The 57,671-nt window shown below is 72.0% G+C and carries 36 protein-coding genes (1 of these 36 running past the window's edge); 22 read left to right on the top strand and 14 right to left on the bottom strand.

Features of this window, described 5'->3' with window-relative positions:
• Nucleotides 1-107: 107 nt before the first annotated feature.
• The 3 genes from ACZ7G3_RS27610 to ACZ7G3_RS27620 all read right to left on the bottom strand — a co-directional run bounded on the left by ACZ7G3_RS27610 (nucleotide 108) and on the right by ACZ7G3_RS27620 (nucleotide 5,787).
• Nucleotides 108-3,116: a 3-keto-alpha-glucoside-1,2-lyase-like domain-containing protein gene (locus ACZ7G3_RS27610; protein ID WP_470928659.1), complete on the bottom strand. Its 3,009-nt coding sequence runs from the start codon at nucleotides 3,114-3,116 to the stop codon at nucleotides 108-110.
• Nucleotides 3,117-3,320: 204 nt separating this feature from the next.
• A complete protein-coding gene (locus ACZ7G3_RS27615; RefSeq protein ID WP_470928660.1) occupies nucleotides 3,321-4,718 on the bottom strand; it encodes a DEAD/DEAH box helicase in 1,398 nt (465 codons plus the stop codon).
• Between the two features lie 265 nt (nucleotides 4,719-4,983).
• Nucleotides 4,984-5,787: an SDR family NAD(P)-dependent oxidoreductase gene (locus ACZ7G3_RS27620; RefSeq protein WP_426601406.1), complete on the bottom strand. Its 804-nt coding sequence runs from the start codon at nucleotides 5,785-5,787 to the stop codon at nucleotides 4,984-4,986.
• A gap of 278 nt (nucleotides 5,788-6,065) precedes the next feature.
• Between ACZ7G3_RS27620 and ACZ7G3_RS27625 the strand changes: the two genes are divergently transcribed.
• Nucleotides 6,066-6,905, top strand: a complete 840-nt coding sequence (locus ACZ7G3_RS27625) for an SDR family oxidoreductase (RefSeq protein ID WP_426601407.1) — start codon at nucleotides 6,066-6,068, stop codon at nucleotides 6,903-6,905.
• A gap of 11 nt (nucleotides 6,906-6,916) precedes the next feature.
• Nucleotides 6,917-7,978: a type I phosphomannose isomerase catalytic subunit gene (locus ACZ7G3_RS27630; protein ID WP_470928661.1), complete on the top strand. Its 1,062-nt coding sequence runs from the start codon at nucleotides 6,917-6,919 to the stop codon at nucleotides 7,976-7,978.
• Between the two features lie 13 nt (nucleotides 7,979-7,991).
• Here ACZ7G3_RS27630 and ACZ7G3_RS27635 read toward each other — a convergent pair whose 3' ends face one another.
• The gene (locus ACZ7G3_RS27635; RefSeq protein WP_470928662.1) at nucleotides 7,992-8,951 is read right to left on the bottom strand and encodes an alpha/beta hydrolase family protein; all 960 of its coding nucleotides are present in this window, start codon (nucleotides 8,949-8,951) and stop codon (nucleotides 7,992-7,994) included.
• 242 nt (nucleotides 8,952-9,193) lie between these two features.
• Nucleotides 9,194-9,604 (bottom strand): PGPGW domain-containing protein, encoded by a 411-nt coding sequence (locus tag ACZ7G3_RS27640; protein ID WP_470928663.1) that lies wholly within the window; start codon nucleotides 9,602-9,604, stop codon nucleotides 9,194-9,196.
• A 273-nt stretch (nucleotides 9,605-9,877) separates the two neighbouring features.
• On the opposite strand from ACZ7G3_RS27640, the gene ACZ7G3_RS27645 reads away from it, so the two are divergent.
• The 3 genes from ACZ7G3_RS27645 (at nucleotide 9,878) to ACZ7G3_RS27655 (ending at nucleotide 12,967) form a co-directional block, all read left to right on the top strand.
• Complete coding sequence (locus ACZ7G3_RS27645; protein WP_470928664.1) at nucleotides 9,878-10,579, top strand: bleomycin resistance protein; 702 nt, start codon at nucleotides 9,878-9,880, stop codon at nucleotides 10,577-10,579.
• Nucleotides 10,580-10,767: 188 nt separating this feature from the next.
• Nucleotides 10,768-12,633: a CocE/NonD family hydrolase gene (locus ACZ7G3_RS27650; RefSeq protein WP_470928665.1), complete on the top strand. Its 1,866-nt coding sequence runs from the start codon at nucleotides 10,768-10,770 to the stop codon at nucleotides 12,631-12,633.
• Nucleotides 12,634-12,724: 91 nt separating this feature from the next.
• The gene (locus ACZ7G3_RS27655; protein WP_470928666.1) at nucleotides 12,725-12,967 is read left to right on the top strand and encodes a DUF5302 domain-containing protein; all 243 of its coding nucleotides are present in this window, start codon (nucleotides 12,725-12,727) and stop codon (nucleotides 12,965-12,967) included.
• 67 nt (nucleotides 12,968-13,034) lie between these two features.
• Here the strand turns inward: ACZ7G3_RS27655 and ACZ7G3_RS27660 are convergent, their stop codons facing one another.
• Together ACZ7G3_RS27660 and ACZ7G3_RS27665 are read right to left on the bottom strand one after the other, a co-directional pair.
• Nucleotides 13,035-13,799 (bottom strand): ABC transporter permease, encoded by a 765-nt coding sequence (locus tag ACZ7G3_RS27660; protein WP_470928667.1) that lies wholly within the window; start codon nucleotides 13,797-13,799, stop codon nucleotides 13,035-13,037.
• Nucleotides 13,800-13,825: 26 nt separating this feature from the next.
• A complete protein-coding gene (locus ACZ7G3_RS27665; RefSeq protein WP_470928668.1) occupies nucleotides 13,826-14,773 on the bottom strand; it encodes a methionyl-tRNA formyltransferase in 948 nt (315 codons plus the stop codon).
• 235 nt (nucleotides 14,774-15,008) lie between these two features.
• Here ACZ7G3_RS27665 and ACZ7G3_RS27670 point away from each other — a divergent pair, with 235 nt between their 5' ends.
• The 8 genes from ACZ7G3_RS27670 to ACZ7G3_RS27705 all read left to right on the top strand — a co-directional run bounded on the left by ACZ7G3_RS27670 (nucleotide 15,009) and on the right by ACZ7G3_RS27705 (nucleotide 35,057).
• Complete coding sequence (locus ACZ7G3_RS27670; RefSeq protein WP_470928669.1) at nucleotides 15,009-16,364, top strand: lysine N(6)-hydroxylase/L-ornithine N(5)-oxygenase family protein; 1,356 nt, start codon at nucleotides 15,009-15,011, stop codon at nucleotides 16,362-16,364.
• 11 nt (nucleotides 16,365-16,375) lie between these two features.
• Nucleotides 16,376-17,434, top strand: coding sequence for a FecCD family ABC transporter permease (locus ACZ7G3_RS27675; RefSeq protein ID WP_470928670.1), 1,059 nt, complete (start codon nucleotides 16,376-16,378; stop codon nucleotides 17,432-17,434).
• Nucleotides 17,431-18,534, top strand: a complete 1,104-nt coding sequence (locus ACZ7G3_RS27680) for a FecCD family ABC transporter permease (RefSeq protein WP_470928671.1) — start codon at nucleotides 17,431-17,433, stop codon at nucleotides 18,532-18,534. Before ACZ7G3_RS27675 ends, ACZ7G3_RS27680 begins: the two co-directional genes overlap by 4 nt.
• A 38-nt stretch (nucleotides 18,535-18,572) precedes the next feature.
• Nucleotides 18,573-19,433, top strand: coding sequence for an ABC transporter ATP-binding protein (locus ACZ7G3_RS27685; RefSeq protein WP_470928672.1), 861 nt, complete (start codon nucleotides 18,573-18,575; stop codon nucleotides 19,431-19,433).
• A 90-nt stretch (nucleotides 19,434-19,523) separates the two neighbouring features.
• On the top strand, nucleotides 19,524-20,579 hold the full coding sequence (locus tag ACZ7G3_RS27690) for an iron-siderophore ABC transporter substrate-binding protein (protein WP_470928673.1): 1,056 nt from the start codon (nucleotides 19,524-19,526) through the stop codon (nucleotides 20,577-20,579).
• A 2-nt stretch (nucleotides 20,580-20,581) separates the two neighbouring features.
• Nucleotides 20,582-22,372 carry an ABC transporter ATP-binding protein gene (locus ACZ7G3_RS27695; RefSeq protein WP_470928674.1) on the top strand — a complete coding sequence of 597 codons (1,791 nt, stop codon included), beginning with the start codon at nucleotides 20,582-20,584 and terminating at the stop codon, nucleotides 22,370-22,372.
• Nucleotides 22,373-22,429: 57 nt separating this feature from the next.
• Entirely contained in the window at nucleotides 22,430-33,370 is a 10,941-nt protein-coding gene (locus tag ACZ7G3_RS27700; RefSeq protein WP_470928675.1) for a non-ribosomal peptide synthetase, read from the top strand.
• Entirely contained in the window at nucleotides 33,357-35,057 is a 1,701-nt protein-coding gene (locus ACZ7G3_RS27705) for an ABC transporter transmembrane domain-containing protein (RefSeq protein WP_470928676.1), read from the top strand. Before ACZ7G3_RS27700 ends, ACZ7G3_RS27705 begins: the two co-directional genes overlap by 14 nt.
• Nucleotides 35,058-35,104: 47 nt before the next feature.
• Here ACZ7G3_RS27705 and ACZ7G3_RS27710 read toward each other — a convergent pair whose 3' ends face one another.
• Nucleotides 35,105-36,196: an alpha/beta fold hydrolase gene (locus ACZ7G3_RS27710; protein ID WP_470928677.1), complete on the bottom strand. Its 1,092-nt coding sequence runs from the start codon at nucleotides 36,194-36,196 to the stop codon at nucleotides 35,105-35,107.
• A gap of 88 nt (nucleotides 36,197-36,284) precedes the next feature.
• On the opposite strand from ACZ7G3_RS27710, the gene ACZ7G3_RS27715 reads away from it, so the two are divergent.
• The 4 genes from ACZ7G3_RS27715 (at nucleotide 36,285) to ACZ7G3_RS27730 (ending at nucleotide 41,178) form a co-directional block, all read left to right on the top strand.
• Complete coding sequence (locus ACZ7G3_RS27715) at nucleotides 36,285-36,497, top strand: MbtH family protein (RefSeq protein ID WP_470928678.1); 213 nt, start codon at nucleotides 36,285-36,287, stop codon at nucleotides 36,495-36,497.
• Between the two features lie 836 nt (nucleotides 36,498-37,333).
• A complete protein-coding gene (locus tag ACZ7G3_RS27720; RefSeq protein ID WP_426601424.1) occupies nucleotides 37,334-38,230 on the top strand; it encodes an aminoglycoside phosphotransferase family protein in 897 nt (298 codons plus the stop codon).
• Between the two features lie 582 nt (nucleotides 38,231-38,812).
• Nucleotides 38,813-40,156: a GDSL-type esterase/lipase family protein gene (locus ACZ7G3_RS27725; RefSeq protein ID WP_470928679.1), complete on the top strand. Its 1,344-nt coding sequence runs from the start codon at nucleotides 38,813-38,815 to the stop codon at nucleotides 40,154-40,156.
• A 266-nt stretch (nucleotides 40,157-40,422) separates the two neighbouring features.
• Nucleotides 40,423-41,178, top strand: a complete 756-nt coding sequence (locus ACZ7G3_RS27730; protein WP_470928680.1) for an SDR family NAD(P)-dependent oxidoreductase — start codon at nucleotides 40,423-40,425, stop codon at nucleotides 41,176-41,178.
• A 113-nt stretch (nucleotides 41,179-41,291) separates the two neighbouring features.
• Here the strand turns inward: ACZ7G3_RS27730 and ACZ7G3_RS27735 are convergent, their stop codons facing one another.
• The 3 genes from ACZ7G3_RS27735 to ACZ7G3_RS27745 form a co-directional block, all read right to left on the bottom strand.
• On the bottom strand, nucleotides 41,292-42,368 hold the full coding sequence (locus ACZ7G3_RS27735) for a P1 family peptidase (protein WP_470928681.1): 1,077 nt from the start codon (nucleotides 42,366-42,368) through the stop codon (nucleotides 41,292-41,294).
• Nucleotides 42,369-42,633: 265 nt separating this feature from the next.
• Nucleotides 42,634-43,341, bottom strand: a complete 708-nt coding sequence (locus ACZ7G3_RS27740; RefSeq protein ID WP_470928682.1) for a B3/B4 domain-containing protein — start codon at nucleotides 43,339-43,341, stop codon at nucleotides 42,634-42,636.
• A 38-nt stretch (nucleotides 43,342-43,379) separates the two neighbouring features.
• Complete coding sequence (locus tag ACZ7G3_RS27745; protein WP_470928683.1) at nucleotides 43,380-44,027, bottom strand: FMN-binding negative transcriptional regulator; 648 nt, start codon at nucleotides 44,025-44,027, stop codon at nucleotides 43,380-43,382.
• A 293-nt stretch (nucleotides 44,028-44,320) separates the two neighbouring features.
• Here ACZ7G3_RS27745 and ACZ7G3_RS27750 point away from each other — a divergent pair, with 293 nt between their 5' ends.
• The gene (locus tag ACZ7G3_RS27750) at nucleotides 44,321-44,896 is read left to right on the top strand and encodes a helix-turn-helix domain-containing protein (RefSeq protein ID WP_426523462.1); all 576 of its coding nucleotides are present in this window, start codon (nucleotides 44,321-44,323) and stop codon (nucleotides 44,894-44,896) included.
• 315 nt (nucleotides 44,897-45,211) lie between these two features.
• Here ACZ7G3_RS27750 and ACZ7G3_RS27755 read toward each other — a convergent pair whose 3' ends face one another.
• Nucleotides 45,212-46,261: a pentapeptide repeat-containing protein gene (locus tag ACZ7G3_RS27755; RefSeq protein WP_426555401.1), complete on the bottom strand. Its 1,050-nt coding sequence runs from the start codon at nucleotides 46,259-46,261 to the stop codon at nucleotides 45,212-45,214.
• A 274-nt stretch (nucleotides 46,262-46,535) separates the two neighbouring features.
• The gene (locus ACZ7G3_RS27760; RefSeq protein ID WP_470928684.1) at nucleotides 46,536-47,447 is read right to left on the bottom strand and encodes an NAD-dependent protein deacetylase; all 912 of its coding nucleotides are present in this window, start codon (nucleotides 47,445-47,447) and stop codon (nucleotides 46,536-46,538) included.
• Between the two features lie 362 nt (nucleotides 47,448-47,809).
• Here ACZ7G3_RS27760 and ACZ7G3_RS27765 point away from each other — a divergent pair, with 362 nt between their 5' ends.
• Together ACZ7G3_RS27765 and ACZ7G3_RS27770 are read left to right on the top strand one after the other, a co-directional pair.
• Nucleotides 47,810-49,153, top strand: a complete 1,344-nt coding sequence (locus ACZ7G3_RS27765) for an APC family permease (RefSeq protein ID WP_470928685.1) — start codon at nucleotides 47,810-47,812, stop codon at nucleotides 49,151-49,153.
• A gap of 176 nt (nucleotides 49,154-49,329) precedes the next feature.
• Nucleotides 49,330-49,704: a VOC family protein gene (locus ACZ7G3_RS27770; protein WP_426601430.1), complete on the top strand. Its 375-nt coding sequence runs from the start codon at nucleotides 49,330-49,332 to the stop codon at nucleotides 49,702-49,704.
• A gap of 416 nt (nucleotides 49,705-50,120) precedes the next feature.
• Here ACZ7G3_RS27770 and ACZ7G3_RS27775 read toward each other — a convergent pair whose 3' ends face one another.
• Nucleotides 50,121-52,805: an erythromycin esterase family protein gene (locus ACZ7G3_RS27775; protein WP_470928686.1), complete on the bottom strand. Its 2,685-nt coding sequence runs from the start codon at nucleotides 52,803-52,805 to the stop codon at nucleotides 50,121-50,123.
• Between the two features lie 604 nt (nucleotides 52,806-53,409).
• Here ACZ7G3_RS27775 and ACZ7G3_RS27780 point away from each other — a divergent pair.
• Both ACZ7G3_RS27780 and ACZ7G3_RS27785 read left to right on the top strand, forming a co-directional pair.
• A complete protein-coding gene (locus ACZ7G3_RS27780) occupies nucleotides 53,410-54,507 on the top strand; it encodes a winged helix DNA-binding domain-containing protein (RefSeq protein ID WP_470928687.1) in 1,098 nt (365 codons plus the stop codon).
• A 114-nt stretch (nucleotides 54,508-54,621) separates the two neighbouring features.
• A protein-coding gene (locus tag ACZ7G3_RS27785) for a phosphocholine-specific phospholipase C (protein ID WP_470928688.1) crosses the window boundary here: on the top strand, nucleotides 54,622-57,671 show its 5' portion. 391 nt of this gene lie beyond the right edge of the window; the window shows 3,050 of its 3,441 coding nt (coding positions 1-3,050); its start codon is at nucleotides 54,622-54,624; the stop codon falls past the right edge of the window.

The raw sequence follows: 57,671 nt of genomic DNA on the forward strand, positions 1-57,671 counted from the left end.
ACCCCCCCCCCCCCCCCCCCCCCCCCCCCCCCCCCCCCCCCCCCCCCCCCCACCCACCACCCCCCCCCCCCCCCCCCCCCCCCCCCCCCCCCCCCCCACGGCTGCGGTCAGCTCAGCGGTTCCACCCGGATGTTGCGGAACCGGACCTTGTTCCCGTGGTCCTGCAAGCGGATCGCCCCGGCGGCCGGCGTCTCGGCCCTGCCCGACGCGGTGGGCCCGTCGAGGACGAGGTCGTCGTGGACCTTCTCGCCGTTCCACACCACCGTCACCCGGGCGTCGGCGGTCTTGCGGCCGCTGTCGTCGTAGCGGGCCGCGCGGAAGACGACGTCGTACGTCTGCCATGTTTCCGGCGCCGCCGCCGCGTTGGTGTCGGGCGCCTTCTTCAGATAGATCGCGCCGGCCTCGTCGGTGGCCGGCGAGGTGTCACCGTAGGAGTCGAGGATCTGCAGCTCGTAGCGGTCCTGGAGGAAGATGCCGCTGTTGCCGCGGTCCTGTCCGGTCACGTCCGGCGGCAGCAGCGGGACGCGGTACTCGACGTGCAGCCTGAAGTCCTGGTAGGCCTCCTTGGTGCGGATGTCACCGCAGCACACCTCCATCGACCTCTCCTCGGCGAGCGGCCATGCCACGCGCCGTCCGTCCGTGTGCTGCCACTGCTCCTGCGAGGCGGCGGTGCCGTCGAAGAGCGCGACGCGGGCACCGTGCGGGCGCACGGTGATCAGGTCGAGGTTGACATGGCCGGTGTCGCCCGGGTCGTACCGGTAGGAGACGGTGTTGTGGCCGGCGCGCAGTCTCAGGCGTTCGGTCCGCGTGGACCAGGAGTCCCAGTCCCCGGTGGAGGCGAGTTCGGTCTGCCGCACCTTCTTCCCGTTGGCGTACAGGGAAAGGGACTTGGTGCCCTCGAACGGGTGCGGTCCGTTGGAGTACCGCAGGCCCACGTCGTAGGTGCCCGATTTCGGGACCGTCACGTCGAACGTCGTGGCGGCCTTGCCCTCGGTGTCGTACCGGTCGACGAATCCGCTGCCGGAGTAGCCGGCGTGGTCGGTGTCGATACCGGCCGTGCCCGTCAGACGCGCCTCCTCGGCCTCGTAGAGGGTGGCGGGCGGCGGCTGCTTGCCGGGCATCTCGTTGAGTGTGTACCAGGCCTCGGTGCTCCACAGCGTCTCGCCGGTCGCCGAGGTGAAGGGGCGGGGGGAGCGCACGTGCACCACGCGCTCCGGCTGGAGGCCGTCCAGCCTCAGCCGGACGGTCCGGCCGTCCTTGGAGAGCGTCGCCGAGCGCACGGACAGCTCCTCCTCGGCGATCTTCGGGCCGCCGTAGTCGGCGGTCGGCGTGTAGTGCCACTGCTCGACCTGGTAACGCTCGGCGAGTTCGGCGGCGGTCTCCTCGGACACCGGTTGGGTGTACGTCAGGTCGAAGCCGCCCGGCACGGCCCGCATCTTCTGGATGTCGAAGGTGTTGCCGCCGTTCGGCGTCAGCTTCTGCAGACCGAACTTGAGCTTGCCCTCCTGGCCCCAGTTGCCGTCGGCGCCCAGACCACCGGCGTAGATCGCTCCGTCGGGGCCGAGGGTGATGCGGTTGACGCCTGCCTCCAGGCCCTGGGTGTAGCGGAAGACGGCGCCCTGGTACTGGCCCTTCACCTTCTCCAGGTAGGCGCGCTGCAGGCCGCCGTAGGTGACGTCGCCGATCAGCATCTGGCCCGCGAACCTGCCCTTGTTCAGGTACAGCGGGGTGGAGGGCGAGTTGCCGATCTCGTTCTGGGGCAGCCACAGCACCGGTTCGGTGACCGGGGAGTCCTCGAAGGGGCCGGCGGGCTCGGTGTAGTGGTTGAAGAAGCGGTCCTGTTTGATCTGGACGAGCTTCGAGGAGGGCAGCCAGCCGCCCTGGTTGTCGGTGGCGAAGAGACTGCCGCCGGGGCCCCAGCCGATGCCGTTGGGGGTGCGCAGTCCACCCGCGACCGGACTGATCCTGCCCGTCCTCTTGCTGATCTTGTACGTGGTTCCGCGGTTCGGCGCGGGCTGCGGAGTGGTGGTCGCGCCGCCGAGGTCGATGGCGACGGACAGGTTCACGTAGAAGTAGCCGTCGCGGTAGAGCAGGCCGAACGCGAACTCGTGGAAGTTTCCTCCGTACGGCCAGGTCGCGACCGTGCGGTACTCGTCGGTCACGTCGTCGTCGTTCAGGTCGACCAGCCGCGTCAGTTCGTGCTTCTGCGAGACGTAGAGCGAGCCGTCGACGTACTTGATGCCCATGGGTTCGCGCAGCCCGCTCGCCACCTTCTCGACGGTGACCTTGTCGCGGCTGGTCGCGCCGGTGACGTTGCCGAGCAGGTACACCTCTCCGGCAACGTTGTCGGAGCCGCCCCAGGTACTGATGGCGAGGCGGCCGTCGGGCAGCCAGTCCATGCCGGTGACCTGCGGTTCGAACCCGTCGGGGCGCAGGTCGGTGAGGGTCAGGTCGGGGCGTACGGAGGTCAGCGGCAGGCCGTCGCCGGGGGTGTCGCCGCCCGCCTCGCACTCCTTGCGGCCCGGTGCCGTCACCCGCACGACCCCGGCGTCGGTGCTCAGCGCCTCGCGGGGCACCACGGTGAACTCGCTCTCGCCCGGGGGTATCCAGGAGAGTTGCAGCTGCTGTCCGCCGCCCCGGTCGAAGTGCTCGATGCGCAGCGGGTGCGCTCCCGCGGTGAGGTCGACCGTGCCGTCCTTCGGCTCCGCGCCGTGCAGCCCGTCGTGGTCGATCACCGTGGCGCCGTCGAGGCTCAGCCGTGAGCCGTCGTCGCTGGTGAGCCGGAACACGTAGGTGCCGTCACGTGGCGCGACCAGGTACCCGGAGGCCTCCGAGACGAAGTTGTCGGCGATCCCGCCGAAGTCGGCGGTGGTGGACCAGTCGACCGTCGGCATGAGTGTGTCGTGGTTGGGGGTCTGGCCCGGCTTGAGGGTGCACAGCTCGTTCAGCGGTGTCTGGACGTCGAACACGCGCAGGGTGACTCCGGGCTCCTGCGGAGGGATGTCCGCGGGGGCGGCCGAGGACGCCGGGGCGGCCAGGACGCCGCCGATGGAGACGGCCGATGTCAGCAGGAGAATGAGGTGTCTTCGGGCACGCCTGAACAGGCGTTGGCGCATTGGTCCTCCAGGGCGTGGGGACCGGACCGTGCCGGAAATCGCTCCGGTCTCGTGCGGTGGGACTGCACTTCCGCCGCCAAGGTAGGAGACTTCCGCTTGACATGTCCATACTTTGTCATCGACGTGTTCAAAGTTCTCGGATCCCGCCCGCGCCCGGTTCTGGGACCCCGCCCGCCCCGCCCGCTCCCGCCGGTCCGCCCCGGGTCAGCGACCCTTGCGTACCCGGGCCGCCGCGCGGGCCTCCGCCGCCTTGCGGGCCTCGGCGGTCTTGCGGGACTCCTTCGCGGGGCGGCCCGAGCGGGCGCCGAGGCCGCGGAAGGGCGCGTTGCCGCCGCTGGTCTTCGAGCCGGCCGGCGGACGCTTCGCACCGGTGAGGGTGGTCAGCGTCTGTTCGCCGGAGCGCACGGGGGTGACGGTGGGCCGGATCCCGGCGTCGGACATCATCCGGTTCACCTCGCGCCGCTGGTCGGGAGTGACCAGGGTGACCACACTCCCGGACTCGCCGGCGCGCGCCGTACGCCCGCCGCGGTGCAGGTAGTCCTTGGCGTCGGACGGCGGATCGACGTTGACGACGAGATCGAGCGCGTCGACGTGGATGCCCCGGGCCGCGACGTTGGTGGCCACCAGCACGGTGACCTTGCCCTCCACGAACTGGGCGAGCGTGTGCGTGCGCTGCGGCTGCGACTTCCCGCTGTGCAGGGCGGCGGCCCGCACGCCGCTGGCCCGCAGGTGCCGGGTGAACCGGTCGACCCCGGCCTTGGTGTCCAGGAACATCAGCACCCGGCCGTCCCGGGCGGCGATCTCGGTCGCGGTCGCGTACTTGTCGGCGGGGTGAATGGTCAGGACGTGGTGTTCCATCGTGGTGACCGAGCCCGACGCCGGGTCGACCGATGCGACGACCGGGTCGTGCAGATGGCTCCGCACCAGCTGGTCGACGTCGCGGTCGAGCGTGGCCGAGAACAGCAGCCGCTGCCCGTCGGCGGGCACCTGGTCCAGGATGCCCGTGACCTGCGGCAGGAAACCCAGGTCGCACATCTGGTCCGCCTCGTCCAGCACCGTGATCCGCACGTCGTTCAGGTGGCAGTCACGTCGCGACACCAGGTCGGCCAGCCGGCCCGGCGTCGCGACGACCACGTCGGCGCCGCTCCGCAGCTGCGCCGCCTGCCGGTTGATGGCCAGTCCGCCGACCACCGTCGCCAGTCGCACGCCGAGCGTCTGCGCGTACGGCGCCAGCGCGTCGCTCACCTGCTGTGCGAGTTCCCGCGTCGACACCAGGACCAGCGCGAGCGGCCGTTTCGGCTCGGCCCGCCGGCCGGCGGTCCTGACCAGCAGGGCGAGCCCGAAAGCCAGCGTCTTGCCGGAGCCGGTCCGCGCCCGGCCCAGGACGTCACGGCCGGCCAGCGCGTCGGGCAGGGTCGCCGCCTGGACGGGGAAGGGCTCCGTCACCCCGAGGCCGGTCATCGTCTTCAGCAGCGCGGACGGCAGCCCGAGCGCCTCGAAGGACGCGGCCGCCGGGTGGTCCGCCGGCTCGGCCGGCGTTGTCGTTCGCTGGGATGTGCCGGTCCGGGAGACACCGGGGGGCGGCGACGGCTGCGCGTTCATGGGGAACCTTCCTGATCAGGCGCCCGGAACGCGCCCGGGCCCGTACCCATCGGTACGGACCCGGGCGCCTCAAAGCGTGACCCCAGTTTACCAGCGGGTACCGGAGGCCCGGCCGGTCCGCCAAGACCTCACGCGAGGCACTCCCGCGCGTGGACCGCAGACGCACAGACGCACAGACGCACAGACGCACAGTGGTACAGGCGTACAGGCGTACAGGCGTACAGGCGTACAGGCGCGGCCTTCGCGGCGGCACATGCGGATCCGGTCAGCTCCCGCCCCGGCGGGCCGCCGCGCGGATCGCGCGTTCGGCCTCGGCGAGGCCGGCGACCGGGGCCGGGTCCGCGAGCCCCGGCACACACACCACCTGGCCGGCGTCCAGAGCGGCCAGCGAGGCCTCGACCACGTGGTCCACGGGCATTCCGCCCTCCTCGTGCACGGACTGCTCCCGGCCCTGGACCGGCTCGTCACCCCGCGACCGGTGGAACTCCGTGGCGGTCAGACCGGGGCACAGCACCTGGACGCGCAACCGGGTACCGGCGAGTTCGGCGGCGAGCGTACGTGTGAAGGTGACCACGTAACCCTTGGTACCGCCGTACACCGCGCGCTCGGGCAGCGGATCCGGCGGCAGCGACCCCGCGAAGGCCAGCTGCGAGGCCACGTTGACCAGGGTGCCGCGCCCGCGTTCCAGCATGGCCGGCACCACCGCCCGTGTCAGCGCGGTGACGGCGAGGACGTTGACGTGGAGGACCTTCGTCATGAGACCCGGTTCCAGTCCGGCGAACGGGCCGTAGCCGTTGATCCCCGCGTTGTTGAGGAGGAACCCGACGTCGTCGTCCGCCGCGCGGCGCGCCACCCGTGCCACGTCGTCGGGTTCGGACAGGTCGGCCACGACTGTCTCCACCGTCGTGGCCGTCTCCGCGCGCAGCCGCCGCGCCAGGTCGTCGAGCCGCTGCGCCCTGCGGGCCACGAGGACGGTGTCCCACCCCTGGGCGGCCAGTCGTGCGGCGTAGGCCGCGCCGATGCCCGAGGAGGCTCCCGTGACCAGGGCCGTGCCGGGTCGTGCGTTCATGGTGATGCCACCTCTCCTGTCGCCGGCCTGCGGTGCCGTGATCGTTGACAGGTACCCGGCCCATGCGTGATCACCAACCGCGCACACGACCGACAAGGCATGGAGCAGGCATGGATGAACACGGGCAGGGATGAGCAGGCGCGGGCAGACACGGGCAGGGGCGGCCAGGCATGGAACCACCCCCATGCGGCTACACGGACACCGGTCCCGGCGTCACCGCGGCCCGGCGGTGACCGTCCGCGGACAGCCCTCACGCACCTCGACGGCAGGAGTTCCAAGTGAGCCAGCCCGCACAGCAGCAGACGCCCCCCGGAGACACCGACCGGATGCGGCCCCGGCCGGACCACGGTGAGGAGAGCTACCGGGGATCGGGCCGCCTGTCGGGGAAGGCGGCAGTGATCACCGGCGCCGACAGCGGCATCGGGCGGGCGGTCGCCATCGCCTTCGCCCGCGAGGGCGCCGACGTACTGATCTCCTACCTCGACGAACACGACGACGCCCGCGAGACCGCGCGGTGGGTCGAGGAAGCCGGGCGCAAGGCGGTCCTGGTCCCCGGCGACCTCGCGGACCCGGAGCACTGCCGGGCGGTGGTGCGTACGGCCGTGGACACGTTCGGCCGCATCGACGTACTGGTCCCCAACGCGGCCTACCAGATGACCCGCGAGTCGCTCGAGGACATCCCGGACGAGGAGTGGGACCACACCCTCGCGGTGAATCTCAGCGCACTGTTCCACCTCTCCAAGGCCGCCGTGCCGCACATGCCGTCGGGCGGCTCGATCATCGCCACCACCTCGGTCAACTCCGACTCCCCGCCGCCGCAACTCCTGCCCTACGACGTCACGAAGGCCGGGATCGCCAACTTCGCCGGCGCGGCGGCCCAGCTGCTGGCGGGGAAGGGCATCCGGGTCAACAGCGTCGCGCCGGGCCCGATCTGGACCCCGCTGATCCCGTCGACCATGCCGGCCGGGCAGGTGGAGAGCTTCGGCCGGGACGTCCCGATGGGCCGGCCGGGGCAGCCCGCCGAGGTGGCGCCGGTGTACGTCCTGCTGGCCTCCGACGAGAGCAGCTACGTCTCCGGGGCCCGGGTCGCGGTCACCGGAGGCCGGCCGATCCTGTGACGAGGCCGGACGTGGACTGGTACCCGCTGCGGCTGACCACGCCCGTCAAGCAGCACGTCTTCGGCGGCCGGGCCATCGCCGACCGCCTCGGACGCCAAGGGCTTCCCGCCGGACGGATCGCCGAGACCTGGGAGGTCAGCGACGTCGACGGCGACGGGGCGCGGGTGCGGGAGGGGGCACTGGCCGGCACCTCCCTGCGGGAGCTGGCCCTCGCACACCCGCGAAGCCTCGTGGGGCGGGACTGGCGTGGCCCGCGCTTTCCGCTCCTGACGAAGTTCATCGACGCCGCCGCCCCGCTGCCGGTGCACCTCCACCCGGACGACGAGGCCGCACGCGAGCGGGGTGAGCCCAACGGCAAGACCGAGGCCTGGCACGTCCTCGAGGCCGAACCGGGTGCCACCGCGCTGGTGGGCGTACGGCCGGGTGTAGGGAGGGAGCGGTTGCGGCAGGCCCTGCTGGAGCAGGACTTCGACGCCGCACTGCGACGTCTGCCCGTGCGTGCCGGGCAGACGCTGTACGTCCCGGCCGGCACCGTGCACAGTTTCGGCCCGGGCACACTCGTCTACGAGATCGAACAGACCTCGGACCTCCAGGAACACGCCATGCCGCACCGTATGGAGGACGGGAGCGCCCTCGGCGACGAGCAGTGGCACGCCAACATCGACGCCCTGCTGAAGCAGTGGAAAGCGGATCCACGGCCGGAGTTCGTTCCCGGTCTGCGCCTTCCGGCCCACGAAGACGCTCAGCGGGTGATCCTGTGTGCGGGCCCCTGCTTCGCCCTCGAACGGTGGCAGGTGCGGGCCCATGCCGTGCTGGAGCACTCGTACACGACCGCCCTCGTGGTCAGCAACGCGGGCGCGCCGGCCTCCTTCACCTGCGGTACGTGCACGGAGGGGCTGGGCCGTGCGGAGACGGTACTGCTGCCCGCGGCGCTCGGCCGGGTACGGCTGCACGGGCCCGCCGACGTCCTGGTCGGCCACGTCCCCGACCTGGAGGCGGACATCCGCCGGCCCCTGGCCTCGGCCGGTTACGGACCGGCCGTCGTCTCGGCCCTCGGGGAGGGCCTCGGCTGAGGCCGGCGGCGGCCTACTTGGACTCGACCCGTCCGAACGGGTTCGGTCCGGCCGTGAGCTCGTCACGCGCCGCCTGCCAGGAGGGGTCCCCGGGATACAGCTCGCTGCGCAGGTAGGCGCAGGTGAGCCGCTGGACCGCGGCCACCCGCTCGGGATTCTCGTCCGTGGTCTCGGCGACGTCGTAGCCGGCGACCCCGCCGAGCCCGTGCTCCGCGTCGAACAGGGTGAGCAGGGACTTGGGGCCGGGGGCGAGGACGTACGGATCGGCGTGCCACTCCGCCCCGCGGACCGTCAGGTGGGCGGAGTCGTCCTTGTCGCCGGCGACCACGAGCGCGGGCGTCGTCATCTGGGAGAAGTCGGTGGTCAGCAGGAAGGAGAAGTTCTCGGCGGCGGACTCGCTGAGGGCGTCGCCGCCCCGGCCGGGCGCGGCGAGCAGGACGCCCGCCTTGATCCGGGGGTCGGCCAGGTTCGCTTCCGTTCCGTCGTCCGGATCGGTGAGCCGGGCGCCCAGCAGCAGGCTCGCGGTGTGGCCGCCCATCGAGTGCCCGGCCACGGCGACCCTGCTGCGGTCCAGGCGTCCGAGAAGCTGCGGGACGGCGGCTTCCAGTACGTCGAGCTGGTCGAGGACGCGTGTCATGTCCTCGGCCCGCGATCGCCAGAACAGCGGGGCCCCAGGTGTTCCGGGGTCCAGCCGCAGCGTCCTGGAGCTCAGGTGGGTGGGCTGGACGACGACGAAGCCGTGCGCTGCCCAGTGGTGGGCGAGGGGAGCGTAGCCGTTCAGCGAGGAGAGGTGGTTCGAGTAGCCCTGCCCGTGCGAGAGGAGGATGACCGGCAGGTCGCTCCCGGTCACGGGTGCGGAGACCCGCACCTCCAGGTCCACGGCCCGCCCCGGGGCCGGCAGTACGACCGGAGCGACCGAGAGGACGCGGGCGGGCGAGCCGGTGATGTCGGGCAGGGAGGTCGGTGCACTCATGATGCGTATGTCCGTTCGATGGCGGCGACGGCCGGTGTCGTCCGGCCGGCGGGCGGGTGGGTGCAGTGGGGCGTCCGGCTTCTGTCGAACGAAGCGGAACGTTGTCCCGTTAATATACGGAACGTTGTTCCGTTTGGTCAACGGGTGCAGGAGACCGGACTGCTCGCTGCGATCGCACGGCAGTGACCACGGGCGTCGCACACCTGGAATCGCCCGCTCGGTGCTCTCTGTGCCGACGGGGGTCAGGGCCTGCCGCGCGCCGCGTGAACCCGGCGGTGGCTCCAGACGAGCAGGGCGAACAGGATGACGCCCGAGATGATCAGGCTCGCTCCGGTGCCCCATCCGGAGTACGGCAGCTGGGGAAGCGCTCCCCACACGACACCCGCGACGATGAGGAACAGCCCCACCAGAATCGAGCCCGCGATACGCCAGGGTGAGGAGACGCTCTCCTCGGCCGCCCGCATCGCCTGTCTGCGAACGGGAGCGACGAACCGGTCCAGGGCCGGGACGGCGCGCGCCAGCAGCGCCATCCCCGCGAACACGAGCAGCAGGCCCGGTCCGGGCAGCACCAGCAGGGCGGCGCCGATCACCACCAGCACGGCGCCGAGAGCGCCGAGAACGGCTCGCCGGATCGATTCGACACTGCGCGCCATGTCGCCCCACCTTCCTGCGGTCGGCAAGAACCCTGGTTCCGTCGGCCTGCCCAACCTTAGGCAGGCATCGAGGTGCGGGCGATTCCACCCGGTCCGTCCGTCGGGCGGTCCGGCTCGGTCGCCGACGAGGGTGCCGCGCCCGCGCCCGTGGCCAGGAGGGTGCCGTACCGGAGTTCACTGCTTCCTGAGTGCGGGCTTCGGCGGGCTGCCGTCATGGCGCGTGATCTGTGCGAACTCCACCCCCCGGTAGTCAAAGTTGATTAGATTGAGGGCGTGACTGAGAAGACCATTCCGATCCTGCCGTGCCGGACCATCCAGCCCGTCCTCGACTTCTACACCGCTCTCGGCTTCGAGGTGACGTTCCGGCAGAAGAGCCCCAACCCGTACGCGGTCGTGGAACGCGGCGGCATCGAGCTGCAGTTCTTCGGGATGAGAACGCACGAGCCGGCCGAGTCGGTCAGTACGTGCTACGTCCTGACCGATGAGGTCGACGGCCTCCACGCCGCCTTCCGAGCGGGACTCAAGGCGGCCCACGGGAGGGTTCCCACGCGAGGGCTGCCGCGTATCGGGCCGCTCAAGGACATGTCGTACGGCGTGCGGCAGTTCCTCATGACCGATCCGGGCGGCAACTGCATCCGCATCGGGCAGCGCACGAGCGAGGACCGGCACCACCGGCGCGCCCCCGAGGGGACTTTCGCCCGTGCCCTGCACCACGCCTGCCTCCTCGCGGACTCGAAGGAGGATCCGGCGGGCGCCGCGAAGGTCATCGACCGGGTCCTTCACCTCGAGGACGAGCGGCCCACGCCCACCCAGTTGTTCCGCCTGCTCGTGCTGCGAGCGGACGTCGCCGGGCGTCTCGCCGACGAGGAGACCACGGCCACGGCGCTCGCCCGGGCCGCCGCGGTCCCTCTCACCGCGGAGGACCGGGAATCGGTGGCCGACGCACTCCAACGCCTCGAAGAGCTGCGGAACTGAGGGCGGCAAGCGGTCGAATCGAGAACGGCGAGGCGCCAGGCGGGCGACGGTCTGCCGACAGCCGATCAACGGTGCACGCCGAACGCCTGCGACACGTAGGGAACTTGACGCCCCATCGACGTACGAGGCCATCGCTGCTAGACCTGCACCACCTGCACCACCTGCACCCACCGTTCAAGGAGGAGCATGTGAGAGCACGTCGCGCGTCCGTCCGCACCACCTCGGCCCTCGTCGCCACCCTCGCCCTGACCGTCGGCCTCGCCGGTCCCGCCGCAGCGGCACACGACGCGGGGGCCGGGCCGGCCGCCACCGCGACCGGCCCCGTCACGCACGAGGAGAACGACCGCGTCCCGGAGGGCTCGGTCTGGACGCAGCACTACTTCCCGTCCTCGGACGGCTCCGGCACCCAACTGCACGCGGACGTCCTGCTGCCCGAGGGACTGGCCAGAGGCCAGAAGGTGCCGGTCATCCTGTCGGTAGGCCCGTACTTCGCCCACTCCGGACAGACCGGTCCGGAGGGCTGGACCCGCACCGGCCCCTCGGCCCGCTTCCAGGACTTCATCGAGGGCACCGACCTGTTCGACCAGGGCTACGCCTTCGTCATGGTGGACCTGCGCGGCTTCGGCGGCTCCACCGGCTGCCTCGACTGGGGCGGCCCCGGAGAACAGGCCGACGTCCGGGCCGCGGTCGACTGGGCCGCGAAGCAGCCGTGGTCCACCGGCGCGGTGGGCATGTACGGCAAGTCGTACGACGCCGTCACGGGCCTCATCGGCAACAACCTGGACCAGCGCGCGCTCAAGGCCGTCGTCGCCCAGGAACCCCTGTGGGACATGTACCAGTACATCTATTCCAACGGCGTGCCCCGGCCCAACGTGACCGGGACCGCCGGTGCGTACAACTCCATCGCCACGATGCCTCCGATGGCGGACGACGATCCCCGGTACCGGGCCAACGCCCGGTACGAGGAGCGCCACCCGGAGTGCCTGACCGAGAACTCGGCCGGATACCGGATATCCGACCAGCGGGACGAGCACTGGACCTCCCGCGACCTGGCCCGCATGGCCAGGGGCAGCGACACACCGCTGTTCGTCACGCAGGGCTTCATCGAGAACAACACCAAACCCGAGGAGATGGAGGAGTACCTCGACAACCACAAGGGCCCCGAACGCGGCTGGCTCGGCCAGTGGGACCACGTCCGCGGCGGCGACCGCACTCCCGACGGACGCCTCGCGATGGGCCGCGAAGGCTGGTACGACGAGACCCTGTCCTTCTACGACCAGTACCTCAAGGGCATCCGGCCGACGGTGCGTTACCCGGCCTACGCCGTCGAGGACTCCACCGGCGCCTGGCGCGCCCAGCGCACATGGCCCGTCACCGAGCGGTCGGTCACCCTTCGGCTCGGCGGCGGCTCGTACGTGGACGACGGCGGCGCGTCCGCCCGAGCGGCCCTGACCGCGACCGGCCGGCCGGCACCGCAGGCGCCCGCACGGCCGGACGGCGAGTGGGACATGGAGAACGCGCCCGCGACCGAACAGCCGGCCCCCGAGGGACTGGCCGGAGAGCTGGTGGAACGCCAGCAGGCCGGTGAGGTCACCTCCAGCTTCTTCGTGTGGTCGAAGCCCCTGAAGAAGGCCGTACGCGTCACCGGCACCCCGCAGGTCACCCTGACGGCCAAGGGCGAGGGCAACGTCATGCTCAAGCTGTACGACGTCGCCCCGGACGGCACCGCCGTCATGTTCGACGAACAGGTCTCCCTGGTGGACTCGGGCCGGCTGTCCGTCGACCTGAAGGCGACCGACTGGACGCTGGCGGCGGGGCACGTCCTGGCCGTGGAGATCGGTTCCGTCCAGACCGGCTCGTGGCGCGACACGCCCTCCGGCGAGACCGTCGAGGTGAAGGGAGCCAGGCTCCGGCTGGCCCTGGACGACCCGGCCGACGACGTGGCCACCCCCGGCGACCGCTCACCGTACCTGGACACGTACCTGCGCCAGTACACGGTGGCGCTGCCGGCCGGTCCCGGGACGTTCACGGTGGTCCCGGGCGGCCGCCGGTGACGGCCCCGGCGCACGGCGGGGCGGGGGCGGTACCCCGGGCGGCGGTCGGCATGACAAGCTGTGGTCCTGTTGTCCGAACCCAGGAGGTCCCATGACTGCAGAGTCTTCATCGCAAGCAGGTTCGGAGTCGGCCGAGGTCGAGGGCTCTGCCCTGACGCCCGACGAGGACGGCCAGTACGACCTGAAGGGCAAGTTCCGTCAGGCCCTGGAGCGCAAGCGCGGGAAGCAGGCGGAGGCCGCGGCCCTCGCCGCGCACCCCGACGCGTCGAAGATCCGCGGCGCACACGGTCCGGCCGCGAGCCAGCGGTCGTTCCGGCGCAAGAGCGGGGGCTGACGGCGCCGGAGCAGCAGTGTGTGAGGGCCCGGCGCATGACGTCCGGGCCCTCACCGGTGTCCCGACGTCACGCACCGCGTGCCTGCCTGCTGAGCTTGGCGCGCGCCACCAGCTCCAGCACGATCGCGATCGCGACGGACTCCACCGCCAGCAGCGCGACCAGTACGAACAGCTGGACCGCCCCGGCCAGCAGGGGTGAGGCTCCGCCGAGGAGCATGCCGATGAACGCGCCGGGCAGGGTGACCAGCCCCACCGTTCTGGTCTGGTCGAGTGCCGGGATCAGGGCACCGGCGGCCGACGGCCGGGCGATCTCCAGCCGCGCCTCCCGGTCCGGGAGGCCGAGGGACAACGCCGCCTCCACCTCGCCGTGCCGTGTCTCCAGCTCCTCCAGGGCACGCCGTCCGGCGAGCACCGTCGCGGTCAGCGCGCCCCCGATGAGGATGCCGGTCACGGGGATCAGCGCGATGCCCTTGACCGGGAGCAGTCCGATGGCCACGAGCAGCAGGACGACCGGGAACACGGCGAGACCGATCGGTACCGCGGCCCACCACCGGGTGCGGTTGCCGGTGATGCGGCGGCCGGCCGTCCGTGTCGCCACCGCGAACATCATGGCGACGAACGCGAAGAGCAGTGCGCGGGAGCCGAACGCCCACCGGACGACGACCGCGACCGCGGCCAGCTGGACGGTCGCCCGGAGCCCGGCGGTGACGATCGCGCGGGTGTGCCCGAGCCGGGCCGACGCCGCGACCGCCGCGCCGGCGACGAGCAGCAGGGCGAGTGCGACGCCGAGGGTCGCGTTCACCGGGAGCAGGGTCGGGGCCGACGTGATCACAGCCCCACCCTACGGCGGGGGTGCCGTCAGGGGTGGCTGGTCAAGTAGCCGCCCATGGAGGTGAAGTACTCCGTCGCGGACAGCTCCCGTCCGTCCTCCGTCCGTACCCGTGTGAGGGCGAGGCCCCGGTTGCGGCCGGTGCGGGCGTCGGCGCCGGCGACGATCACCACGCCGTCGCCCTCACGGTAGAAGACGCGGCCGGGCGTGCCGCCGTAACGGCCCTGGGACACCACGGCGGCGAGGACCTCGAGCCGCCTGCCCCGGTGGAAGGTGAAGGCGCTGGGGTAGGGCTCGGACTGGGCGCGGACCAGGCGTTCCAGGTCTTCGGCCGGCCAGCTCCAGTCGATGCGGATGTCCTCGACGGACCGCTTGTGGAAGAAGCTCGCCCGGGACCGGTCCTGCGGGGTGAACTCCGTCTGCCCGGCGGCGATGAGGGCGAGTGCGCCGGTGGTGACCGGGGCGATGAGGTCGACGGTCTTGTGGAACAGATCGGTGGCGGTGTCCGTCGGTCCGACCGGCACCGCCTCCTGCCGGACGATGTCGCCGGCGTCGAGTTCGTCGTTCATCATGTGCGCGGTGACGCCCACTTCGGTCTCCCCGTTGATCAGAGCCCAGATCAGCGGGGAGAAGCCGGCGTACTTCGGCAGCAGCGAGTCGTGGACGTTGAGCGTGCCGTGGCGCGGGAGGTTGAAGATGCGCGGGGGGATCCAGGTGCGCCAGTTGTTGGCCACGATGATGTCCGGGTCGGCCTGCTGGAGGCGTTCGAACAGCTCGTCGTCGTCGGGGCGGTTGCGGATCAGCACCGGAACGCCGTGCTCTTCGGCGAGGTCGGCGACGGAGTCGCTCCAGATCTTCTCGTACGCGTGCTCGCTCTTGGGGTGTGTCACGACCAGCACCACGTCGTGTTCGGAGTCCAGGAGGGCCTGCAGGGTGCGGTGCCCCCACGTCTGGTAACCGAACATGACGACCCGCATGGGGTTCCTCCTCGAGACAGGGGACGGCCCGGGCAAGTAAAGCAAGGCTTACCTTAGTTCACAACGGCCGCGCGTGGCACCCCAGTTGACGGCGGGGGTCGCGAACTTGCCCTATCGACAGCCTCGGGATATTAGCTTAGGCTCACCTAAGTTTCCGGCGGCCGCTCCGTCGGCATGTCCCGGTTCGGCAATCCCCCACGTTTGACAGGCGACTGTCCCGCACGATGGGAGTGACATGTCACAGGTTCTTCCTGATGACGCAACACCGGTCCACGACCTCATTGGCATCGGCTTCGGACCGTCCAATGTCGCCATGGCGATCGCGATCGGCGAGCACCACGCACGCGCAGACGGGCAGGAGACGATCACCGCTCGCTTCTTCGAGCAGCAGCCGCGCTTCGGCTGGCACCGCGGCATGCTGATCGACGACGCGACCATGCAGGTGTCCTTCCTGAAAGACCTGGTGACCCTGCGGAACCCGGCCAGCGAGTTCAGCTTCCTCTGCTACCTGCAGAGCAAGGGACGGCTGATCGACTTCATCAACCACAAGAACCTCTTCCCCCTGCGGGTGGAGTTCCACGACTACTTCGAGTGGGCCGCGGCCAAGGTCGACGACATGGTCTCCTACGGCCACGAGGTCGTCGGCGTCGCACCCGTCGGGCGTGACGGAGCCGTGCACCACCTCGAGGTGACGGTCCGCTCGGGAGAGGGACTCGAGGTTCACCGGGCCCGCAACCTCGTCATCGGCACCGGGCTGCGTCCCTTCCTGCCGGAGGGTGTGGAGCGCGGCGACCGGGTCTGGCACACCTCCGAACTGCTGGCGAAGGTCGACGGGCTGGAGGGCACCTCACCCGCTCGGTTCGTCGTCGTCGGCGCCGGCCAGAGCGCCGCGGAGAACGTCGCCTACCTGCACCGCCGCTTCCCCGGAGCCGAGGTCTGCGCCGTCTTCAGCCGCTACGGCTACAGCCCCGCGGACGACAGCGGTTTCGCCAACCGGATCTTCGACCCCGCCGCCGTCGACGACTACTTCGCCGCGCCCGCAGGCGTGAAACGCCGGCTGATGGACTACCACGGCAACACCAACTACTCCGTGGTGGACATCGACCTGATCGACGACCTGTACCGGCAGACGTACCGGGAGAAGGTCCTCGGTACCGAGCGGCTGCGCTTCCTCAACGTGTCCCGGCTCACGGACGTCAAGGAGACGCCGGACAAGGTCCGTGTCACCGTGACGTCCCTGGTCACCGGCGAGGAAACCCTCCTGGACGCGGACGTCGTGGTCTTCGCCACCGGGTATGGGCAGGCCGACCCCCTCGGTCTGCTCGGCGAGGTCGCGGAGCACTGCCTGCGTGACGACGAGGGCCGGGTCCGCGTGGAGCGCGACTACCGCGTCGCGACCGACCCCGGCCTGCACTGCGGCATCTACCTGCAGGGCGGCACGGAGCACACCCACGGCATCACGTCGTCCCTGCTGTCCAACACCGCCATCAGGGTCGGGGAAATCCTGGAATCCCTCCTCGACCGGGGGCTCAAGTCCGCGTCCGACGCGGTCCGCACGGTTGCCGACGGCACCGGCACCACCGCCCGTTAGTGTACGTCGCTATGGCCACGACTGCGGTTGAACGCCCCACGCCCGGGGGCGCAACGAAGGCCCGACGGCGGCGGGTTGCGGGTTTGGGTGTGCTTGTGGTGGTTCTCGTGGCCGCGGGGGCGGTGTCGCTGACCGTCGGTGCGCGCGCGTTGAGTCCTGCCGAGGTGTGGCACGGGCTGTTCGCGGCGCCCGACCCCGACCAGCGACTCACCGAGATCAGGCTCATCGTGCGGACCGTGCGGCTGCCCCGCACGGTGCTCGCGACCGTGGCGGGAGTCGCCCTGGGGATCGGCGGAGCACTGATCCAGGGGTACACGCGCAATCCGATCGCCGACACCGGCCTGCTGGGCGTGAACTCCGGCGCCTCGTTCGCCGTGGTGTCGGGGATCGCGCTGTTCGGGCTCACCGACCCGTTCCAGTACGTCTGGTTCGCCTTCCTCGGCGCGGCGGTCGCGGGTGTGGTCGTGTTCGGGCTGTCGAGCATCGGCCGGGGCGCCGGCAACCCGTTGACGCTCGCCCTGGCCGGGCAGGGCGTCACCGTGTTCCTCGCGGCGATGACCACGGCGGTCGCGCTGACGGACAAGGCCTCGCTCAACGCGCTGCGGTTCTGGAACGCGGGCTCGGTCGCCGGTGTCGGGTTCGACGTCATCTGGCCGGTCACCGCGTTCATCGCGGTCGGGCTGGTGTTGGCGCTGACCACGCTGCCCGCCGTCAACCTGCTCAACCTGGGGGACGACGTGGCGCGGGGCCTGGGGGTGAACATCGCGCTGACCCGGACCGTCGGCATCGTCGCCATCACCCTGCTGGCGGGCGCGGCGACGGCGGCGTGCGGCCCCATCGCGTTCATCGGCCTCATGGTGGCCCACGTGGCCCGGTATCTGACCGGGCCGGACTATCGCTGGCTGGTGCCGTACGCGGGGCTGTTCGGAGCCGTCGTCCTGCTGGTCTGCGACATCGTGGGCCGTCTGGTGGTGCGGCCGGGGGAGCTGGACGCGGGTGTCCTCGTCGCTCTCCTGGGGGCCCCGTTCTTCGCGGCTCTCGTATGGCGCGGAAAGTTCAAGAACGCATGAGCGGGGCGGATGTGAAGGCGAACGGGGCTGAAGTGAAGGCCGACGGGGCGGAAGTGAGGCCGGCCCTGACGCCCGGTGTGCGGCTCGGACACGTGTCCTTCGTGTGGCGGCCCTGGATCGCGTGCGTCACGCTGCTGCTGACGGCGGCGGTCTTCCTGGTGTTCTGCCTGTCCATCGGTGTCGGGGACTTCTCCATCGCCCTGCCCCGGGTGGTCGCCACCATCTTCGGCCGGGGTGAGCAGGTCGACGAGTTCGTGATCATGGACCTGCGGATGCCCCGCGCCCTCGCCGGCCTCGTCGTGGGGATCGCGCTGGGTGTGTCCGGGGCACTCACGCAGTCCATCGCGCGCAATCCGCTGGCCAGCCCGGACATCCTGGGCATCACCAGCGGTGCCAGTGCGGTCGCGGTGTTCCTGGTGACCGTGTCGGGCGGCACCGCCGCCGCGATCGTCGACACCGTGGGCCTGTCCGCGGCCGCGCTCGCGGGCGGTCTCGGCACCGGCCTGCTGGTGTACTTCCTGGCATGGCGGCGCGGGATCGACGGCTTCCGGCTCATCCTCATCGGCATCTCGGTGAGCGCCGTGATGCAGGCCATCACGACCTGGCTGCTGGTCGAGGCCGACATCAGGGACGTGGCCCGGGCCCAGACGTGGCTGGTCGGCTCGCTGGACAACCGGGGGTGGAACGAGGTGTGGGTGGCGCTGTGGGGCACGCTCGGCCTTCTGGTCGTGGTGTCATGCGTCGCGTTCCAGTTCAAGCCGATGCACTTCGGCGACGAGGTCGCCGCGGGCCTCGGCGTCCGGTTCTCGATGGTGCGCGCGGTCCTGCTGCTGTGCGCGGTGCTGCTGGCCGGCGTGGCGGTGAGCGCCGCGGGTCCGGTCCCGTTCGTCGCGCTGGTGGCTCCGCAGGTGGCGATGCGTCTGGCGAGGTGCCCGACGCCGCCGTTGGTGGCTTCCGGCATGGTGGGAGCACTGCTGTTGATCGGCTCGGACCTGATCGCGCGCACGGCCCTGCCGGTCTCCCTCCCGGTCGGTGTGGTCACCGCCGCCATCGGCGGCCCCTTCCTCGTCCATCTGCTGGTGCGGGCGAACCGCAGATAGCTGGTACAAAGTAAGGCGAGCCTAAACAAGGGGGCCCTGTGGTCGTTCAGTCCATCACCGCGACCGAGTCCGGAGTCGATGGTGCCTCACGGCTGGCAGCCCGGGGGGTCACGGTCGGGTACGGCACCCGGAGCGTCATCGACGATCTGGACGTGGCGATCCCGCCCGGGGTGATCACCACGATCATCGGCCCCAACGGCTGCGGGAAGTCGACCCTGCTGCGGACGCTGTCCCGGCTGCTCAAGCCGGCCAGGGGGACGGTCGTGCTCGACGGCGAGGACATCGCCGGGCTCCGTACCAGGGACGTGGCGAAGAAGCTCGGCCTGCTGCCCCAGGCGCCGGTCGCGCCCGACGGCCTGACGGTGTCCGACCTGGTCGCCAGGGGCCGTCACCCGCACCAGAGCTGGCTGCGGCAGTGGTCGTCGGACGACGCCGCCGTCGTGGAGCGGGCGCTGGCCATGACCGGGGTGTCCGACCTGGCCGACCGCCCGGTCGACTCGCTCTCCGGCGGCCAGCGTCAGCGCGTCTGGATCTCGATGACCCTGGCCCAGGGCACCGACCTGCTGCTGCTGGACGAGCCGACCACCTACCTGGACCTGGCGCACGCGATCGACGTGCTCGACCTGGTGGACGACCTGCACGAGTCGGGCTGCACCGTGGTCATGGTGCTGCACGACCTCAACCTGGCCACGCGGTACAGCGACAACCTCGTCGTGATGCGGGAGGGAGCGGTCCTGGCGCAGGGCCACCCGCGTGACGTGATCAGCGCCGAGCTGCTGCACGACGCCTTCGGACTGCGGGCCAAGGTGATCGACGACCCGGTCGGGGACCGGCCGCTCATCGTGCCGATCGGGCGCGCCCACGCCGAACTCGGCCGAGTACCAACCGAGTTGCAGTAGTGAGGGTAGGCTAACCTCACTCGGGCGCGATAAGGTTTGCTGCCCTTAGACGGGGGCGCAGTGGACAGCGCGACAGCAAGGGATCTCCGGATGCTCCTCAGAACGACGCGTATGAAGCCCTGGCGGCGGTTGGCGGCGGCGCTGTCCGCCGCCGCACTCGGCGCAGGCCTCCTTGCGGGGTGCGGTTCCGACTCGAACGACTCGGCGGACAAGACGGGCGACGACACCCCGGCCGCCGCAGCCGGTGCCTTCCCGGTCGCCGTGGAGCACGCGTTCGGAACCACGAAGGTCACCGAGGCTCCCGAGCGGGTCGTCTCCGTCGGCTACACGGACGACCAGACCATCCTGGCGTTCGGCATCAAGCCGGTCGGCATGGTCGACCAGTACCCGAACCCGGCGGGCCGGAGTCCCGACATCAACACCCAGTGGCCCTGGGTCAAGGACAAGTGGGGGGACACCAAGCCCGAGGTCGTCATGAAGAACGGCGACTCCGGCCCCAACTACGAGAAGATCGCCGCCCTGCGGCCGGACCTGATCATCGCGGTCTACTCGGAGATCGACCAGGCCGCCTACGACAAGCTCTCCAGGATCGCTCCGACGGTGGGCCGCACCAAGGCCGAGAAGGAGCCGTTCAGCGCGCCGTGGCAGGACAACGCGCTCCACATCGCCAAGGCGCTCGGCAAGGCCGAGGAGGGCGAGAAGATGGTGGCGGACATCGAGGGCAAGCTCGACGCGGCCAAGACGGCGCATCCCGAGCTCGCGAGTCAGACGGCCGTCGTCCTGTCCTGGTACGAGGACTCGGTGGCGCCGTTCACCTCCACCGACGTGCGCGGCCGGCTGGTGACGGGCATCGGCTTCGCGTACCGGACCGCGATCGACGAGGTCGCCGACGGCAACTTCTACACGAAGCTCTCCCCGGAGCGGGTCGACCTGGTCGACGTCGACCGCATCTTCGTCATCAACGACAAGGCGGACCAGGACGCGCTCAAGAAGTTCAAGCTGTTCACCAACCTGGACGCCGTCAAGAACGGCAAGGTGTCGTACCTGCTGGACAGTGAGGGCCCGGCGGTCGGAGCGGCCATTTCCCAGGGCACCATGCTCTCCATGCCGTACGCGATCGACGAGCTCGTCAAGTCGGTCGGGTAGGTGTGAGCAGCACCGACACACGCCTCGCCCCGGCGACGCTGCGTACGGCGACCGGGCGCGAGGCCACCCGATGGGTCGCGGTGCACTGCCGCGAGGTGCCGTGGCTGACGGCCGCCACCGTACTCACCACGGTGGCCGGGGCGGCGCTCCAGGTGCTCCCGGTGCTCCTGCTCGGCCGGGTGGTCGACGAAGTGGTCGAGGGCGGATCGCAGTCGGTCCTGGTGACGATCGGGGCCCTGATGGTGGCCGCCGCGCTGCTCGGCGCGGCGGCCACCGCGGCGTCGACCTACCTGATCGGGAGGCTGGGCGCCGATCTGCTCGCGCGGCTGCGGGAAGGTGCCGTCCGGGCGGTGCTGGGGATGCCCAGCACCCGGATCGAGGAGGTCGGCCGGGGGGACGTGCTGTCCCGGGTCGGCGACGACGTGGCCGTGATCTCCAAGGGCATCCGGACGGCCGTCCCCACGGTGTTCTCGGCGGGCGTGCTGGTCGCCATCGCCACGGCCGGCATGTTCGGACTGGACTGGCGGCTCGGCCTGGCGGGCACCGGCGCGCTTCCCGCGTACGCGCTGGCGCTGCGCTGGTACCTTCCCCGGTCCGCCCCGCTCTACCGGAAGCAGCGGGCGGCCCAGGCCGACCGTGCGCAGGCCCTGATAAGCGGTCTGAACGGAATCGACACGGTCCGGGCGTACCGCCTGGAGGACGCCTTCCGCGACAAGGTCACCACCGAGTCCTGGCGGGTGCGCGATCTCGGTATCGAGGTGTTCCGGTTCTTCGGCCGGTTCGTCGGCAGGGAGAACCGCGCCGAGTTCATCGGGCTGACCCTGATCATCGTGGTGGGTTACGCCCTGCTGGAGGCCGACGCGGCCAGTCTGGGCGAGGTGTCGGCCGCCCCGCTGCTGTTCCACCGGCTGTTCACCCCGCTGGGCGCCATCATGTTCACCTTCGACGAGGCGCAGAAGTCGGGTGCGAGTCTGACCCGGCTGGTCGGCGTGGTGGGGGAGGAAACGGAGGTCCGGCTGGTGGGTGACGCGTCGGTCGAGGCGGCGGGCGCCGCCACCGCGTACCCGGTGACGGTGGAAGGGCTGACGTTCGCCTACCCCGGCGCCGAGGAGCCGGTCCTGAGGGACGTCGACCTGACGATCCCGGCGGGCGGTTCGCTCGCCCTGGTGGGGGCGACGGGCGCGGGCAAGTCGACCCTGGCCGCGCTGATCGCGGGCGTCGGGATTCCGCAGGCAGGGTCGGTGCGCGTCGGGCCGACCGATCTCGCCGGTGTGGACGAGGCCGGGGCGCGGGCCCTGGTGAGCATCCTGACCCAGGAGACGCACGTGTTCTCCGGTCCGCTCGCCGACGACCTGCGGCTGGCCGCGCCGGAGGCGACCGACGGCGAACTCGCGGACGCCCTGCGCACGGTGGGCGCCGCCGCGTGGGTCGAAGCGCTGCCCGAGGGGATGGGCACCCTGGTCGGTGAAGGCGGCGAGCGGCTCGACGTCACCAAGGTCGCCCAGATCGCCCTCGCCCGGCTGGTGCTGAGCAGGTCGCCCGTGGTGGTCCTGGACGAGTCGACCGCAGAGGCGGGCAGCGAGGGCGCCGCCGAGCTGGAGCGGGCCGTGCTGGCCGCCTGCTCGGGCCGGACCACGCTGTTCGTGGCGCACCGGCTGACCCAGGCGATGGCCGCCGACCGGATCGCCGTGCTGGACGCGGGACGCGTCGTGGAGGAGGGAACGCACGAGGAGTTGGTCGCTCTGGGCGGCCGGTACGCGCGGCTGTGGCGAGCCTGGCGAGAGGGTAGTTAGGTAAGGCTTGGCTAAGTTACTCTGCCTTCATTCCTTGGAAGGGGCGTTGAGTCTTCGATGACGGAACCGACCGCTCGTCTCGTTCTGCTTTCCCCCGCGCACCTGACCGGCATACGCCGCCGCACCGGCGACTTCTCCGACCGGACCATCGCCGGGGCATGCGCCGTCGGACTGTCGTACTGGGCGACGGGCCGGAGCCCCGACGGCATCGACCTCACCCCGAACACCCTGTTCGCCGACGTCCTCGGATGGGTCGACAACGGCGGCTCGGCGCCCCGCGGCTGGGGTGTCGGACCGGACTGCCGGAGCATCCGTCTCCCGGAAGGCGTCCTACCGGACGACGCCCAGCTCGCGCTGGACGACCTGGCCGACTTCCCGGACCGGCCCCTCGGCACCATCGGGCCGTCCAGTGCGGCGGCGCGGCGCGCGCAACTGGCCGAATGGAACGACACAGGGGCCGACCGGGCCCGTCCGACCCTGGTGGAGATGTTCCGCGAGCAGGCGAGGACCAGGCCGGACGCCGTAGCCGTCGTGGACGACCGGCGGACGCTGACCTACCGCGAAGTGGACGAGAGGTCCGCCCAGTTGGCCCACCACCTCGTCGGACGCGGGCTCACCGCCGAACAGGTCGTCGGCATCTGCCTGGAACGCTCCGCCGACATGGTGATCGGACTGCTCGGCGTGCTCCGGGCGGGCTGCGCGTTCGTGCCGCTCGATCCGCACTGGCCCGCCGCGCGCCGGGCCGTCGTCATCGAGGACGCCCGGGTCGTGGCGCAGCTCAACACCTCGGGCGAGCACGCCGAGGGCGAACCGGAAGCCGTGGCCGTGGACCTCGGCGACTGGCGGTTCGGATCCCACCCCGCCGAGGACCCCGAGGTCACCGTCCTCGGCGACGCCCTGGCCTACGTGATCTTCACGTCCGGTTCGACCGGGCGGCCCAAGGGCGCGATGATCCGGCACGAGGCGATCAGCGAGCGCCTGCTGTGGCAGGTCCACGAGATCCTGGGCTTCGGCCACGGCGACGCGTCACTCTTCAAGGCGCCGCTGTCCTTCGACATCTCCATCAACGAGATCTTCCTGCCACTGGTGTCCGGTGCGAGGCTCGTGGTCCTCGGGCCCGGCAGCGAACGCGACCCGCACCACCTGCTGAGCGTGATCGCCGAGCAGCGCGTCACCTTCACCTACCTGGTGTCGTCCATGCTGGACGTGCTGCTGGAGATGGCCGGCGACTCCGGGCGCCTCGACAGCCTGCGGCACGTGTGGTGCGGCGGCGAGGTGCTGACCCCGGACCTGTACGAGCGGTTCCGTACCCGGCTCGACATCCCCATGTACCACGGGTACGGCCCCGCCGAGGCGACGATCGGCGTCTCGCACGTCGTCTACCGGGGCGCGGCGGAACGCCTGTCGACGTCGATCGGCAAGGCCAACCCCAACACCCAGTTGTACGTACTGGACGACGAGCTGCGCCCGGTCCCGGTCGGCGTCGGCGGTGAACTGTACGCCGGAGGCCTCCTCCTCGGGCGCGGGTACGTCAACGCCCCCGCCCTCACGGCGTCCCGGTTCGTGGCGAACCCCTTCGCGAACGACGGCTCACGGCTCTACCGGACCGGTGACCTCGCGCGCTACACCCCCGACGGCTCGCTGGACTTCCTCGGCCGGGCCGACAACCAGATCAAGATCCGCGGCATGCGGCTGGAGATCGAGGACGTCGAGGCCGGCCTCGCCGAGCACCCGGCGGTGCGGCACACCTGCGTCGTCGCGAAGAGGAACGCGGCCGGCGGCACCTACCTGGTGGGATACGTGATCCCGTCCACCGGGAACGACGGTCTGCGGGCGGCCGACGTGAAGGCCTGGGCCGGCGCGCACATGGTGGAGTACATGGTGCCCGCCCACATCGTCGTGATGGACGCGTTCCCCCTCACGGCGAACGGCAAGCTCGACCGGAAGGCGCTGCCCGAGCCGGTGATCGAGACGGCCTCGCTCGTCCAGCCCGCCACCGGGAACGAGCGCGCCGTGTGCGCGGCGGTCGCGGCGCTGCTGCGGCTGGACGAGGTCGGCGTCGACCAGGACTTCTTCCAGCTCGGCGGAGACAGCATTCTGGCGATCTCACTCCTGGGCGCACTGCGGAACGCGGGTCTCCACGTCACGGCACGGCAGATCCTCACCCACAGCACCCTGGGGGCGCTGGCGGCCGTGGCGAGCCGGGCGGACACCGCCGTCGTGGACCACCGCGACGTCGAGACCGGCTCCGTCGTGGGATCGCCCATCGTGCAGTGGCTCGGTGAGACCACGGACGCGATCGACGGCTTCGTGCAGTCGGTGGTACTGAACACCCCGGCGGACCTGACCGCCGGCGCTCTCGACGCGATCCTCGCCGCCTTGGTCGGCCGGCACGCCATGCTGCGCGCCAGGCTGGTGCGCGGCGACCGCTGGAGCTTCGACATCCCGGAAGCGGACGGGGCGGACGGGACCGGCGAGGCCGGCGGGACGGGCCCCTCGGCCTCGCGCTGGCAGGAGAGCGACCGGCCGCTCGACGAGTGCGTCGCGCTCGCCACCGAGCGGCTGGACCCGGCGGGCGGCGCGATGCTGCGTGCCGTCTGGCGCCGCGAGGCACGGCAGTTGGTCCTCGTCGTCCATCACGTGGTGATCGACGGCGTGTCCTGGCGGGTGCTGATGGAGGATCTGGCCACGGCATGGCGGCAGCTCGCCTCGGGCACCCCGATCGAACTTCCCCCGCCCGGCACGTCGTTCCGACGCTGGACGCAGTTACTGGAGCGCGCGGCGTTCGACGCGGACAGCGCGTACTTCCGACGTCCCCTGCCGGGAGCGGACGAGCCGGTGGGCAGGCGTGCGCTGTCCGAGGCCGACACCGTCGCACGGGAGCGGGTACGGACCGTCTCCATCGGCGCGGAGGCCACGGCCGCGCTGCTGGGCGAGACACCGGCCAAGTTCCACGCCGGCGTCAACGACGTACTGCTGACCGCGCTCGCCGTCACCCTCGCCCGGTGGCGCCGGGACCTCGGCCAGGACCAGACGTTCGCCCACATCGAGCTCGAGGGCCACGGCCGCGAGGGACGGTTCGTGGCACCGTCCGCCGGCTTCGAGCCGGAACTCTCGCGGACCGTGGGCTGGTTCACCACCCTCTTCCCGGTGACCGTGGACCCCGGCCCGGCCCCCGACCCCACCGCGCCCCGGTACCTGGCCGCCGCACTCAAGGCGGTCAAGGAGGACCTGTCCCGGGTCCCGGACAACGGCGTCTCCTACGGCGCCCTGCGCTACCTGGCCCGCACCGACCTCGCGGCGCCCGCACCCCAGGTGCTGTTCAACTACCTGGGCCGCTTCGACGCGGGCGCTCCTGGCGACTGGCAGCTCGCCCGTACCACCGGCCGGCTGGGAGAGAGGCGGGACGCGAGGATGCGCCTGCCGCGCGCCCTGGAGTTCAACGCGATCGCCGAGCCCGGCCCGACCGGCGCCTACGAGCTGATCACCGCCATCTCCTGGCCCGACGGCATGTTCACCGACGACGACATCGCGACGATCGGGTCCTACTACCGAACGGCCCTGGCGGGGCTGGCCGCGCTCGACGCGGGCGGCCACTCGCCCAGCGACTTCGCCCCGGTGCCGCTCACACAGGCGGATGTCGACGCCCTCGACGGCCCGGCGCTGCGGGACATCCTGCCGTTGACACCGCTGCAGGAGGGCCTGTACTTCCACTCGGTCTACGACGACGACCGGACGGGGAGCTACGTCGAGCAGCAGCTGCTGACCCTGGACGGTGAGGTCGACACCGGCCGGCTCGCGGCGGCGGCCACCCGCCTGCTCACGCTCCACCCGAACCTGGCCGCGCGCTTCGTGGCCCTCGCCGACGGCCGAGTGGTCTCCGTGCTGGAGAGCGGCGTGGAGGTGCCCTTCACCGAGCTGCACCGCCCCGGCATCACCGACGACGAGATCCGGGCCCACGCCGAGGAGGACCGCCGCGCCGGGTTCGACCTGGCCACCGGCCCGCTGATGCGGTACACGCTCATCCGCGGGGGCCCGGGCCGCACCGTCCTGGTGCAGACCGTGCACCACATCATCGCCGACGGCTGGTCGGTGCCGCCCATGCTGCGCGCGCTGCTGGCCGAGTACCACGCGCCGGGGACCGTCCACCCGCTCGGCGGCTTCCCCGACTACGTACGCCTCCTCGCCGGACGCGACGACGAGGTGAGCGACCGGGTGTGGCGCGACCGGCTCGCCGATCTGCCCGGCCCCTCGCTGGTCGCCGAGGGACACACCCCGTCCGACCGGTTCGCCGACACCGCGGCGGTGCCGGAGCAGGACGTCGACGCGGCCGCCCGGTCGGCCGGCGTGCCGCTGAGCGTGGCCGTGCACAGCGCCTGGGCGGTGACGCTGGGCGGCATCCTGCACGGCAGGGACGTGGTGTTCGGTTCCACGGTGTCCGGACGCGACGCGGACGTGCCCGGCATCGAGGACATGGTGGGCCTGTTCATCAACACGGTCCCCGTGCGCGCCCGGTGGACCGCCGCCACCACCGCACGCGACCTGCTCGCCTCGGTCAGGGCGCACCACAGCGCCGTGCTGGCGCACCAGCACGTCTCGCTGGCACGGATCGCCCGTCAGGCCGGTGCCGGCCCCCTGTTCGACACCCTGGTGGTGTTCGACGTGGCGACCGACGTGGCCGGTCTGCGGCGGCCCGACGACACACTGGTCGTCACCGGCATCGTCAACGAGGGCGCCCCGCACTACCCGCTGACGCTCGTGGTGGAGCGCACCCCCGACGGCCGCCCGCGCTTCAACCTGATCCACGACGGCGAGCTGCTGCGGGAGGCGGGAGCCCGGACGATCCTGGACACGTTCACCCGCACCCTCACCGGCCTGCTCACCCGCCCGGACGCCGTGGTCGACGACCTGGCGTCCGAGGGGACCCGGCGACCCGCGCCGGTCACCCCGACGACCCTGGACGAACTGTTCGACGCCGCCGCGCGCCGAGACCCGTCCGCCACGGCCGTCACCCAGTGCGGCCTCGACGGCGGCACCCGGTCCCTGACCTACGGCGAACTGGCGGACGCCAAGGACAGGCTGGCCTCCGCCCTGCGCGCGGCCGGCGTCGGACCGGGGCAGCGGGTCGCCGTCGCCGTACCCCGCTCCGTCGAACAGGTCGTCGCGTTGGTCGCGATCGTCAGCGCGGGGGGCGCGTACGTCCCGCTGGACCTGGCCTACCCGGACGAGCGGCTGGAGTACATCCTCGCCGACGCCGCCCCGCAGGTCGTCCTCGTGGCCCCGGACCGGCGCGACCGCCTCGCGGGGCTGCTGTCCCGGGCGGGTGTGCCGACGGCTCGTGTGCTGGTGCAGGGGCAGGAGCCGGCGCCGGCCACCGCTGCCCCGGGAACCGGCCCCGGCCGGCACGACCCCGCGTACGTGATCTACACGTCCGGATCGACCGGCAGGCCCAAGGGCGTCGTCGTGCCGCACTCCAGCGTGGTGACGCTGCTCGCGACCACCCGGCCGGACATGAACTTCGGCCCGGACGACGTGTGGGTCCAGTTCCACTCCTTCTCCTTCGACTTCGCCGTCTGGGAGCTGTGGGGCGCGCTCGCGCACGGTGGTGAGCTGCTGGTCCCGGAGTACGGGCTGACCCGCTCGCCGGTCGACTTCCACCGGCTGGTCCGCGAACGCGGGGTGACCGTCCTCAACCAGACCCCATCGGCCTTCTACCGGTTCATCGAGGCCGACCGGCATGCCGGCCGGCCGCTCCCCGCGCTTCGCCGGATCATCTTCGGCGGCGAGGCGCTGGACCTCGGGCGGCTGCGCGGCTGGGTCGAGCGGCACGGCACCGGTTCGCCCGAGCTGGTCAACATGTACGGCATCACGGAGACCACCGTCCACGTCACCCACCGGGTGCTGACCGACGCGGACTTCGACCCGGGCGACGAGGTCGGACCGATCGGGGGCCCGCTCGCCGGCCTGGTCACCTACCTGCTCGACGACCGGCTCCGGCCGGTGCCGCCGGGCCGGGTGGGTGCCATCTACGTCGCCGGCGACCAGGTGTCACTCGGCTACCTGGGGCGGCCGGGGCTCACCGCGGGCCGCTTCGTGGCCGACCCGTTCGCGGGCGACGGCTCCCGCATGTACCACACGGGCGACCTCGCCCGCCGCACGCTCGACGGCGAGCTGCGGTTCGCCGGGCGCGCCGACGACCAGGTGCAGCTCCAGGGGTTCCGTATCGAACCGGGCGAGGTGGAGTCCGCGATCAGGGGACTCGACGGTGTCGTGGACGTCGCCGTCACCGTGGCCGACACCGGCGACCACCTGGTCGCGCACGTCGTGGGCCGGATACCCGGCGACCTCGCCGAGCAGCTGTCCACGAAACTGCCGGCGCACATGGTGCCGGGCCGGGTGCGGCCGGCCGACGCGCTGCCGCTGACGGTCAACGGCAAGCTGGACCGCCGGGCCCTGACCGAACGGGCGGCACACGACGATGCTCCGGTGGCGGCGGGCCAGGTACTCGCCGCGCTCGTCGGCATCTTCGCCAACTCCCTGCCCGGCTGTGAAGTGGACGGTGACACCGACTTCTTCAGGGCCGGTGGTGACAGCATCGTGGCCATCGCCGTGATCAACCGGGCCAGGGCGCTCGGCCTCGCGATCGCGCCACGGGACGTGTTCCTGCACAGGACACCGCGTGCGCTCGCCGCACAGCTGGCGACCCGGAGGGCGGCGGGTCCGGGCGCACCGCGGGCCACGGAGTCCGCGTCCGGACACCGCGGGACGGGCCCGCTGCCGCCGACGCCCGTGATCCTGCGCCAGCGCGAACTGGGCGGCTCCCTGACCCGGTTCGCCCAGGCGAGGACCCTGCGGGCCCCCGAGGGCACCGGCTTCGCCGACGCCGAGCGCGCCGCGCGAGCCGTCCTGGCCGCACACCCGGCCCTCCGTCTGCGGCTGCGCGTCGAGCACGGGGTGTGGGCACTGCGCACCGAACCCGCCCGCGAGGCCACCGTCGTACGACCGGACACGACCGATGCGACGACGGCGGCGAACGAGGCCGCCGGACGGCTCGACCCCGAGTCCGGGGACGTCGTCGCGTTCTCGTGGCTGGAGACGAGCCGGACCCTCGTGATCACCGCACACCACCTCGCCGTCGACTCGGTGTCCTGGCTGATCATTCTCGACGACCTGGCCACCGCGATGCGCGGCGCGCCCCTGGCACCCCCGACCACGTCCTACGCCGAGTACGCAGAAGCACTGACGTCCCACGCCACCCGCGCGACCGGCGACCTGGACCACTGGATCACCACGCTCCAGGCCCCCGCGCTGCTGCCCTCCGTCGACGGGCTGCGCGAGACCACGGCCGTACTCCCGCCCGAAGCGGCCCACCGGGTGACGCGCACCGCGCCCACCGCACTCGGCGTCGGTCTCACCGAGTTGCTGTGCGGCGCGCTGCGCACCGCGCTGACCCGCATCCAGCCGTCCCCCACCGATCTCGCGATCGAACTGGAGCGGCACGGCCGGGTCCCGGCCCTCGGACACCACGACTACACCCGCACGGTCGGCTGGTTCACCTCCATCGCGCCCGTACGGCTCACCCCGCACACCGATCCCCTCGCGGCGGCACGCGAGATCGCCGAACGCCAGCCGGACGAGCGTGCGCACGTCGCCTACGGCGGGCTCAGGTACCTCAACCCGCAGACGGCACCGCTGCTGACCGCCCGCCCGCAGGTGCTGTTCAACTACCTGGGCCGGGGCGGCGAGTCCCGGGCGCCGCACCTCACCGGAGGCGACCAGGGCAGCCCGTACGCCGTCGAGGTCAACGCGTGGACCGACGAGACCACCGGCAGCCTGCACGCCGCCTTCACCCTTGCCGAGGGCATCCCCGACGAAATCACCGAGCACTGGCTCGGCGCGCTGGAACACATCGCGGACGCCTCCGCGACGGCCGAGCGCACGGCACCGGTCACCCCGCTCCAGCGGGGGCTGTACTTCCAGGCCCAGATGGCGGGCTCGGCCGGACACTACGTCGCGCAGAGCTACTTCACCTTCGAACGGCGCCTGGACACCGAAGCGCTGGCCGAGGCGACGGCGTACGTGATCGCACGGCACCCGGTCGTGGGCGCGGGCTTCACGACCGACGCCGGCGGAAACCCCGTCCAGGTCCTCACCGCCGGCCGGCGGGTCGGTGTCCGCACGGTCGAACTGGCCACGGACGCCGAAGTCGAGGCCCTGCGCGCCCGGGACCGCGACACGGGCTTCGACCCCGGTGAGCCGCCGCTCGTCCGGCTGACCGTGGTGCGCCGGCCCGACGACCGCGACGGTCTGCTGCTCAGCTACCACCTGCTGCTGTGGGACGGCTGGTCGCGGGAGATCGTGCTGAGAGACCTGTTCGACGCCTACCAGGACGTCCTGGCGGGGAAACCGCCGACCGCTGTCGCGGCCACCCCGAGCTTCGAGGACCACGCCCGCCTGCTCGCCGCGAAGGACTCCGCAGCGGCGGAGCGTTTCTGGGCGGACCACCTGGCCGGCCTCTCCGGCCCCACCCTGCTCGCCGGACCGGCGCCGACCCTCTCCGACGACCTGCCGCGCGCACTCGTACACACGCTGTCCACCGCACAGTCGCACCTGCTGCGGGAAGCGGCCAGGGCGCACGGGGTCACCCTGAACTCGGTGCTGACCGGCGCCTTCGGCCTCCTCCTCGGCGCCCGTACGGGCCGCGGTGACGCCGTGTTCGGTGTGACCGTCTCCGGCCGCGAGGGCGAGGGACTGTCCGGCATCGTCGGCGTACTGCTCAACACCGTGCCCATGTGGACGCGGGCACGGCCGGGCGACACGGTGCGCGCGTACCTGACGGGCGTACAGGCGGCCAGGGTCGCGGCCATGGAGCACGAGCACCTCGGCCTCGGCGAGATCCAGCGGGCCGCCGGGCACGACACCCTGTTCGACAACCTGTTCGTGCTGCAGAACTTCCTCGACGTGGACGCCTTCGCCGAGATGAACGCCAGGCACGGCATCACCTCGGTCCGGGCCGACGACTCCACCCACTATCCGTTCACCTGGGTCGTCACGCCCGGCGAACAGCTCACCGTCAAGCTGGAGTACCGCGACGACGACCCGGAGAACGCCCGTGGTCTCCTGGACGACTACCTGAGCGTCCTCGACGACCTGGCCCGGTCGAACGGACCGGTGGGCGCACTGCGGGGCCTGGGGCCGCAGCCCGAACCCGCCGAACGCACCGACATCGGCACGGACACCGTCGTCGACCGGTTCGACCGGGCGGCGGACCGCGACCCGCGTCGAGTCGCGCTCGTGGCCCACGGCTCGACCATGACCTTCGCCGGACTCCGCGACCGCAGCCGCGCCGTGGCGGGTGTACTGGCCCGCCGCGGCGTCGGACCCGGGACGACCGTGGGCCTCGCGATCCCGCGCTCCCCGGACTCGATCGTGGCGCTGTTCGCCGTACTGCGCGTCGGCGCCGCCTACGTCCCGCTGGAGCTGGACCACCCGGACGAGCGGATCGCCGCGATCGTGGCGGACGCCCGCCCGGACGTGATCCTCACCGTGAGCACCGTCTCGCCCCGCCTGACCGGCGACCTGATCGAGCTGGACCGCCCACTGCCCGAGGCCGAGCCGTTCGTGACGTTCGCGCCGGACGACCCGAACCGGCTGCGGCACCCCGCGTACACGATCTACACCTCCGGATCGACCGGCAGGCCCAAGGGCGTGGTGACCGAGTACGCCGGACTCACCAACATGCTGATCAACCATCAGCGCAGGATCTTCGAACCGGTGCTGGCGGAACACGGTCACCGGCCCTTCCGGATCGCGCACACCGTGTCGTTCGCGTTCGACATGTCGTGGGAGGAACTGCTGTGGCTCGCCGACGGCCACGAGGTGCACATCTGCGACGAGGAACTGCGCCGTGACGCGCCCCGCCTGGTCGAGTACTGCCTCGCCCACGGAATCGACGTGATCAACGTGACCCCGACCTACGCGCAGCAACTGGTGGCCGAGGGCCTGCTCGACGACCCGGCACGCCGGCCGGCGCTGGTGCTGCTGGGCGGCGAGGCCGTCACCCCGACGCTGTGGCAGCGGCTCGCCGAGACCGAGGGGACGGTCGGCTACAACCTGTACGGCCCCACCGAGTACACCATCAACACCCTCGGCGTCGGCACCTTCGAGTGCCAGGACCCGGTCGTGGGTGTCGCGATCGACAACACGGACGTGTACGTGCTGGATCCGTGGCTGCGGCCCTTGCCGGACGGGGTCCCCGGCGAGCTGTACGTGTCGGGCATCGGCATCGCCCGGGGCTATCTCGGACAGACCGCCCAGACCGCGCACCGTTTCGTGGCGTGCCCGTTCGGCGCCCCCGGCGAGCGCATGTACCGCACCGGGGACCTGGTGGTCCGGCGGCCCGACGGCAACCTGACGTACCTGGGCCGCACCGACCAGCAGGTCAAGATCCGGGGACACCGGGTCGAACCGGGCGAGGTAGAGGCCGTGTTCGCGGCGCACCCGGCGGTGCGGTTCGTCGCCGCGGTCGCCCAGCCCGACCCGCAGGTCGACGGGGCCTACCGGCTGGCCGCCTACCTCGTGCTGGACGGCTCCGATCTGGCGGCGGTCGCCGCCGAAGTGGGCGCCGCGCTGCCGGACTTCCTGCGCCCGACGCACTACGCCCAGGTCGACGCCATCCCGCTGACCGTGAACGGGAAGGCCGACACCAGGGCGTTGCCGCAGGCCAAGCCGCTGGGCGCGCTGACCACGGCGGGGGAGCGGGGCCCGGAGACCGGGACCGAGACCCGGGTGTGCGAGTTCTTCGCCGAGGCACTGGACCTGGACGACGACGAGGTGAGCGCGGTGAGCGACTTCGTCTCCCTCGGAGGGCACTCCATGCTGGCGGTGCGGCTGACCGGACTGCTCCGCCGCGAGTACGGTCCTGTGATCACGATCCGCGATCTGTTCACCCTGCGAACCCCGGAAGCGATTGCGCGCCACCTCGATGACAACGCCTGACACGCAGCGGCCCCGCCCGGGGTCCGACATCCTCCGCACCGCCCTGCGCCGCAACGTCGGCGCGATGGTCTGGGGCACCGTCCTCATGGGCCTGTACCAGGCCGGTGAGACCGCCTTCCCCATCGCGCTGGGGCTGATCGTCGAACACGCCCTGCGCGACCGGAGCCCCGAGGCCCTCGGCGTCTCGGTCGCCGCGCTGGCCGTGATCATCACGACCGTGTCGCTGTCGTGGCGGTTCGGGATGCGCGTCCTGCAGGACGCCAACACGACCGAGGCCCACCGCTGGCGGGTGCGGGTCGCGGCCTGCGGACTCCAGCCGGTGGCCCGGGACGTCGACCTCAAGTCGGGCGAGGTGCTGACCATCGCCACCGAGGACGCCGACCAGACCGCCGACATCATCGAGGTGGTGCCGCTGCTGATCAGCTCACTGGTCGCGGTGGTGATCGCGGCCGTCGCGCTGGGCCTGGCCGACATCCGGCTCGGACTGCTGGTGATCGTGGGAACCGTCGCGATCCTCTCGGTCCTGAGCGTGATGTCCAGACGGATCGGGTCCAGCACCCGCGAACAGCAGGCCCGGGTGGCACGGGCCGGTGCGAAGGTCGCCGACCTGATCATCGGCCTGCGTCCGCTGCACGGCTTCGGCGGCAACCACGCCGCGTTCCGCTCCTACCGGGAGGTCAGCACGGAGGCGAAGCACCAGGCGGTCACCGTCGCCAGGGTGAACGGGGTGTACGCGGGCACCGCGCTGGCCCTCAACGCGGTCCTCGCCGCCGCCGTGACCCTGACGGCGGGCCGGCTGGCGTTCGACGGTCAGATCGACATCGGCGAACTCGTCATGGCCGTGGGCCTCGCACAGTTCATCATGGAACCGCTCAAGCTCTTCTCCGAGATGCCCAAGTACGTGATGATCGCCCGCGCGTCGGCCGAGCGGATGGCGCTGGTCCTGACCGCGCCGCCGGTGACGGTGCCGGGGCCGGAGCGGCCGGCCGCGGGAGGAGCCCTCGAGGTCGACTCCCTCCGGCACGGGGCCCTGCGCAAGGTGCGGTTCCGGGTGTCCGCCGGGGAGTTCGTGGCGATCGCCGCCTACCAGCCGCGCGCGGCGGCCGACCTCGCGTCGGTCCTGGCCCTGAACGTCCCGCCGGACGCCTACGAGGGGGCGGTGCGGGTCGGCGGCCAGGACGTCGCGGACCTGTCGATCGAGGCGGTCCGCGCACACATGCTGGTCAACCCGTACGACGGGGAGATCTTCGCGGGCACCCTCCGCACGAACATCGACCCCTCGGGCACCAGCCGGACGGTCCCCGAGGCCGTCGAGGCCTCCATGCTGACGGACGTCGTCGCCCTGCACCGCGAAGGACTCGACTACGCCGTGCGCGACCGGGGCGCGAACCTCTCCGGGGGGCAGCGGCAGCGGCTCTCCCTGGCCCGCGCCCTCGCCGCCGACGCCGACGTCCTCGTCCTGCGCGATCCGACGACCGCCGTCGACGCGGTCACCGAGCAACTCGTCGCACGCAACATCGCGAAGCTGCGCCGGGGGCGCACCACCCTCGTGATCACCAGCAGCCCGGCGCTGCTGGACGCCGCCGACCGAGTCCTCGTCCTGGACGACGGCGTCATCACCGCCGAGGACACGCATCGCAACCTCCTCGCGACCGACGAGGCCTACTGCCAGGCCGTCGCCCGGTGACCCGGCGCGCCCGGTGACCCGGCGGTCGGTGCCCCGGTGGCCGGCCCTCAGGCGAGTGCCCAGGCGACGTCCCTGAGCAGGGCGTGCCGCCAGCCCGCCCGGTCGTGGTCCGACGCCGACCGGGAGACCCGCACGGTCGCACCGGCCTGCTCGGCCAGGGCCTCCACCAGGCCGCAGTGGGGGAGCATCCGGGTCTCGTGCTCCCCCACGTCGAACGCGACCCGGAGACCGGACAGGTCGGGCCGCCCGCGCAGGCGCGCGGCGAGGGCACCGCCGACCGGCCCGCCCAACGGGTCCGCCAGGTCCGCGGCGCCGGGTGCCCACCACAACGACGCCGACTGGCAGGCGACACGGGACACCAGGTCCGGGAACTCCAGCGCCGCGTACAGCGCGCTGAGTCCGCCGAGGCTCTGCCCCGCCACGACCAGCCGGTCCCGGTCGGCGGGCACCCCGCACTCCGCGACCAGCGGCAGCAGTTCGTCCCGGACCGCCTCCCACAGCGCGGGACGGCATCCGAACTCGGCCGGCCTGTCCTTCGCCGGCAGGAAGACGAGCGTGACCGGCGGCATCGCGCCACCGGCGACGGCCGAGTCGAACGCGGTCGCCGCCGGGTGCAGGTGGAGCCAGTCGTCCCCGTCGAGCAGCAGGACCACCGGTCCGCCGCCGCCCGCCGGATGGACCCGCACGGTACGCCGCCCGCCGAGCCGTTCGCTGCTCCAGCGGAGCCGGGTGCGGGGGAGGGGCAGTACGACGTCGGCACCGCCGACGAGGGGCCAGTGCGGCTGCGCGGGGGAGTCCGGGGTAGCGGCGATGGACCGGTCACCGCCCGCACCGACCGGGTTGAGCGGGTCCGCGTACGCCGCGTCACCCACGAGGAACCGGTACGTGACCCGCAGCCGCGCCGGCATCCGCACCTCGGCGTACCAGCAGTCCGTGTCGCCCCACCGTCGCAGGGGCACCGGCTCCGACCAGCTCTCGAAGACCGTGGTCGCCGCTTCGGAACCGCGCCGCAGGAACAGGGTCGTCCAGCCGTCGCCGTCGGGTATCGACGCGGGGGTTCTCGCGGTCGCCCAGAAGGCCTCGGTGCCGGGCGCCCCGGACAGCCCGAATGCGGCGAAGGCGTCGTCCCCCGACCTCATGAACGTCTCCTTGTGGAGCGGAAAGCGAGAAGGCTAAGCTCAATCGCGATTAGGCGAGCCTAACCTAATTCTTCCGGAGGTACCGCGTATGAGCACCAACCCGTTCGACGACGCCGACGGCCGGTTCCTCGTCCTCGTGAACGACGAGGGGCAGCACTCCCTCTGGCCTTCCTTCGCGCAGGTGCCCGGGGGATGGACGACCGTCTTCGAGGAGAACACCCGGGACGCATGCCTGGAGTACGTCGAAGCCAACTGGACCGATCTGCGGCCCCGTTCACTCGCCGAGTCCATGGACGCCTGACGCGCCTGACAGGGCCCGCCCGGCGGGTCGTCACTGCCCGGCTCCCGGCGACGCCCCGTCCGTTTCCCACTGGCCCCCACGGTTTCGGCTTGCCACAACCGGCGCATGGGAACCTGGACCGACGCGTTCGTCGCACCCGTCGAGCCGAGCCCGCTGCCCCGGGAGGCCTTCGGCCGTCTCGTGGTGGATCTGGCGCGCGAGCGTGTGGTCCGTACGCCCTGGGCGCTGATCGCGGGCCGGCTCTGTGTCAACGCGAGCCTCAACCGGGGCGGCGTCAGCGGGCAGGCCCGCTGGGACCGTCCGGCCCCGGGCACCCTGCTGTGCTCGGAAGAAGTCCCCGACGAGTTCCAGGACGCCGACCGCCCCCGTGGGGCGACTCGCACGAGCGGGCCCGGCTGCTCGCCCGCGGTGACGCGATCCTCGACATGCTGCCGGCGCTGCGGCGGGTGCCCTACGGGGAAGAGGACGTCGCCGTTGTCTTCGACCGCCTCGACTTCCGCAACCGGGCTGTCCTCGACCACTTCTGGTCCGAGGACCACCGCACCCTGCTGGTCTGCTTCGCCCTGGCCCGGCAGCAGAGCAGACCCCTCGACGCCCACGGGCGGACCGGTCCACCCGGTACGCACCTGTATCGTCCACACGTTCAGGGGCGCGGCGGAGGAGGGCCCCGCGCCGGTGATCACCGCTGTCGCCGCCCGGTATTTCGGCCCCGCCCTCGTCAGTGGCCGGACCTGGGGTTGAGCAGCGCAGGAATTCGGTCGACAGGGAAGCCCGCGACGCACTGTGATGGCCGGGACCGCCCGCCGTACGCAGCGGGCCGACGTCAGGAGCCATCCTTGGCAACCGCGAGCACCCCGGCCCGCCCCTCGATCGACACCTCACTGGTCAGGCGCCTGGTCGACAGGCAGTTCCCGCAGTGGGCGGAGCTGCCCCTGAGGCTGCTCGAACCGGCCGGCTCGGACCACGTGATCCACCGGCTGGGGGAGGAGCTCGCCGTCCGGCTTCCCCGTCATGCCGGCGCCATCGGGCAGGCCAGGAAGGAACTCGAGTGGCTGCCCCGGCTCGCCCCGCACCTGCCTCTGGCCGTCCCGGTCCCGGTAGCGGTGGGGGAACCCGGCCTCGGATATCCCTGGCCGTGGGCGGTCTCCCGCTGGATCGACGGGGAGGTGGCCACCGCCGACGCGCTGGCCGACTCCTGCGAGACCGCCGTCGAACTGGCCGGATTCCTGACCGCGCTTCAGCGGTTCACACCCGAGGAGGCCCCGGCCCGGGGCCCCGTGGACGACCTCACCGACCAGCCGCTGGCCGCTCGGGACGAGGCGACGCGCGCGGCCATCGCGGAGGTCGACGGCGCGTTCGACAAGGCTGCCATGACCGAGCTGTGGGACGCGGCGCTCAGCGCCTCGGGATGGGAACGCCCTCCGGTCTGGTTCCACGGAGACTTCCACACCGGCAACCTGCTGACCGTCGACGGCCGCCTCAGCGCGGTCATCGACTTCGGCGGCCTCGGCATCGGTGACCCGGCCTGCGACCTGACCATCGCCTACACCCTGATGTCGGCCGGGCCCCGGGCCGCCTTCCGCGCCGCGCTCGGCGTGGACGACGCCACCTGGACCCGAGGCCGGGGCTGGGCCCTGGCCACCGGCCTGAACGCACACCTCTCCTACGCCGCCACCAACCCCGGGATCGCCGCGCAGACCACTCGGCAGATCACGCAGGCGCTCATCGGGTAACGCGAGCCGTCCGCGTCTACGGCCCGTCCGTGGCCACCGCCGGGCGCGGCACGCCCCGCTCCCCGAGGTGAGCCGCCGGCCCGTGCTGCGGTCCGGGCCGCAGCGGGCAGCTCCCCGGACCGCGTGGCGGCAGCGTCGTCGGTCCGCATCCGGTCGCCGGCGACGACGGCTCGTTGCGGAACAGCGGTGCCGGCCGGTGGGCCGGAGATGTCATGGCGGCCGTTGGTGGCGGCCCGGCCGGGGTGGGGTTCCTCGGAGACCGTCACGAAGTGGTCCCCGGGCCGCCGCGGCACCGCCGGCCCGGAGGATTCCGTACGGGCGAAGCCGGACGACGACTGCAACACGCTTTCAGCGGCCCGGCGTTGGTGTCTACGATGCTGGGGTCATCGGAGCGTCGCGAGTGGTGGAGGCGACGCGGAGCAAGCCGAGCGACGACGCGGGGCCGCGTTCACGCGACTGCCGTCCGGCCGAGGACGGACCGAGGAGGGGAGGAGGGGGGACCACGGGAGACCACGCGGGGCCGCTCCACGGACGCTCGTGCAGATGACCGACCCGTCCAGCCACGTCGGAAGGCAGGCACCCATGCACCGTCTCCTTGCCCGGGTACTCAGTCCCGCCCAGGCTCCGTCGGCCAGACGCATCGCGGCCGGCCTGGCCTTCACGTTGGCTTCCTCGTGCCTCGCCGCGTCCGCGACGACCGCGGCCACCCCCGCCGACACCCGGTCGGGCAGGCACCCCGGAGCCAACGCCTGGTTCACGTCCTGGGCGAGTTCCCAGCAGAGCCTCGCCCCCACCCCGCTGCGTGATCAGTCCGTTCGGATGATCACCCACCTCAGTCAGGGAGGCGACGCACTCCGGATCCGCGTTCAGAACACCTTCGGCGAGACACCCCTCACCGTCGACGCGGCGACGGTGGGACACAGCAGCGGCACGGGCGCCGCGACGGAAGGCCGCCCACGACCTGTCACGTTCGACGGTCGGCGCGAGGTCGTCGTACCGGCCGGCGGTGAGGTGTGGAGTGACACCACCGTGCTCAAGACCGAGGCCCAGGACGACGTCGCGGCGTCGCTCTCGGTCTCCGGCACGGTGATCCCGGGCCGGCACGACAGTGCCTTTCGCACCAACTACCTGACCGCGGCAGGCTCCGGCGATCACACCGGTGACACGACCGGTGCCGCGTTCACCGAGACGACCGGCTCCACCTACCTGGTCAGCGCCGTCGACGTGCACAACCCGCGACTACGGGGCAGCCTCGTCGCCTACGGCAGTTCGGTGGTCGACGGGTCGGGATCGACGAACTGCGGGCGGGACTGCAGCCGGCCGGGCGCCAACCTCCGGTGGACGGACGTCCTCGCCCGGCGGATCACCGCGGAACTCCCTCCGGAGCGGCGGTTCGCCGTGGTCAACGCCGGTATCGGCGGCACCACCAGCGCCGGGACCTGCCCGGGCATCGGCGAATCCGTGCGTGGCCTGGACGCGTCCGCCCGACTGGAACGAGACGTCCTGTCGCTGCACGGAGTCACCGGGGTCCTCTACTACTACGGCACCAACGACCTCGCGGCCGGCTGCGATGCCGCGGGGATCCTGGCGAGTTACCGGGAGGTCTTCCAGCGGCTGCGTGCCGCGGGGATCAAGGTGTACGTCACGCCCATCACCCCCCGCCCGGGCTACACCGACCAGAACAACCGCGACCGGCACACCGTCGGCACGTTCGTGTCGAAGTGGAACAAGTGCGGCGGTACCTGCGACGGCGTTCTCCCCTTCGACCAAGTACTCAAGGACCCCGTGGAGCCGAACAGCATTTACCCGCCGTACGACACGGGGGACGGAGTACACGCGAACATCGCCGGTCAGCAGGCTCTCGCCGACATCATCTCGCTCCCGATGCTGACAGCGTCGGGCCGCCGATGGCATGAGGGCCGATGACCTGCGCCAGGGCGGTCCCGCGGAACGCGACCGTGTGAGCGATTGACGGCCCCGGCCGGCCCTGCACCGGGGGGCATGCCATCGCCGGCCTTGTTTGCACGCGAACAGTGACATGTGTACTGTGCATATGAAGTGCATGATGCATATTAGTGCTTGTGTGGCGGACATTGCGTCGTGGCCGCCGGTGACGACGCACAAGGACGTCCAGGAGGCCCCCGCTCTCCGTCCGAACCGGGACCGCAGGCGTTCACGAAAGGCAGCGACCCATGAATTCCCTCAGCCTCGAAGGCAAGTCGGCCATCGTCACGGGAGGTGCGTCCGGCATCGGCGGCGCCATCACGAAACTGTTCGTCGCGCGCGGCGCCCGGGTCGTGGTCGTCGACCTCCAGGAGGAGGCCGGAGAGGCGCTCGCCCGCGAAATGGGCGAGTCGGTGGTCTTCCTCCGCGGCGACGTGTCCGACCGGACCGTCGCCGACCGTGCCGTCGCGACCGCCGCCGAACGCTTCGGGAAGCTCGATGTCCTGGTGAACAACGCGAGCGTGTCGCGCCAGAAGCCGTTCGAGGAGCAGACGGACGACGACTGGAACCTCGCCATGAACACCAGCCTGTACGCCACTCGCAACTTCATGCTCGCCGCCCTGCCGGAACTGAAGAAGGCCGGCAGCGCGACGGTCATCAACTTCGGTTCCGGCGCAGGCCTCGACGGCCAGCCCAACCAGGCGTCCTACGCGGCGGCGAAGGAGGCCATCCGCGGACTGAGCCGCGTGGTGGCCAACGAGTGGGCACCGCTCAACATCCGCGTCAACGTGGTCTGCCCGATGGCCATGACGGCAGGTGTGGCCCAGTGGGCCGAGGCGCGCCCCGAGCAGTACGCGCAGTCCGCGGCCAAGGTCCCCCTGGGCCGCTTCGGCGACCCCGACCGTGACGTCGCCCCCATCGTCGCCTTCCTCGCGAGCGACGATGCCCAGTACATGACCGGGCAGACCATCATGGCCGACGGCGGCGCGATCAAACTCCGCTGAGCCCCGCCTGCCGCGGCGCGAGAGCCGCCGAGTGACGCGAAGACGCTGACGGTTGTCCCGCCGCGCTCGGCCCACTGCTGTCAGGGAGGAGGCGGCCGAGCGGGGTTCGGCTCTCAGTGGGAGGGCGGTATCGGCGGGGATGCGAGGGCGTCGAGCAGGAGGTCCGCCGACAGTGCGGGTACGGTCCGGCCGCCGAAGCCGGTGGTCGTGGTTGCCGCGAGCAAGGAATTGAGCACCGCTTCCTCGACTCCGTCGAGGACGGATTCGAACAGCGGGCCGAGTTCGGCATCCGTCACCGGAGTACCGCCCGGTCGCGTACCGAAGGCGACGGCGTAGTCGCCGCTGCCGTGGCTGTAGGCCGCGCCCGTGCGGGCCAGGGCGAACACCGCCCGCCGCGCGACACGGGTGAGCTGCCGGGCGTCGAGAGGGGCGTCCGTGGCCACCACGATCATGCACGAGCCGGTGTCCGCGGCCGGCACCGGACCCTCGGCGCCGACGCACACGGACCGCGGGGTGAGGGTGCGGCCGAGCACCCGCAGCGTGCCGCCGAAGTTCGCCTGCACCAGGACCCCGGCAGTGAAGGACCGGCCTGCCAGGGCCGGGGTACGAGAGGCGGTTCCGATGCCGGACTTGAAACCCAGCGCGACGGTGCCCGTTCCCGCGCCGACGCAGCCCTCGGCCACCGGCCCGCCGGAGGCCGAGTCGAGGGCCGCCCGGACGTGCTCGGCGTGGACGGGCCGTGAGCGAATGTCGGACAGGAGGCCGTCATTGCACTCGCCCACCACGGGGTTGAGGCTGAGTACCTTCTCGCATCCGGGTCGCTGGAGCATCCAGCCGACGACGGCGTCGGCGACGCGGAAGGCCGACAGGGTGGAGGTGAGCAGGACCGGGGTTTCGAGTGTGCCGAGTTCGGCCAGTTGGGTGGTGCCGATGAGTTTGCCGTAGCCGTTGCCGGTGAACACCCCGGCCGGCAGGGGTGTCCGAGGACTGACGAGGTCGGGCACGATGGCGGTGACTCCGCTGTGTACGTCGGGCTGCCGGCGAACGGTGGTGTGTCCGACGCGGACACCCGGCACGTCGGTGATCGCGTTGAAAGGCCCGGTGGCGGCAGATCCGACGACGATGCCGAGGTCACGGGCCCGGCGTCGGGGGGAGCCGGGCGGGGGCTGTGGGTGAGACCGCGCTTCCATGCGGCTGGACGTTACGCGTTGAGCGGGCGAGAGGCCTGCCGGCCGCGGGGCGGCCCGCTGTCCGAGCGGCCCACCCGGCTGCGCGGCGGGCTGGAACCATGCATCCCCGCCCCGCGCCCGGCCGAGCTCGACCCGGGTACCGAAGAAGGCCATGCCCCGCGTCCAGAGCGCTCACGCGTGAGCGCGGGAGGCCGGCAGGCGGTGGCGGCACACGCGTACACCGGCCGAACGGGCGCGGACACGGCCCGGGTCCACACCGCCGACGTCAGATGCCGGCGTGCGGATGGGCGGGGCTGAGGTAGTGCACCGCGGTCTGTTCGGCGTGCGGGACCAGCAGGCCCCGCAGTTCCTCCGCCGCGGCCTTGAGGCAGTCGCCGTCGCGGGTGGCGTGGAGGGTCTCGAGGACGAAGGCGACGTGGGTGGAGTCTTCGGTGACGCGTGTGCGGTGGGCGTCGCGGTGGTTCCAGTGGCGGGTCAGGACGCCGTCGGTGTCGGCGTAGATGATCTCGCCGGGCTTGGACATCTCGACGGTGCCGGGCTCGCCGAGCGGGGTGAACTCCTCGCCGCCGTCCGCGTAGCGGATGTCCACGTCGCCGGTGACGTGGTCGAGGTCGAAGGCGCCGGCCGGAAGTGCGTGACGGACGGAGACGGAGTTGTAGGAATCGACGGCCGGGTTGATACGCGGCAGCGAACGCTTCTTGGTGAGGCGGCGCCCGAGGGCGTCGACGCTGGGGCGGATGCGGCGGGGATTGGTGCCGAAGGAGCGGTAGGCGGTGTGCCATGCCTCGATGCGGGGATCGTTCTCGTCGGCGGGCTGCCAGGTGCCGTCGGCGAGCTGCTGCTCCAGGTTCTCCAGAGCGGCGGTGGTGTCGGGCCAGGCTTCGTGGCCGCGCAGACCGGAGGCGATGACAAGGGCGATGAGTGTGTCGGGGAATGCGTCGGCGACGGCGGGGCTGATGCGAAAGGCGGTCATGAGGGGGTTCCTGTTTCGTACGTGTGCTGGTGGAGGGGTCAGGGCTTCCACGGACCGATGCGGTCCAGTCGGCGCAGCTGCTGGCGTGCGGTGGACACGTCGAGGCCCTGGCCACGCTCGGTGAGGTGGCCGGCGACGGCAGTGCGGTGCGCCACCGGTTTGTGGTCGTCGTACTTGAACTTGGCCCGCACTTCGAGCACTTCCAGCCTCAGGCCTCGGATTCCGGGAAGCATCCGTCCGTACGGGGGGCGGTCGGCGTCGATGGAGGCGTGGTCGCCGTCGGGCTGGAAATGCGCCATCTGGCGGCGCAGCAGCTCGGCCTTGGCCTCGGGCTCGTCGATGATGTGGGCGCGGCAGATGAACTGGACGGCCGCGTAGTAGCTGGTGGGAACGCCGTCGGTGGGCGGGTCCTCGGGCCTGGCGCGCCAGGGGCCGGGGATGAAGGCGTAGTCGCCGATGACGGTGAAGGTGACGTTCGGTTCGTTCTCGATCGCCTTCCAGAGCGGGTTGGGCCGGGCCAGGTGGACCAGCAGCCGGCCGGCGTCGGTGGTGAAGTGGGTGGGAACGGTGAGGGGCGCTTGGCCGGGCAGGCCGTTGACGCTGAGCTGCCCGAAATCGTGACCGTCGCCGACCCAGGCCCGCCATTCGGCTTCGTCCAGGGCGGCGTCCCAGGGCTGGATGAACATCGGGTTCTCCCTGTGTGGAGGGTGCGGCGGTTCGGATGACGGCGAGCGGGCCGGCGGCGACGGCGGTGGTGGTCAGCCGGCGAGGCGCCCGGGAGGAGTCACAGCGGCAGGTCGACCGCGAGCCGGTCCGGGCCCCGCCCGGCACGGTGCCCGGCACCTGCCGCCCTGCAGCCGGCAAGGCCACCGGGCTTCACGGTGGAACGACTCGACCGTACAATGAAACGACCGCAGGTTGTCAACCAAATGACCGTGCGGTCCATTCCAGTGCTGTAAGACGTCAGGACGGTGATCAAGTGCTCGAGGCAGAGGCGGCCTTGCGCGCCCTCGCGCACAACGTCAGAGCCGCACGCACGCGCGCGGGGCTGTCCCTGGACGAACTGGGCCGACGGGCGAAGGTCAGCAAGGGTGCCCTGGTCGGGTTGGAGAAGGCCCAGGGCAACCCGAACTTCGCCACTCTGGTCCGCCTCGCGGACACCCTCGGTCTCTCGGTGTCCGCCCTGATGGACGGACCGGCCGAAGGCCGTGTCCGAGTGGTGTCCGCGGACGCCGTCAGGCCCTTGTGGGCCGGGGAGCGGGGCAGCGAGGCCCGGCTCGTGCTGACCACCTCGGGAGCGGCCCCGGTCGAGGTGTGGCGCTGGAAGCTGGAGCCGGGGGAGGAGTACCCCAGTCACCCGCACCAGGCCGGCGTCGTGGAGACGGTCAGTGTCGTGCACGGCCGGATGACGCTGGTCGTCGACGGCACCGAGCACCCCGTCGAAGCCGGACAGACAGCCACCTACGACGGCGACACCGCCCACACCTACCGCGGCTCGGGGACCGAAACCTGCCACCTGATCATGACCGTCCACATCCCGCCCACGAGAGGGTGACGGCTGCCGGCCGGGGCCCGGGGGGCGCGGTCGGCAGTGAGCGACCCCGCGACCACGGTCTCGGTGCCGGCCGGCGCAGGCCCGCGGGTCCGATTCCGCCGAGCCGCGGCCGGACCGGCGTCGCACCGCCGAAGCGGACGGGCGAATGCGGGCCACATTCACTTCACCGTTCTCGGGCCGTGACGTCTCGGTGGCGGAAGGCGATCACTCGCCGTGGCGAACGGCATCGAGGACGCGAGCGCGATCGCCCTCGCCTGCCCTTGGCGCAGTCGCCGCGCCCGGAGGCTGGGACGCGGCTGTGTCCGACCGCGCCGGTCACTGGGTGGACCGCAGTGGCGGCGCCTGCCACGTCATGCCCGGGGGCTGAAGCAGGGGCGAGGGTTCGGGGCCCGGGTCATCGGTGTCGACGACTCCGGCGGCCGGGTGGTCGAAGCCGACGGGCCAGCGGGTGCGGTCACTGGCCAGGGCACCGGTCAGGCGTGCTTCGGCGAGGTCGGCGGTGCTCAGGTCCGTGCCGCGCAGATCGGTCATGCGGAGGTCGGCGCGGTGGAAGACCGCCCCACGTGCGTCGGCCTTGCGCAGGTTCGCCTCGCGCAGGTCGGTCCCGGTGAAGTCGGCGTCGCGCACATCGGCTTGGACCAGTTTCGCACCCCGCAGGTCGGCCAGCACGCAACGGACCCGTCGGAGAATCGCCGTGGTGAGATCGGCGTGCCGCAGATTGACCGAGACCAGAGAGGCCTGGGTCAGATTGGCGTGGTACAGGCCCGCCGCCTCCATGCAGGCGCGGTCGAAGTTGACCTCGGGCAATCCCAGCCCGTCGCAGTCGGCCCGGCGCAGATCGGTGACGCTGAGATTGACCCATGACTCCTCCCGGTGCCGGCACAGAGAGCCGAGCCCGGTCAGCGCCACCTGGGCGTCGGCGACACGGGTCTCCAGCGGTGCTATGTCGTTGATGGCCACGTCCGCCGCCGGCGACTCGGGGCCGGTGGGCGGCCAGGGCAGACGCGTACGCAGGTACGCGGCCTGGATGGAGATGACGGCGTCCCGGTCGCGGGCGGACTGCTCCGCGATCCGCCGCAGGGCGTGCAGCCCGCCGATGCGTACATCCATTTTGTCGCTGCCGAGCTGGTCGACCGCCCGGCTGAACCGATCGGTGACGTACCCCTCCTGAGTGGCGCGCAGACTTTCCTGGCTCACCCGTACCTGCCGCCAGGTGGCTGACGCGCCGAAGAGCACGACGAGACCGGCGAGTACCTGCAGAAGCGTCGTTCGGACATCGTTCACGGCCTTCAGCCGATCCTGTGCGGCAACGCTCGACCCGGCGAGATCGTGATCGACCACCACAGCCGGCAGGACGACGAACATCGTCCCCAGAACGACCACCACCACCGCCGTCCCGGCCAGCACAGCTGCGACTCCGCGCCCCCTGACGAGCCGACGGCTCAATCGCCTCGGACCGTGATGCGGTCCCCCCGTTTCCATGGCCGGGAGCCTAGGCAGCTCCCGAGGGATGATCAAGAGGAACGGCCGGTCGGCCGATCGGCCCGGGGCGTGAAGAGCCGCAGACGGTGGCCGGCTCGGCGTGGGGCGCGAGAGGCGGGCTGTGGGGTGAGATGTGGTGCGCTGACGTCCGCCACCGTCACGACTCGCCCGGGGCCGCCGGCCTGCCGTCGACGGGGATGCCCAGCCGGTCGGCCACGGTGGTGAGGGCTGTTCCCAGCGGGAGCGCGACCCGGGTGTGGGCGTGCCGGTCGCCCCGTGTCGGGTCCAGGTTGACGATCAGCACCGGCTTCGCGTCCTGAGCCGCCTGACGGACGAACCGGAGCCCGGACATCACCGTCAGTGAGGAGCCCAGGACCAGCAGCGAGGCCGCTTCGCGGACCAGCTCGCGGCAGTGCTCGACCCGCCGCGGCGGAACGGCTTCGCCGAAGAACACCACGTCCGGTTTGAGGATGCCGTCACAGAGAGCGCAGGGCACCACCCGGAAGTCCCCGACCTGTGCGTCGGTGAGGTCGGCGTCACCGTCCGGGTTGATTCCCGCGGCCACCGGCTCGAAGCCCGGGTTGGCCTCCTCCAGCCGGCGGGCGAGTTCACGGCGCGGGCTGAAGGTGCCGCAGGAGAGGCAGACGACCCGGTCCAGGCTTCCGTGGAGTTCCACGACGCCGTCGCTGCCGGCGGCCTGATGCAGGCCGTCGACGTTCTGGGTGATCACACCCGTGAGCAGTCCGTGGCGTCCGAACGCGGCGACGGCGCGGTGCCCGGTGTTGGGACGGGCGCGGCCGAAGGTACGCCAGCCGAGGTGACTGCGCGCCCAGTACCGGCGCCGGGCCCGGGGATCGGCGATGAAGTCCTGGTAGGTCATCGGGGTGTGCCGGCTCAGGCTCCCGCCCTCGCCCCGGTAGTCGGGGATCCCCGACTCCGTGGAGAGGCCCGCCCCGCTGAGCACCAGTACACCACCGGCGCTCAGCGCGTCGGCGACCGGCTCCACATCCGTGGTACCGGGCGGCAGATCCTCGGTGGGCGTCCAGCTCAGAGTGGGGCGCATGCGCATGCCGCCAGGGTACGGAACCGGCCGCCCCCGGTCGCGGGCGGCGGCGACTCGTCCACCGGCGCCGGCGGGCGGCCGCGTACGCGGCGGAAGCCGGGACACCGGCGCCGGCGGGCTGTCGCGTACGCGGTGGAAGCCGGGAAACCAGCGTCAGTGGGTGCCGCCCCAACCGCGGCAACCGGGGCGCAGCCGGCCGCGGATTCCCCCTGGTTCGCTGACCGGGCGCGGGAACGTCGGAAGGTCCCGTCGGCGCGCTTCCGAATGCAGTATGCCCGGGCATGACTCCCCGGCCCCTCGGGCAGGGGACACGTTGTTCTGTGACGAAACCTCGAGGGGGAGCCTCCGTGACCACAGGCGGAAGAGACGTGACTGCCTCGCCGGACGGAGCGGACGACACCCCTTTGCGGCGGGCCATCGGCCCCAGACTGCTGATCCTGTTCGTGATCGGCGACATCCTCGGTACCGGCATCTACGCGACCACCGGGCAGGTCGCGGGCAAGGTCGGCGGGGCGCTGTGGCTGCCGTTCGTCATCGGGTTCGTCGTGGCGGTGCTCACCGCGGCCTCGTACGTCGAGCTCGTCGGCAAGTACCCGAAAGCCGCAGGGGCCGCGCTGTACACCCAGAAGGCGTTCCAGGTGCCGTTCCTGACCTTCATCGTCGCCTTCATGGTCATGTGTTCGGGCCTGTCCTCGGCGAGCGCGGCGGCACGCGCCTTCAGCGGCGACTACCTCGCCGAGTTCACGGACCTCTTCCCGCCCACCCTCATCGCCATCCTGTTCGTCCTCGCCCTCGCGGCCCTCAATCTGCGCGGCGTGTCCGAGTCCGTGAAGACCAACGTGGTCCTCACTCTGGTCGAACTGACCGGCCTGTTCGTCATCCTCGCCGTCGGTGCCTGGGCGGTTCTCACCGGTGACGGTGAACCCTCCCGACTCGGCGAGTTCCAGGCAGGGGGCTCCGGCTACGCGCTGATGACCAGCGTGCTGGGAGCGACCGCCCTCGGCTTCTTCGCCTTCGTGGGCTTCGAGGACTCCGTCAACATGGCGGAGGAGACCCAGGACCCGGCACGTACGTTTCCGCGCGCCATCTTCATCGGCGTCGCCGTCACCGGGACCATCTACGTCCTGGTCGCCCTGGTCTCCTCGCTGCTCGTCGACTACCGCGTGCTGGAAGGCTCCAGCGGCCCGCTGCTGGAGGTCGTCAAGGCCGGCGGGCTGGACTTTCCACCGAAGCTGTTCGCGCTGATCGCCCTGTTCGCCGTCACGAACTCGGCACTGATCAACATCATGATGGCGTCCCGGCTCTGCTACGGCATGGCGAACGAACGCATCCTGCCGCGCGCCCTGGGCCGGGTTCTTCCCCGGCGCCGTACTCCGGTCGTCGGCATCGTCTTCGTGTCGCTGCTCGCCATCGGCCTGGTCTCCACCGGAGAGATCGCGGGCCTCGGCGACACCACGGCCTTCCTGCTCCTGTGCGTCTTCGCCGTCGTCAACATCGCCGTACTGGTTCTGCGCCGCGACCGTGTCGAGCACAAGCATTTCCGTACGCCGACGGCGCTGCCGGTACTGGGCGCGGCCACCTCCCTCATTCTCGCCAGCCCCCTGTCCGACCGGCCCGCGCACGTCTACATCCGGGCGGGCGTGCTGCTGGCCATCGGCATCGGGCTGTGGGTGCTGAACAAGGCGGTGATGAAGGCACGCGGCGAGGCGTGAACGGCGCCATCGAGGCCTGAGCAGTCGTCCACGACGACCGGCGGCGGTCCGGAGTGCGCCTCGCATGTCCGCCGCGACAGCGGGTACGACACCTCCCGAGTTCGTCTGCGTCCCGGCGGTCCGTGGACGGCCGTACGGGGCGTCGCGGATGTGGCCGAAGAGCGAGGGGATCGGAAGTGATTCGAAAGCTGCAGGCGGTCGCGCTGGACTGCGCTGATCCGGTACGGCTTGCGGAGTTCTACGCGGATCTGCTCGGTGGCCGGGTGGTCGCGGACCGGGAGGACCCGGACTGGGTGGAGGTGCACGGGTTCGAAGGGACACCGCTGGCCTGCCAGCGGGTGGACGGTTACGAGCCGCCCGCGTGGCCCGGCCAGGAGCGCCCGCAACAGCTCCACCTGGACTTCGACGTGGACGATCTCGACGGGGAGGAGAAGCGTGCACTCGCCCTCGGCGCGACCGTGCTGGAGCGGACGGACCAGCTCCGCACGGAGGCCAATTGGCGGGTCTACGCGGACCCGGCCGGCCATCCGTTCTGCCTCTGTCTCCACTGAGTCCCCCGGGCCCGCCGCCCCGCCTCGATGACTGCCGCCGCCCGCACGGGCGCCATGAGCGCGAAGCCGGGCGCCTACCGTCCTGCGCCGGCACAGCCGCCGCCACGGCAGGCCCAGGAAGCAGATGCCGGGTTCACCGGCCATCCCTCGGCGCTGCTTCGGCCGGCCGTTCCCGGCGAACGTGTCGATTTCCGGGCCGGCGTGGGGCGCGACGAGCGCGCCGTACGGGAACCGCGGGGCGTCCCGGTCGTCCGGCGCGGACCGGCTGCCCCCGCACCGGGCGGCCGACCGTCCACGGACCGCCGGGGACGCAGAGGAACACGCGGTGCCGGAGCCGAGGGAGTCGGCGCCGGCACCACGTGCGTGGGACGGTCGCCTTGCCGCAGCGGAGGAGCGGCCGGCCGCCGGCGCAAGGGTCAGTGGCGCGGAAGCAGGCGGCTCGGCCGGATCTCGTGCAGGTGCACCACCACGTCCGCCGACCTCAGCAGATTGACCGAGTCCGGGTCCCGGGGCCAGTGCGTGCCGATCTCCCGTTTGGGACGGGTCACGGCCAGCCAGGCGCGGACGGCGGGCGGCGCGGTGCGCAGGTCGAGGTACCAGTCCCGGTGGCTCACCCGGTCCAGGGTCTGCTCGACCGAACCGGCCGCGACCGGCCCGGAGCGGAACTCCTTCACGTCCTCGTCGCGGGGGTTGGAGACGCCCTTGTCGGTGGCGTGGAAGGAGCCGTGGTCGAAGGCCAGGCCCACGACCAGGTAACCGTTCCCGAGCGCGCGGCGGAGCAGGCCGCCCTGGATGACCGGGTAGTCCGGGTCGTAGCCCTCCAGGTACACGTGGCCGTTGTGGGCGGCCAGCACCGCCCGGGCGCCGGTCTGCCGGAGCCACCAGAGGGTGTTCTCCGTCATCACGGTGTCGCGGTAGGCCAGGGCCTCGCGTTCGTCGGCCGGGTCGTCGTAGTCGAAGGCGTTCTGGCGTGCGACCTGATGGACGATCTCCGCGTTCCGCACCGCCCGGGCGTGGTCGTCCCCTGCCACGGTGCGCCCGGCGAAGCTCCGGGCGCGCAGCAGCTCCACGACGCGTCCGGTCCGTTCGGCCTTCTCCCGCCGCAGGGCCGGGGGTTCCTCGATGGCGGCCACCATGTACTCGCCGGCGGGCAGGGTGGGGCGCAGTCCCCGGTACAGCCCGGTGACGGCGGGCAGCAGGTCGGGGTGGGCGCGCCGGACGTGGTCGACGACCCGGTCGTACAGATCGGGGCCCGCGTAACTGCTGTCGTTGCCGGCGAACCTGACCGGGTCGTCGGGGTGGGCGACGTTGTACGCGCGCATCCAGCGGATCAGGTCCAGCACCTCGCCGGTCCGCATGAACAGGTAGGCGTTCTGGAACTCCTCGGACACGATCCGGGCGGGGTCGCCGCGCCCGGTGAGCAGATAGTCGTCCAGGCGGAGCCCCGCGCTCCAGGGGGCTTCGAGGACGAGGGAGCGGAAACCCTTCTCCTCGACCAGGTACCGGAACACCCGGTGCTGGAGGGCGAGGAAGTCGCGGGAGCCGTGGACGGCCTGCCCGACGCCGACCAGCCGGGCGTCACCCACCGCCTCCCCCAGGGCGCGCAGGTCGTCGAAGGGGCCGACGGGCTCCACGGTGCGCAGCGGACGGGCCGCCTCCTCCAGGGCGGGCAGCAGACCGGTGGACGTCCCCGGAGTGTGGGGCCGCTGCTCGGCCGCTGCACGGGCGAGTCTCCGGCTCGGCCGGATCTCGTCCAGGTGCACCACCAGGTCCATCGACCTCAGCAGGTTGACCTGGTCGCCGGTCGGCGGGTAGTCGGTGCCGATCTCCCGTTTGGGCCGGGTGACGTCCAGCAGGGCGCGGGCTGCGGGCGGCGCGGTGCGCAGGTCGGCGTACCAGTTCCGGTGACCCACCCGGTCCAGGACGTACTCGGCCGAACCGGGAGCGGCGGGCTCCACCTCGACCCGTCCGACGTCCTGGTCGGCCGGATTCTGCAGACCCTGCGCGGTGGCGTGCACGGCGCCCCGGTCGAAGGAGAGCCCCACCGCCAGGTAGCCGTCGCCCAGCCGTTGCCGGAGCACCGATCCCTGGGGGAGGGGGAGGGTGGGGGTGGAACTCCTGGTGTACAGGTGGCTGTTGTGTCCGCCGAGCACGAGTCGGTGGCTGGTGTGGCGGTGCCACCACAGGGTGTTCTCCGCCATGGCGGTGTCGCGGTGGGCCATGGCCTCCGGCCCGTTCCGAGGGTCGGAGAGGTCGAAGGCGTACAGGCGCGCCACCTGGTCGATGACGGTGGCGTGCTGGAGCGCCCAGGCGTGCTCCTCGTCCGTCCCGGCGGGTTCGCGGGCGCGGAGCAGTCCGAGGACGCGTCCGGTGCGTTCGGCCCGTGCGCGACGCTCGTCCAGGGGCTCGGTCACGGCGGCGCGCATCCACGCGTCGACGGGCAGGGTGGGGCGCAGCCCCCGGTACAGCTCGGTGACGGCGGGCAGCAGGTCGGGGTGGGCGCGCCGGACGTGGCCGACGACCCGGTCGTACAGCTCCGGACCGGCGTAGCCGTTGTCGTTGCCGGCGAACCTGACCGGGTCGTCGGGGTGGGCGACGTTGTACGCGCGCATCCAGCGGATCATGTCCAGGTACTCCTGGCTGTGCAGCAGCAGGAAGGCGTTCCGGAACTCTTCGGACATGATCCGGACGGGATCGCCGCGCTCGGTGAGCAGGTAGTCGTCCAGACGGAGCCCCGCGCTCCAGTTGGCCTCCAGGACGAAGGAGCGGAAACCCTTCTCCTCGACCAGGTACCGCAGCACCCGGTGCCGGAAGGTGACGAAGTCGTGGGAGCCGTGGGCGGCCTCGCCGACGCCGACCACCACGGCGTCACCGACCGCCTCCCCGAAGGGCCGCAGGTCCTCGACAGCGCCCGAGGGCTCGGTGGTGCGCAGCGGACGGGCGGCCTCCTCCAACGCCTGCAGCGGGTCACCGGTTGGAGTGGGAGACCCGTCTGAGGCCCCTGGCCCCCCACCGGCCGGCACCGCGGCGACCGTCCCGGGGACGACGGCGAGCCAGACGAGCAGCGCGACGGCGAGCCGCCTTGATATGAGGGGTGCCATGACGCCAGCATTCCTGCCCGGGCGTCGGGCCGCGCTCCGTATGTCACCTGGTCGGAGCAATGCCGCGGGCGGCGGACGGGCCGCCGACGTGTTGTCCCGGGCCCTTGCGGGCTTCGCGGGATGCCGCCGGGAGCGACGGTGCCGACCGCCTCCGTGAACGGGTGCCCGTCATTCCGCCCGCAGTAGAGGACACAGGCTGACCGCTAATCCTGCGACGGTGGGATCAGAGCCACCCCGGGACCAAGAACTGCCGGGGCGACGCGCGTCGGGCGCGCATGTCCGTGTTCGGCGGACGCACCGGCGCCGTCACCTACCAGGAAACCGGCAACGTGCGGAACGAGAACGAGAACCAGGCGGACCGGGCGATCCGGGGCGAGGCGGCCGGGGGACCGCAACGGCCGAGCCGGCCGACTCGACACAGTACGACGGGCGCCGCCGACGACACGACGGCACCCGGCAGACAAGCGGAAGGAAGCGAATCACGTGCGCATACGACAGCCGGGGCGGCGGACCGGCCCCGTGGACGTCCCCCGCACTCCCCCCTCACCGTCCCACCCCGTTCCGCGCCGGCGTCCGGCCACCGAGCGAGCCGCGGCCTGAGAACATGACCGTCCTCGACACACGCGCCCTCAACCGCGCCACCCTCGCCCGCCAGTACCTGCTCGGGCGCGCGGACACCTCCGTCCACGACGCCGTGGCGCACCTGTGCGGAATGCAGGCGCAGGAACCCCAGGAACCCTTCATCGGCCTGTGGTCCCGGCTGCACGCCTTCCGACCGCAGGACCTGGACGACGCGCTGACAGGCCGTAAGGTCGTGCGTACGCACCTGATGCGCCGCACCGTCCACCTCGTCACCGCCGACGACGCGCTGGCCTGGCGAGCCCGCCACGACACCATGCTGCGCCAGCGGGTGATGGCCACCTACCGGAGCGAACTCGCGGGCATCGACGTGGAGGAGGTCGCCGCGGCAGGCCGAGCGGTCATGGCCGACCAGCAGCCCCGCACCATGGCCGCACTCGTCGAGCAACTGGAAGGCCGTTGGCCGACGCCCCCGCGCCGTGTCCTGGGCGAGCTGCTCGTCGCGGCCCTCGTCCCGATGGTTCAGCTCCCGCCCCGAGGCCTGTGGCGCACCAGGGCCGGTGTCCGCAACCTGCCCCTGGCCACCTGGCTCGGGCGCGACATCGACCCGCTCTCCTCCGACGATCGAGACCCGACCGGGCAGCAGATGGTACGGCGCTACCTCGCCGCCCACGGTCCCGCCGCCACGGCCGACCTCCGTTCCTGGTGCGGCCTCGCCGGACTTCCCGCCGCGGTCGAGGCCATCCGCGAAGAGCTCGTCGCCTTCCGCGACGAACGCGGCCGGGTGCTTCTCGACCTTCCCGACGCGCCGCGCCCACACCCGGACACTCCCGCACCCGTCCGGTTCCTGCCGGCCTTCGACAACGTGATCCTCGGCTACCACGACCGCAGCCGCATCATCGACGACGCCCACCTCGGCCTGTCCGTCGCCGGCCGACGCGCCGTCCTCGTCGACGGACGCGTCGCCGCCACCTGGACCGTGCACGACGAACAGCTCGCCATCACCCCACTCCGCCCTCTTTCCAGCCCGGAGCGAGAAGCAGTCCACGCCGAAGCCCTGGCCCTGACCGCCTTCCTGGACGAGGGCGTCGAGCGCGTACACATCACCGCGGACAGCGCCTGAGCCGCTTGTCCGGCGTACGGGCGACGGAACAGCCGATGTCGTGTGGTGAACGGCCGGCGAAAATCCGTTGCCCAGGGTTATGCCGTGAGGTACGAGCGCCTTAACGTCCCCGACATGTCTGACGTTTCCCGCCGCAAGGTTCTCGGCACCCTCGCCGGTGGAGCCGGCTTCTCCCTCCTGCCCCCCTCGCTCCACCGGGCCATGGCCGCGCCGATGCCGCGCGGCGGCCTGCGTGCCGTCGAACACGTGATCGTCCTGATGCAGGAGAACCGCTCCTTCGACAACTACTTCGGCGCCCTCAAGGGGGTGCGAGGCTTCGGCGACCGTACGCCCCTGCGGCTGCCCTCGGGGGCCGACGTCTTCCGGCAGCCGCGGCCCGGCGGCGGCGAGGTCCTGCCGTTCTCGGCCCGCCGGGCGGCGCTCGACGCGGGCCGCCCGGAAAGCGACATCCAGTATCTGGGTTCGCTCCCGCACGCCTTCCGCGACGCCGTGCAGGCCCGGGGGAACGGCTGGTGGAACGACTGGGTCGCCGCCAAGACCCAGAGCACCATGGCCTTCTACGACCGGCGCGACATCCCGCTCCAGTACGAACTCGCCGACCGCTTCACGATCTGCGACTCCTACTTCTGCTCGGTCTACGGCTCGACCAACCCCAACCGCAACTACCTGTGGACCGGCACCACCGGTTACGAGCCGGACGGTGTCAACCGGGCCCTGACCAACGCCGCCTACGACCACCGCCACGCCGGATACGGCTGGACCACGTACCCCGAGCGCCTGGAGGCCGCGGGCGTCGACTGGCAGATCTACCAGGAGTGGGACAACTTCACCGACAACGCGGTGGAGTACTTCCGGCCCTGGAAGGAGATCGGCCGGAAGATCCTCGCCGGGGTCGGCGGACAGTACTCCACCACCGAGCAGTTCTACGACAGCCTGTGGGCCAGGACGCCGGAGCAGCGCAAGACCGCGCTGGCCGAGTTCCAGCGGGGTGTCGACGCGCTGACCGAGGCCGAACGCCGGCTGTTCCTGCGGGGCGCCTACCGCTCCGAGCCGGACACCCTCGTCCGGCGGATCCGGTCCGACATCGACAAGGGCACGCTGCCCGCGGTCAGTTGGATCGTTCCGACGGCGGCGCTGTCCGAACACCCCAGCAGCTCCACCCCCGTCGGCAGCGCCAACCTGGTCTACGACCTCCTCGACGCCCTCGCGAGCGACCCGGACACCTGGTCGAAGACGGTGCTGTTCATCAACTTCGACGAGAACGACGGCTACTTCGACCACGTGCCGGCCCCGGTCGCGCCGCGGCCGGCCTCGGGAAACGACGACGACTGGTCCGACGGAAGCCCGGTCGGCCCCGGCCCGCGCGTGCCGATGACGATCGTGTCGCCCTGGACGGTGGGCGGCTTCGTCAGCTCGCAGGCGTTCGACCACACCTCGGTCATCCGGTTCCTGGAGAAGTGGACCGGCGTCCACGAGCCCAACATCAGCGCCTGGCGCCGCAGCGTGTTCGGTGACCTGACCGCCGCCTTCGACTTCCACCGCACCTACCGGCAGCCCCGGGTCGAGCAGCCCGCTCCCGTACCGGACGCGGTCGGCCGCTGGAACCCCGTACCGCCGGGCGAGCAGTCGCTCCCCGAACAGGAGGCCGGCACGCGCCGCACGCGTCCCTCCCCCTACCGGCCGTCCCTGCGCTCCGACGTCACCCGCACCGGCGTCCGCCTCCGCCTCGGCAACGACAGCGCCGACGCCGCCGTCTGGTTCTCCGCCTACCCCGGCGACGGCACCGCCCCCCGTACCTGGACGGTGCCCGCGCGCGGACGAGCCGACCACACGGTCGAGTACGGCGCCGACGGCTACGACCTGCATGTGCACGGACCGGGCTGGTCCGTGTGGGAGCTGCGGGGCACCGGCGTGGGCGCCGAGGCGTACCTCTCCGAGCGCCAGGGCGCCGGCCACGTGAGTATCGTCTGCTCCAACCCCTCCTCCCGCACCCGCAGGCTCCTCGTCGGCGAGTCGGTCCACTCCCACAGGCACGGCGACCGGGTGCGCGCCATCACCCTCGGACCCGGCACGTCCCGCACGGTGCGGCTCGGTCTGCCGGACCACGGCTGGTACGACATCGTGGTCGTCGACTGGGACGACCCGGCCTTCCTGCGCCGCATGACCGGCCGCCGGTCCCACAACAGGCCCGGCGTCACCGACCCGGCGACCGGCACGGCCCCGGCGCTGACCGCGGTCATCGGCCTGCCCGAGCCCCAGCCCTCCCTGGACACGCCGTTCGCGCAGGGCAACCCGACCGATGTCGTCGTCACCGTGCGCAACGACAGCCAAGACCGGCTCGACGGGCTCTTCGCCGCCCTGACCGCCCCGTCCGGCTGGACGGTCGAACGGTCCGGCACCACCCCCGCGACCCTCGCGGCCGGCGACTCGGCCGACGTGCGCTTCACGGTCACGCCCGCCCGGAACGCCACCGCCGGACGACTGGTCGTCGCCGCACACGCCCAGGGCGACGGTCTGCTCAGGCTCGCCGACGCCCGCGTGCAGGTCCGGGTCGCCCCCGCCCTGAGCGTCACGCTGACCGGTCCGGCGAGCTCACCCGGCACCGACGGCGCCGTCCTGTCGCCGGGCCGAGCGGCCACCGTGACGGCCACCGTCGTCAACGCGGCCGGCACGCCCCTCACGGGCCTGGCCGCCACGCCTGCCCTCCCGCAGGGCTGGCAGGCCACTCCCAGGGGCACCGCGCCGACATCGGTTCCGGCGCGCTCGAACGCGACCCTGGCCTGGGACGTCGTCGCGCCCGCCACGGCGGCCCGCGTCTCCGCCACGCTCCGGGCGACCGTCACGGCGAAGCTGGGCGGCAGCGGTACGGAGGTGTCCGCGTCCCTGCCCGTCAGAACCGGCCCCGTCATGACCGGTCACCTCCTCGCGGAGGACTTCGAGTCCGCCGCCCCCGCGCTCGCCCCGGCCGCCGATCTCAGCCGCCCCGGGCTGCTCGGCTGGACCCGGACCGCCCCCGAGGGCTGGACGGTCACCAACGCGCCGGACATGCCGCAGGGCACGCGGGAGTTGCAGGGCTGGACGTTCATGACCAAGCAGTTCTGGTTCCCCGCCGGGCAGAACCGTCCCGGCTTCACCCGCGCCCTCGGCGTCGTCGCCGTCAGCGA

It is taken from the genome of Streptomyces sp. NPDC037271 (genome assembly GCF_055603605.1).

Coding starts and splice junctions, on each gene's coding strand:
- ACZ7G3_RS27610 (WP_470928659.1), bottom strand. CDS start 3,116: ATGCGCCAACGCCTGTTCAGGCGTGCCCGAAGACACCTCATTCTCCTG.
- ACZ7G3_RS27615 (WP_470928660.1), bottom strand. CDS start 4,718: ATGAACGCGCAGCCGTCGCCGCCCCCCGGTGTCTCCCGGACCGGCACA.
- ACZ7G3_RS27620 (WP_426601406.1), bottom strand. CDS start 5,787: ATGAACGCACGACCCGGCACGGCCCTGGTCACGGGAGCCTCCTCGGGC.
- ACZ7G3_RS27635 (WP_470928662.1), bottom strand. CDS start 8,951: ATGAGTGCACCGACCTCCCTGCCCGACATCACCGGCTCGCCCGCCCGC.
- ACZ7G3_RS27640 (WP_470928663.1), bottom strand. CDS start 9,604: ATGGCGCGCAGTGTCGAATCGATCCGGCGAGCCGTTCTCGGCGCTCTC.
- ACZ7G3_RS27655 (WP_470928666.1), top strand. CDS start 12,725: ATGACTGCAGAGTCTTCATCGCAAGCAGGTTCGGAGTCGGCCGAGGTC.
- ACZ7G3_RS27665 (WP_470928668.1), bottom strand. CDS start 14,773: ATGCGGGTCGTCATGTTCGGTTACCAGACGTGGGGGCACCGCACCCTG.
- ACZ7G3_RS27670 (WP_470928669.1), top strand. CDS start 15,009: ATGTCACAGGTTCTTCCTGATGACGCAACACCGGTCCACGACCTCATT.
- ACZ7G3_RS27675 (WP_470928670.1), top strand. CDS start 16,376: ATGGCCACGACTGCGGTTGAACGCCCCACGCCCGGGGGCGCAACGAAG.
- ACZ7G3_RS27680 (WP_470928671.1), top strand. CDS start 17,431: ATGAGCGGGGCGGATGTGAAGGCGAACGGGGCTGAAGTGAAGGCCGAC.
- ACZ7G3_RS27690 (WP_470928673.1), top strand. CDS start 19,524: ATGCTCCTCAGAACGACGCGTATGAAGCCCTGGCGGCGGTTGGCGGCG.
- ACZ7G3_RS27700 (WP_470928675.1), top strand. CDS start 22,430: ATGACGGAACCGACCGCTCGTCTCGTTCTGCTTTCCCCCGCGCACCTG.
- ACZ7G3_RS27705 (WP_470928676.1), top strand. CDS start 33,357: ATGACAACGCCTGACACGCAGCGGCCCCGCCCGGGGTCCGACATCCTC.
- ACZ7G3_RS27710 (WP_470928677.1), bottom strand. CDS start 36,196: ATGAGGTCGGGGGACGACGCCTTCGCCGCATTCGGGCTGTCCGGGGCG.
- ACZ7G3_RS27715 (WP_470928678.1), top strand. CDS start 36,285: ATGAGCACCAACCCGTTCGACGACGCCGACGGCCGGTTCCTCGTCCTC.
- ACZ7G3_RS27725 (WP_470928679.1), top strand. CDS start 38,813: ATGCACCGTCTCCTTGCCCGGGTACTCAGTCCCGCCCAGGCTCCGTCG.
- ACZ7G3_RS27730 (WP_470928680.1), top strand. CDS start 40,423: ATGAATTCCCTCAGCCTCGAAGGCAAGTCGGCCATCGTCACGGGAGGT.
- ACZ7G3_RS27735 (WP_470928681.1), bottom strand. CDS start 42,368: ATGGAAGCGCGGTCTCACCCACAGCCCCCGCCCGGCTCCCCCCGACGC.
- ACZ7G3_RS27740 (WP_470928682.1), bottom strand. CDS start 43,341: ATGACCGCCTTTCGCATCAGCCCCGCCGTCGCCGACGCATTCCCCGAC.
- ACZ7G3_RS27745 (WP_470928683.1), bottom strand. CDS start 44,027: ATGTTCATCCAGCCCTGGGACGCCGCCCTGGACGAAGCCGAATGGCGG.
- ACZ7G3_RS27755 (WP_426555401.1), bottom strand. CDS start 46,261: ATGTTCGTCGTCCTGCCGGCTGTGGTGGTCGATCACGATCTCGCCGGG.
- ACZ7G3_RS27760 (WP_470928684.1), bottom strand. CDS start 47,447: ATGCGCATGCGCCCCACTCTGAGCTGGACGCCCACCGAGGATCTGCCG.
- ACZ7G3_RS27775 (WP_470928686.1), bottom strand. CDS start 52,805: ATGGCACCCCTCATATCAAGGCGGCTCGCCGTCGCGCTGCTCGTCTGG.
- ACZ7G3_RS27780 (WP_470928687.1), top strand. CDS start 53,410: ATGACCGTCCTCGACACACGCGCCCTCAACCGCGCCACCCTCGCCCGC.